This is a genomic window from Bacillus swezeyi (genome assembly GCF_001969815.1).
In the GTDB taxonomy this organism is placed as follows: domain Bacteria; phylum Bacillota; class Bacilli; order Bacillales; family Bacillaceae; genus Bacillus; species Bacillus swezeyi.
This window is the reverse complement of sequence record NZ_MRBK01000013.1, coordinates 1-57,671: the sequence shown is the minus strand read 5'-3', so window position 1 is coordinate 57,671 and position 57,671 is coordinate 1. Positions and strand designations below refer to the sequence as shown.

Below are 57,671 nucleotides of genomic sequence, written 5' to 3'. Positions count from 1 at the left end.
AAAAGTCAATCATAAAGACGTTTCACAAAACCTTCAGCTTAAAGCAGGCGACAGGATATTGATCGATCTCAGAGAAGAGGAAGAGAGCGGCATCGTGCCCGAGTATGGCGACCTTTCCGTTTTGTTTGAGGACGATCACATGCTCATCGTCAATAAGCCACCGGGAATTGCAACACATCCGAATGAAGAGGGGCAGACCGGAACACTCAGCAATCTTGTCTCCTTTTATTTTCAATCAAACGGAGAGGAACGGAGAATCCGTCATGTTCATCGCCTTGACAAAGATACAAGCGGTGCGATCGTATTTGCAAAACACCGCCTTGCCCATGCGATTTTAGACGAACAGCTGCAAAGAAAAGAACTGGCGAGGACATATCTTGCCATAGCAGAAGGGAAGTTCAAAAAGAAACAAGGAACGGTTTCAAACCCTATTGGAAGAGACAGGTACCACTCCGTCAGAAGAAGAGTCTCGCCGACAGGGCAGCCGGCCGTCACCCATTATGCCGTCAAAGGCTATCACAATAAACATCATGTTTCATTGTGCGAACTTCAGCTGGAAACAGGCAGAACCCATCAAATCCGAGTCCACCTTGCCAGCCTCGGCCATCCTTTGGCAGGCGACACATTATACGGCGGTTCATCGGCTCTTTTCAACAGACAGGCTTTGCATGCAAAACAAATCAAAGTAACCCATCCGATCACCAACGAACGATTGACCATAACCGCGCCCCTGCCCGATGACTTCAAAACGGAGGCTGAGCGTTTATTCGGAAACTCAAATAAAATCTAAATACATAAAGGGCTGTCAAAAATATGACAGCCCTTTATGATTCAAGCGGTTTCGCATAGATAATATAACGCTGGGGTGCATTTCCAACGTAGGAAAACGGATAGCATGTCGTTAACAGCAATTCTTCTTTTTCATACTGCAAGGTAATAATGGATGTATCGTCTTTATCGACGATTTTTGTATTCGTAATCTGATATTCAAAGCTACCGTAGGGAAGCTCAATCTTCAGCAGATCGCCGATTTCAAGCTCGCCTGTTCTTCGAAAGACCGTATCCCTGTGTCCCGAAAGGACAATTTGCCCGTTTTGCTTCGGATAATAGCTTTCTTTGTAATGTCCGACGCCTTTTTCCAAATCATCCGGACTTGTGCCTTCAACGATGGGCAGCTCCGCTTTTAGCCTTGGAATTTTCAAAATACCGACCACTTCGCCTGTTGCAGTTTTAAAGGACTCAGGCGGCTTCCCTTCGGAAAAGGCTTTTGAAGAACTTCCTGACGATCCCGCTGCCACCGTTTCTTTTGCCTCTGATAAAGACATGTCCGTCTGTCTGTTCATATCAAATATCTTCCATCCGCCATATGCAAAAATGATAAGACCGGCGGCCATCAGAAAGAAAGAAAAAACTTTGATTTTCATCGCTTTACAAAACCCCTTTTCACTCCATAAAGAATTGCGCCAATCATGAACAGGAAGAAGCCGTACAACAGAATGTTGTAAAGAGCCGTCGCCGTATTCGGGAGTATGTGCCCGTCCCGGACATCATGTGACAGGCCAGCCGGTGTTTCTTCAGCTCCTGATTGTACAACAGCGCCGGTTCCATCAGCATCCGTTTTCCCTCCATGATCCGAATCTTCCGGTTTTTCTCCATTATAACCCGATCCGTCGCCGGTTCCAGGCGATCCGCTTCCATCCGGGTTACCATTTCCAGGCGGTCCTCCCGGCTGTGAGGCCTCGTCCAGCTTTTTGATTCGCCCTTCAGATGTATAGGCAATCGGCTCTTTAAAGCTTTTCACAAATGCAACGGTGGCTTCAATATCTTCCGGACCTGTCACCGGGTGTTTCCCAAGCTTGGAAATCGGCGAGTACTTGCTTCCTGAGGCAGAGGCCATAAAATGATTAACGGTCACTGTATAGGTGCGGTCTTTGGCAATCGGTGATCCATCTTCAAGAAAAATATCGGCCGTTTTGTTTGTTTTAGGGTCCCAAGTATAGGTGAAACCGCTGATGCTGTAGTCTGGCCCGTATGACGGAGAAATCTGCGCATCTAAGATGTCGAATAAATCGCTGCCTTTGATTTCAAGCCGAACGAGCACATTTCCGAACGGCTGGATATTGAATAAATCGCCCCATGTAATCGGCCCCTTTTTTAAATCTTGACGGATGCCGCCGCCGTTCATTAATGCGAAATCGGAGTTCATCGCCTGCCTCATTCCGTCGGCAATTAAATTTCCGAGCGGTGTGTCACCGTCATTAGAGTATCCGCCAGCCATATTATGTGCCGCTTCACCGACTTTTTCGCTGATGATCGGCTCAACCATATGCCCGTATTTTTCCAAAATCCGGCTTACGGCTGGATCAGGGCTGAGTTTTTCCTGATTGACGTATTCTACATCTGCGTTCTTTTTGACAATATCTTTTGTCTTCCGATCAATTTCAAGATCGACTACACCGATTGCTTTTCCATATTCATGCGCTTGAACAATTAAAATATCATTGACTTCGCCATTTACGACTTCATGATTATGCCCGGCGAAAATGACATCCACTTCAGGATCCGCGCGGTTCGCCAGATCAGCAGATTCTCCCGTTATGGTGCTGCCGCTCTGTGAAGCTGTCATATGGGCGAGCACAGCGATCGAATGGATGCCTTTCGCTTTCAGTTCTTCCGCTGCCTGATTGACCGCCTTGATCTCATCGGTGAATTCAATCGTTTTAATTCCGTCAGGCATCACCATATCGGCGGCAGATCTGGTTACCACCCCGATGAAGGCAACGGGAATCCCTTCAACTTCCACGATCTCATATGGAGGCAAAAAACTGCCTCCGCTGTTTTTCAATTTGCAATTGGCACAGACAAGCGGAAAATTCTGACCGTCATAGTCTTTCGTCCCTTTTCCTTCAGGATGTTCTCCGCCTTTTAACATTCGCAGGAGCTCATCAGTGCCCTCATCAAACTCATGATTGCCGACAGTCCCTGCATCAAATCCGATTTCCTCCATGATTTCGACGGTCGGTTCATCTTGAAGGAGGGAAGACACAGGCGAACTTCCGCCGATCATATCTCCAGCATGGACAAGGAGTGTGTTTTTCTGCTCCGCTTTTTTCTGTTTGAGCAGGGCCGCTGTGTAATCCATTCTGCCAAATGTTCCGTCAGGCTGACCGTCTTCGTTTAAATCGAGCTGATACTTCTGATCGATTTTACCGTGCAGATCATTCATGCTTAACAGCCGCAAAGAAAGATTTCCGTTTTGCTCTTTTTTCGTGTATCCGGCGGCTTCCGCTTCTTCCGAAGACGCAAAGAAAATTCGTCTTTCCGCAGGAATTTCACGCCATTCATCAGGCGTGACATACGTTTTTTCCGCTGAGTCTCCGACATGCCTTGTCAGCCCTTTGCCCTGCTCTCTTGCACGAAATTCAAACGGCAGTTCAAGAAGGAGATCATCTGGATTCCAAATGCCGAGCTGTTCCTCTTTTGCCTTTTTGACAGCGTTTTGGAACAAATCGTAGTCTTCTTCACTTCCGATCGGCCAAATAAAATATGTCGAAGCCATCCCCTTTTTGACCATTTCCAAATTCGTATTCAAACCGTCCTCGGTTATGATTTGGGCGAGCAGCCGGCCATAGCCGTCTTTGGCTTCTTTGCCCACTTTGACGGTCACCTTATACCCTGGGGACAAAATCGACTGCAAATATTCTTTTGCCCGGTTTCCGTGTTTCAGCTGGTTTTCATCTAAATCGTTTTTTGGCGTATGATAGGTTTCCGCCGTATCAATATTAACATAGCGCACCTTTGTCGACCCCAGCACCGGCTCTTTCAAATGAATGGTATCCCCGTCAACAACGCGGTCCACAATGCTTTCGTATTGTCCTTCTGAAGGAGGAGGAGGATGGCCGATGCCGTCTAATCTCTTGATGTCTTCCGGTTTTCTCGGCAAAAGCTGCAGCGTATCATAGCGGCTCAAAATCCCGGTTATTTCGAACCATTGCCCTTGTTCAATCAGTTTGACCCCATTCGTTTCTTCCATAACCCGCAGCATCAGCGGATTGTAGTTTTTGTCAATCATCGTCAAATTGTAGCCTCCGCCGGCAGGTGTGTCAGGCTTTGATTCAATATAGCCTTTCAATTTGACGAGGCGGCCTTCGTTTTCATCTGCTTTTACATCATCTTTCAATTCTTCAATAGTCAGCGAAACAGGCTCAGGCAGGGCCGCACCTTCACCAGTTACTTCGATACCGGATGGTGCCGGAACGATTTCTGTCAGACCTTTATAGGTCGTGATTTTCCCTCTGACAGAAACGGTCATCCCTTCTTTTAGTTCCGGAAAATCACCTTGGGATGCAGAAAAAATATTGATTCCCGCCGTTTCATCTTGGATGAAGGTTGACAATTTTCCTCCGCCGACCGCGGACTGATCTGCGGTGACAATTCCCTTGATTTTCACCGTTTCATTTAAGAGCTTGCGGGCATCCGCTATCGTTTTCATGTCCGGCTGGGCAGGGGATGGCTTACCATCGGAGAGCCTGATGGATTGAACGGATTTTAAACCCGGGGAATTAAAATATGAAGAAAGTTCTCCTTCGATGGTTAGTTTTTTTCCGATGAGATGCGGATTGGTCTGTAAGCCGAATTGATCCCTGAATGAGGCGGGAATTTGCACGGGGAGTATATTCTCTGGTGATGTCTCTTCTTTTTGGTCGGCGATCGCCAAATTATAATCATTTGCAAAATTTCCTGTGACATTGTATTTTCCTTTTGCAACGGTGTGGCCGACGACATATCCTTCAACAACCGCCTGCCCTTCATTATGTTTGATAGCTTCTTCAACCGATATCGGCGATTCAGCACCCTGTGATTCGCCCGCAATCAGCGCCAAAAAAGAGGCCATCATGATAAATGCAATCACTAAACAGGATATAAAACGATTTTTCAGCAAATGAACCATATATTTCCCCCCTTATTTTTGCTTCCCTGTCAAATTTATCTGATTTTTATAAAGGCTATATGATATTTTTGTAAATATTTCAAAAAAAGAATGAGAATAGGGATGACCGCATTCTCATTCTTTAATTGGAAGCTTCAATTTTACTTTCGTGCCCCTGCCTTCCTCGCTTTCAAAATGAATGCTTCCTCCGTGGTTTTCAATGATTTTAAAGGTGACCATTAAACCTAGGCCCGTTCCTTTTTCCTTCGTCGTATAAAACGGCTCACCCAGTTTTTCAAGCACTTCTTTTGAAATCCCCTTGCCTTGATCTTCAAAAATGATGAATACGTTGTCTTGTTCCTTATAGGAACGGATGGAAATGACGCCTTCGGCATCCTCCATCGCCTCGATCGCATTTTTTAAAATGTTAAGAAAAACCTGCTTAAGCTCATTAGTGACAGCGAGAATCTCAGGAAGCTCACCGCTCAATCTTTTCTCAATCCGCACATTGTTAAGCAACGCCTGGGATTCCAAAACCATGCAGACATCTTCTATGATCTCATTGACCTCAACGGGATCATATGTAGCCGATTTCGTTTTGGCCAATACGAGAAATTCATTAATGATCGCTTCCAGTCTGATAAATTCAGACATCATCACCTCGGCATAATCCTTCTGATATTTCTTAGTCTGGATCATCAGCTGAAGAAATCCTTTCAGGGATGTCAGGGGGTTGCGGATTTCATGTGCGATCCCAGCTGCAAGCTGTCCCACGGCTGAGAGCATTTCTGATTTCATGAGCATCTTCTCTGACTGCTTCTGATTCGTGATATCTTCAGATATCAGTATGACTTGCTGAACGTCTCCTATCTGGTCTTCAACAGGAACGAGCGAAACTTGCTCCCACCTGTCACTGCCGTTTTCACCCCGCTGATGAAACTCTCCTGACCAAGGTTTCTTTTCAATCACCTGCTGCCAGCAGCCGGACAGATCAGCGCAAAGAAAATGATCGTTATAAAGGGCAAAGACATGTTCACCAATAATTTCATCCTGCTTTTTTCCGATCATCCGACAAAACCGTTTGTTTGCATACTGGACAGCCCCTTCGACAGATGCGATCAAAATGTTGGCCGGGCTTTGATCGATCGCTTGCGAGCTGATATGCAAAGCTTCGTTTGTCATCTTAAGCTCGGTGATATTGGCAAACGTAATCACAACGCCCTCCACTCTATTTTCGGCCGTGTAATAAGGAATCATTTTTACGGCGTACCACTGGTCATCCAGTGCTTTCATTTCTTTTTGAATCGTCTTTTTTTCCTCAAGCGTGGTTTTTACGTTTTCTGCATAATCCTCATACTTCAGCCTGTCCGCCAGATCGCAGGCCGGTCTGCCGATATCCTGCTTCTCCAGCTGAAAAATCTTTTCCGCTTCAGGTGTGAATAATTTCAAATTAAAATCCTTATCTAGAAAAACCGCGGCGATATTCGTATTGATCAGCAGATTATCCATATCGTTTCTGATGGTGTTCAGCTCATCAATTTGCTTTTCGTACGCCTTGTTGACCGTCGTTAATTCCCTGTTTGTTTTTTGCAGCTTCTGATTAGCGGCAAGCAATACATCATTGGACGTTTCAAGCTCCTTTATCTTCCGATAGAGCTGCTGAATGTCGTCAGATGCCCCCCTGCCTTCGTCTCCTTCAGATATCCGCCATTTGTTTTCGTCTTCCTTTCCTTTTTCAATAAAAAGTACATAAAGTTTGTGATATTGGCGGTGAAAACTTTTGAGTGTCAAATGAACAAAAGCGAGTATTCCGCTTAAATAAATCGGAACATTTTTCAAAACGACTTCTCTTTTTTCTTTTTTCGCCCGCTGTAAAGCTGCTTTGACCTGCACAGCCAAACTGGCCGGAAAAACATAATCGATATTGCCTTTCGGACATTTTAAAAATTGATCAGCATCTTCTGAGGATGTTACGATTTCCCCCCTGTCATTCAGAATCAGACAAGGAAATAAATACTGATCGATCACCGACAGGTAGATATCATCCAGTCTGTGAAAATCACTCAGCTCATTGATTTTTTTATATAGGTCCGTTTGCACCTTCGGATACAAATCATCACTAAATAAACCTGACATTTTTCCAACCGTTTCACTTGAGCCCAGCATATAAAATCCTCCTTTTCTAAGCGCAAAATAAAAAAGGGAATACCTTTTTTGCATTTCATGATGATAATAAAAACCTTGGCAGCTGAAATCATTTTACGGAGGGAAAATCCTTTACAGAGCACGCAGGGGCAATAAGAAAAGCTTCTACAGAGTACACTTCTGTCCTGTGAAAACATCCATCGCGAATGCCAAGCCCGGCACTGCCTGTTTTCTCCTCTTTAAGTGAAGTCCGATCCTTTTCTTTAAAGAGGATGCCGCAGCTTAGGCAGCTTTTAGTCCATATTGACTGAACAATCGGCTTAAAGATTTCTTCAAATCAAGTGACTGACGCAGCGCCCGGCAGATGTACGCCCTGTTTTTTTCCCAGGCAGAAAAAACAGCAGCACTTTTTGACTTGTAAATTTCTTTACAAATGTTTTATACCAAGTGAATTCACTACCGCCGCATCAACAGCATAGAATAATGACCCATGTTTCCGGATAATTTTTGGCCAATGTCTTGTCAAGCAAGACCCCCAAATATTTTTCTTCTGAACTAAACTATTCGACAATTAGAATAAAATCCCTCTTAATCCAGTTTATCGATTATCGTTTTTTTGAATAAAAATGCTTCCATAAACAAAATATAACATTTGAACTAAATTCAAGGAGGGTACTAAAGAATGGAACAGCAAAACCAGCAGCAGCAAATGCAAATCAATCAAGGGAATGAAGGAATGCAGCATATGAATCACGGAGGACACGAAGTTTTTGACATGCATGAAGTGCTGTCGGGAATGATCGGCACTCTTGAGCAATACATGATGTTCAGACAGCATGTCCAAGATTCTGAGCTGCTTGATATTTTAAACAGGCAGCACCAATTTATTTTGTCGCAGTACAATATTACGACAGAGTGTTTCCGGACAGGACAAAAGCCGAGCCAGGAAACGGCGACTTATATGATGAAAGAGGATCGTCAATTTGTATACGGCTTAAAGAATACCCAGCCCAAAAAGCCGAAACAGTCTCCTCAACAAATTGATGATGCCTGCATCAGCAGCTTTATGCTCAGCTTGATTAAATCTTGTTCTTCCGCTCTTGCCATGGCTGCTCCTGAGGTGACAAACCCTGTCTGCAGAAGAGTGCTGGCAGACCAAATTCCTCACTATATCGAAATGGCCTATGAAATTTTCCTTTACCAAAACAAACATGGCTATTACCAAGTGCCGCAGCTTTCTCCTCAGGACATGCAAAAAATGCTGACTGCTTTTGCACCGGCTCAAGGACAGACGCAAATGCAGATGCCTCCTAACAATGGCGCCGGACAGCAGAGACCGATTCATTAACAACAGAAACGGCATTGAAAAAGAAATATTCAATGCCGTTTTTTCATTCTCATATTTTTGTTTGAATTTCTTTTCAAATTCGGTTAGCTTTTGACCTACAGCAGCTTTAAAGCCGCTTTCAAAATTTTTGCGTTCAGCCGTTTCTTCGATGATATGAAGGATGATTCCTCTGCCTTTTTGGGCTATAAGCTCTTCAATGATATAAAAACTCTGCAAATAAATGTCCGTTTTATGGAAAGTCCGCGCTTTTTGCCACTGCCGGTCTGTCTTCAGTTCTCTGAGAGGAACGACTGCCGGCAGAGCACGGGCATACGCCGTATCATGAGCGGCAGCCCACTCTGCAACCCCTTCATGAAACCAAAGCGGATAATCTCCAGGTTCGGATTTCAGCTCCCGAAGCTTCCCATGAAACGAGTAATGGATATATTCATGTGTCAAAACCCGCTTGTAAAGAAACACGGCAAACCCTTCTCCGTTCAAAAGGTGCTTTTTTTCCTCAGGCAGCAGTCCGATCATCCGCATTTCTTCTGAATAAAATCCGGTGATGTCCTTTAAGTTTGAAAATGACTCCATTTCGTCGCGGCTTGAAAAAAAGATGAGATCCACTTCATCCGTGCGGGGACTGTCAAACAGGGTCCGGCTGAGGCTGGCTGCATCATCAAGCGTTTCTTTCGTAAGCGCCAATAGCGGTTTTTCCTCGTCGGCATAATAAATGCTGACATTCTCATGTTTAGTCATCTGCAAGGATGCTTTCAGCTTTTCTTTTTCTTCAGAAAAAACCGCACCCTTCTCTTGATTTTGATTAAGCATGATAAAAACCATCAGTAAAAGAGCAGATAGAGCGCCCGCCATGATAAAAACAAAGGCTGTTTTCAACTCACCAGTCACCGATTCTCCCTCCATCCGCAAAGCTTCTCTGTACTACATTATGCCGGGATGAATCAAAAGTGCCCTGTCTGAAAACAGCCAATAAAAAAGCCGCATCTTTTAGATGCGGCCCAGACCGTTGACAAAATCTACGTCGGTTTAAAATTTTAGGATTTTGTCATCTTTCAGCGTGCTCATAAATGCCTGTCACGGCTCGTATTAGGAACGGCAGGCATCGGAGCGGACTTTCACCAGAACGTGTGAAGACAGTGCGTCAGCGCACGCCGAAGCGAAAGCTGCCTCGTTTCATTATCGTTGCTGAGGGAAAATCCTGTTGATCGTTTCGCCGAATTCCTCAAAAATACCTTCAATCGGTTCACCGTTTTGAATTCTGTCTCCATAATTTCTCATACGGTCAACGAAATCCGGATTGGCAGATACGAATACATTGTTGATATCTTTGTCTGCTTCTTTGACTTTATTGGAAATCTTCTTTTTCAGGTCGCCTGTTACTTCGCCCTTCGGATTGCCTTTTAGCACAACAGCGACATAGGCGTTGTTTTCTGTAACAATCACGTTGGCGTTTCTGACTTCTTTCAGTTCTGCCACTTTATCTGCTGCTTTATCCGCAACTTCCATATTGTTGTTGTTGTCTTGATTTTGGTTGCGGTTGTCCGTTACATTCATACGGTTATTTACATCCCTGCGATCATTTACATTCGTACCATCATTGACATTATCTCTGTTGGTTACATTTTGAAGCGCATTGTCTTGATTGCGGCGGGCATTTTCTCCTTGGTTCGCCATACCGCATCCTGCGGTAAACAACAGCGGCAGAAGAAAAGCTGTGATTGCGCCTTTTTTCAAATTGAACATTAAAAATTGCCTCCTTTAATGATTTACTTATAGGTTTTTCTTTTCTATGTTATTTATTCGTTTTAAACATAACTTTTATCCCCATATTTTGTTATGATCAAATTGAAAGAATATCCAAATCAAACCGGGGGTGTTTGAAACATGATCAATGCTGAGAAAATATTTGACGTTTTGCGAATTACAGACTTTACGATTCATCCAGACGAGACTCAGCTTGTCTTTGATACAAACTTCAATGGAAAATCAAACCTGTGGGCCATGGATCTTCCCCATGCCTATCCATACCAGCTCTCATTTTTGAATCAGGATTCAAAGGGAATCGCCTACAGTCAAGACGGTTCCATCATCTTTGCGGGGTTTGACACTGATGGAAATGAACAAGACGGGTTATATAAACTTTCTTCAAAAGGAGGAGAGCTCCAGTGCTTAAACGGAAATGAAACAGACCGCCATTTTGAACCGATCCCGGCAAAACATGCGGTTTATTACTCATCAACGAAACACAATCCTACATTTTTAAATACATACAAATATGATTTGCTGACTGACCGGGAACAGCTCGTTTTTGAAGGAAAAGACGGGTCATCTCTGCTCGGTGATGTGAGTCCGGGCGAAAAAGCGGTCAGCATCCATGTCTCCTATGTCAACAGCCATTCCGTCTGTATGGTTCAGACAGCGGAGGGGGATACAAAAGTGATTGTTCCCGACAGAGAGAAGCCCCACATGGTGTATTCATCCCATTTTGCATCAGATGATCAGCTATATGTCACAACAAACTACAATTCAGAGTTTTCATATCTTGCGTTATACACCATTTCAACCGATACCTTCACTCCGGTTCTTTCGATAGACAAAACAGAGCTGACATCCATCCATGCCGATCCGAAAGGAAAATATCTTTACCTCATTGGAAAAAAAGGCGTCAAAGACGTGCTTTATGAATATGACACAGATTCAGGAGAAGGCAGGCATGTAGTGTGTCCATGCTCTTCGATCGCTAAAATTTGCAGCACCAAATCAGGATCTCTCTATGCTCTGGGATCCACCCCGACGAAGCCGCCCAACATTTACGTAAAAAAGCAAAACGAAACAGCATGGCGCCAATTGACAAAACATGAGGTTCCGGGCTTTTCAGAAGATGAACTGTCATATCCAGAAGTCGTGACATATCCGTCTTTTGACGGTCTCTCGATCGAGGGACTGCTGTTTAAACCCGCTCAGAATGAAGCGAATGGCTGGACGATCATTTGGCCTCACGGCGGCCCTCAGGACGCCGAAAACTTCATGTTTTACGATATTTTTCAAATCGCGGCTAAAATGGGCTACCAAGTATTTGCCCCGAATTTCCGGGGGTCTGCAAATTATGGCTATTCCTTTTATAAAATGGTTGAACAGGATTGGGGAGACGGGCCGCGGTTCGATATGGTGAGCGGCATCGACTGGCTCATCGATCAGAAGCTCGCAGACCCTGACAAATTGTTTTTAATGGGCGGCAGCTACGGGGGATACATGGCTCTTTTACTGCATGGCAGGCATCCTGAGTATTTCCGCGCCGTCGTTGATATATGCGGAGTCAGCAACCTGTTTTCGTTTGTCAAATCTGTCCCTGATTTTTGGCGGCCGCTTATGGAGAAATGGGTCGGCCATCCAGAGCGGGATTATGAAAAAATGAAAGCCGATTCACCGATCACATATTTGAAAACGATGACACGTCCAATGCTGATTGTTCAAGGTGCAAACGACCCCCGCGTTGTGAAGGAAGAATCCGATCAGGTCGTCGACAAGCTGAGGGCATGGGGACGGAACATTGAATATCTTGTCATGGAAAATGAAGGCCACGGCTTTTCTAAAAAAGAAAACAAAATAAAAGTGTACAGCACAATCTTCAGCTTCTTTGAAAAGCACCGGCTAAGCCAGACTGCAAAAGCATGAAGAATAAAACCGGACAGGGCTGGGGATGGTATACGTAAAAAGGAGGTTAACCCTTTGTTCAGAAGAAAAACAGGCATCCATCCCGCTGTATTAGTCTTGGGATCTGCTGCATTAACCGCAGCATTTTCCCCCGAAATCCGCAAAAGAGTAACAAGCATGATCTCGAACCGAATGGGCGGACAGCAGCACGGAAACAGCCAGAAAAACATGATGATGAACCCGGCTGAAATGATTAAACAGGCCTTCAATCCCGGAGGACAAGGACAAACACAGCAGCAGCAAGGTCAAAGCCAATCGGACCATACGGGAAACCAGCAGCAAACATTCGGCCATATGTCGCAAGCTCCGGTCAATGTGATGAACGATGAAACAACACAGCAGACCATGTATGATGCAGATCAAACGTATTCATAAAAAAACCCGCACAGCTTCCTGAGCATGTGCGGGCCTTTTTTACATTTCTGCTTCTATTATATTGGTACGATCGTGATAAGTGTCTATTTCAAGCTCTTTTGTCACCTTGCTTGTCACAAGACCAGAAGTCATGCTGCCGCTGACATTGAGAGCCGTACGCCCCATGTCGATGAGCGGTTCGACCGAAATCAGCAGTCCGGCAAGGGCAACCGGCATATTTAAAGCGGATAGGACGAGAAGCGCTGCAAATGTCGCACCGCCTCCGACGCCTGCCACACCGAAAGAGCTGACCGCAACGACAGCAATCACGGTGAAAAGGAATGACGGATCAAGCGGATTTTGCCCGATTGTCGGTGCGATCATGATCGCCAGCATGGCGGGATAAATACCCGCACATCCGTTTTGGCCGATCGATAAGCCGAATGAGCCGGCAAAGTTGGCAATTCCTTCAGGAACGCCGAGGCTCCGCTGCGTTTTAATATTCAACGGCAAAGCGCCAGCACTAGATCTTGAAGTGAAGGCAAACACAAGCACCGGAAATACCTTTTTCAAGTATGTGACCGGGTTCAACCCGCTGATTGTAATCAGCAGCAAGTGAATGATGAACATCACAATCAGCGCCGCATATGAAGCAATCACAAATTTGCCGAGTTTTGCGATGCTGTCAAGGTCACTTGTCGCAATCGTTTTTGTCATAATCGCCAGTACACCGTAAGGCGTCAGTCTTAAAATCAGCGTTACAACGCGCATGATGATCGCATATACGGCATCAACTACTTTTTTAAAGAGTTCAGCTTGTTCAGGCTGTTTTCGCTTTACGCCAAGATAAGCGATTCCGAGAAAAGCCGCAAAAATGACAACCGCAATCGTTGACGTTGGTCTTGCTCCAGTAAGATCTAAAAACGGATTTCCCGGAAGAAGCTCAACGATTTGCTGCGGAAACGTTTTGGCTTCCATGTCCTGAGATTTCTGCTCAAGTTCGGCTCCTCTTGAAACCTCTGCACCGCCTTGATCAACCTGGACGGCTTGAAGGTCGAAGGAAAGCGTGGAGGCAATACCTACAGCAGCAGCGACAGCGGTCGTCGCAATCAAAATCCCGATGATCAGTCCGCTGATTTTTCCGATATTGTGGGTCAATTTAAGCTTTGTAAAAGCCCCCAAAATCGAAATGAACACAAGCGGCATGACAATCATCTGCAAAAACTTGACATAGCCGCTGCCGACAATATTGAACCAATCAGATGTTTGTGTAATCGTTTCTGAAGACGAACCATATATAAAATGCAAAGCAAACCCAAACACAATTCCGAGTCCGAGAGCGGTAAATACCCGCTTAGAAAACGAAACATGTTTTTTTTGCATCATATAAAGGAGCGCCATCAGGCCAAGCATGACGAGAATATTTATAATAATAAAGAATGTCATGATAACAAAAGCACCCCCAGAATTTTTTTACATTAGAAAACTATAATACAACAAACCTGATTGGTCAAGTAGGAATTATACATGCTGCCAAAAATGGGCCTGGAGCTTTTCTTCATTCTCCGATTTCTTTAAGAGGAACGAACGTTGGCAGCTGTGCCCCGTCAAATTCCTTCTTGATAAATTCAGCCGTATCGTCTGCTTGATAAAGCTCCACAATTTTTATTAAATCTTCGCGATTACGGTCTTCTGTTCTGGCGGCAATGATGTTAATATACGGCGTCGCTGTTTCGTCTTCCAGTTTGATTGAATCTTTTACAGGGTGCAAGCCGGCGTCAACCGCGATGCCGTTGTTAATGACAGAAGCAGCCACATCAGGGAGGACACGGGGAGTCTGCTCCGCCGCCACTGCTGTGATTTCCAAGTTTTTAGGGTTTTCTTTAATAGCATCAAGTGTTCCGTTGCCGTCAAAGCCGCCCTTTAATTGTAGCAATCCCGCAGACTGCAAAAGGAGCAGCGCTCTTCCCATATTGGTCGCTTCATTTGGAACTGCGATTTTTGCGCCGTCAGGAATATCGCCGACTGATTGATATTTGTCGGAATACACCCCCATCGGAGCGATAATCGTCGTGCCAATGGGCGATAAGTCAAGGCCGCGTTCTTTTTTAAACGTGTTAAAATAAGATATCGTCTGAAAGGCGTTTGCATCGATGTCTCCGCTTGCCAAAGCCTGATTTGGCTGAACATAGTCTGAGTATTTGACGATTTCAAGCTTCAATCCTTCCTTTTCCGCTTTTTTCTTCACGAAATCCCATATTCTCGTATCCGTTCCGCTGACGCCGATTTTAATCGTTTTGCTGTCCGAATTTGCTGCACATCCTGCAAACACAATGACAAACAAAAGAACCATGATGATCAAAGCAAATTTCTTCATTACGTCTACCTCTCTTTTTATCTTCTTCTTATTTTTTTTGAAAGCACATTTCCTGATGTCTGCAATCCTTGTACAACGATGACAAGCATCGCCACCGTTATGATCATCGTCAGCGTATCAAATCTCTGATAGCCGTAAGTGATCGCCAAGTCTCCGAGTCCGCCGGCGCCTATTGCACCAGCCATTGCCGAAGCCCCGACAAGCCCGACTGTCGCAACCGTAAAGCTCAGCACCAATGAACCGAGCGCTTCCGGAATCAAAAATCGAAAGATGATCTGCCGCGGTGTGGCCCCCATAGCTTCAGCTGCTTCAATGACCCCGGGGTCCACTTCAAGAAGAGAGTTTTCTACAAGCCTTGCTATATATGGCCCCGCATAAAAAGTAAGCGGCACAATCGCAGCCGATGTTCCGATTGACGTCCCTACGATCAGCCGTGTTATCGGGATTAAAGCAACCATTAAAATAATGAACGGCACAGATCGGAAAATGTTAATGATGGCATTGACAATCGTAAAAACCGCTCTATTTTCGAGGAGATTTCCCTTTCTTGTGACAACGAGCAAAATCCCGAGCGGAATTCCGATGATGCTTGAAAATAAAAGTGAAAAAAGAGTCATCTGTATCGTCTCTAACAGTGCATTGATGATTTGGTCATATGTAACAAGCATCTATGAAACCTCCCTTACTCGAATGTTTTCTTTACGGATATCATCTAGAGCCCGCCTGATTTCATCGTCTTCTCCCTGCAGCTCGACCGTTATGCTGCCAAATGGAATGCCTTGGAGTTCTGTAATCGTTCCGTGAAGAATATTGACTTCCACATCAAATCGCTTTGATACACGGGAGAGAAACGGCTTCCCTGATGATTCCCCGATAAATTGAAATTGGTAGAGATGCTTTACATTCAGCTTTTGGATCGATTCAGGAATCTCATGATCTATAGCCGATCGAATAAAGCTTTTGGATGTGTCTGTCTGCGGTGCGGAAAAAACGTCAAACACACTGCCTGATTCAATGATTCTTCCTTTTTCAATCACAGCGACTTTGTCGCAAATTTCTCTTGCGACATTCATTTCATGGGTGATCAAAAGAATCGTAATATTGTATTGCTCGTTGACACGCTTTAACAGTTTCAGGATTTCGCCCGTTGTCTGCGGATCAAGCGCAGATGTGGCTTCATCACAAAGCAGAACCTCCGGATTTGTCGCCAGCGCCCGCGCGATGCCGACACGCTGTTTTTGCCCGCCTGAAAGCTGATCCGGATAATCGCCCGCTTTATCCTCAAGGCCGACAAAACGAAGCAGATCCATCACTTTTTGTTTGATTTTGGCTTTCGGTGTTTTGACGAGTACAAGCGGCTCCGCAACATTTGCGAAAATAGTCTTCGAATTTAAAAGGTTAAAATGCTGAAACACCATTCCAATTTTCCGTTTCACAGAGCGGATTTCGCTTTTTGACAATGTTGTTAAATCCCGACCGCCAACGAATACCTTTCCCGCCGTCGGTTTTTCGAGAAAGTTGACACAGCGGATCAGCGTGCTTTTGCCTGCTCCGCTAAATCCAATGACTCCGTATATTTCCCCTTTATTGACATGAAGGTCAATGCCATTCAGCGCACGGACTTTCTGTCCGCCGCTCTCATACACTTTTTCAACCCCTTGAAATGTAATCATGATGATCCTCCTCCGTGTTTTAGATAACAAAAAAGGCTTCTTCTTATTTAAAATAAGAAGAAGCCTATCAGCTCAAGGGAATATTTGAGTGCATCCGCTTTTCTTATTTTTCAAGCCTGTACGGCTTGTTGGAGTTGGCACAGTATTCTGCATCGCACAGAACCCGCTGCCGAGGTTTCATAGGGCCAATTCCCTCCGCCTCTCTGAATAAGAAGTTGTTGATGTATAAAGTTTTACCTAACTTTACAGCTTCTTCGGAATGTTGTCAATGAGGGTTTTTTGAGCTTTCTATGGACCGGCATGGGAAGGCTGCCTTTCAAAATGCTTCCCCTAGCCGGTGCGGTTTTTCATTTTTCCGTCTCACAATCCTAACTAAATTCACTTTTTTAAAAAAAATTTGCGTTTAGCAGTTGTAATTTCGCTTAAACACTGGTAAAGTAAAGGTAATTATTTTTGTTCGAACTATCTTTAAGAAGAAAGTTTTGTAAGAGTTTTCGTCTTGGAAGTTTGTTTTAGAGCAAGAATAGTGAATTTAAGCGTTATCGCTTTAGGAGGAAATTTCATGCTAGAAGGTAAAGTAAAATGGTTTAACTCTGAAAAAGGATTCGGATTCATCGAAGTTGAAGGACAAGACGATGTATTCGTTCATTTCTCTGCTATTCAAGGCGAAGGCTTCAAAACTTTGGAAGAAGGCCAATCTGTATCTTTCGAAATCGTTGAAGGAAACCGCGGACCACAAGCTGCTAACGTAACAAAAGCATAAGCTGGGAACCGCTGATCTTCATACAGGACTGCTGACTTATCGTCAGCAGTCTTTTTATGTGTTAAAAAAAGCATAACGCCCGGAAACCGGTGTTATGCTTTCGTTCCAAAACCGCTTATGAAGCAATGTCTCTTTTTGTAAATACGCCGAAAGCCAGCACTTGAAAAACGATAAAATAGACAGCCAGCACCATAATCGAAAACCCTAACGTCATCCCTGAAACAAGCGGTGTTCCGTCAAAATACTGCGTTAAATCCGTGTTGGCAAACAAGATGTATTTCGCCCAATCGAATTTCATAGAAAGTAGGCCTGTCGCCGTTCCACCCATAACAAGCAGAAAGATCGAAATCCCTACGGCAAGAGAACTGTTTCTGAAAACGGCTGAAATCATAAATGCCATCGTCGACATCATGAACAGTGAGATCGAATTCAGCAGGTAGCTGCCGGCTAAGTGCAGCAGAAGACTTTGCTCTTCTACGCTTCCATTCACATACGCAAGGTGCACCTGGCTGCTTTCTCCCGTACCAAATAAAAGAAGACCTGTTAAGCCCGCGCTTGCAAACAAAATGAAAAGCAAAGCCAGCGCAAACAGCAGCACCGTAAGATACTTGGATAATAATATTTTAAAGCGGCTGATCGGCCGAATGACAAGAAGTTTCACCGTTCCCCAGCTGAATTCATTTGCGACAATCCCCGCCGCTACCGTAATGACAAACAGTCCGATCATGGGAATTACATCTATGGCATCATTGATAAACGACAATACCGAATACTCTCCATCCTCCGGTAAATCGTGCTTGATTCGATAATCATTAATAGCGATCGACTTTTTGTAGTTTTGTTCAAGAACAGGATTATTGACGCCTTCAAGCTGTTGTTTCATATCCGCATTTTCCTGCGCCAATTCCTTTTTCCAATCTGCGCTCGCGCCGCTTTCGCCTATAGTCTTGGTCATGATGCCCAGTCCGATGACGGATAACAGCAATAACCCGATCATGACGTATGTTCCTTTTCGATTGAAAATTTTGATCCATTCATTAACAACGAGATTAAACATGCTGAGCCTCCTCTTCTTCTGCGGTGATTTCCAAGAATCGGTCTTCCAGAGATTTGTTGATGACCTTCACTTCATATAAGCGGATGCCGCCGTCGGTCAAATGTTTAATGAAATCAGGAACTTCACCTTTCGAGAGGCTGATTTCTATTCCCGTTTGAACTTTTTCAACCCGTCTGTCTCCAAACCCAGCAGCCTCGCGAAGCAGGGCGTCTACATCATCAGCCTGGATGAAATAGCGCTTTCTCTCGTCCGCGGCAGCTCCGTGCACATGTTGAATATCGCGCAGCTTGCCGTTTTGAATGATGGCAATCCTGTCACACATCAGTTCCATTTCAGAAAGAAGGTGGCTCGAAACAATGACGGCCAAGCCTCTTTCCCTTGTCAGTTTTCTTAAATAATCGCGGATTTCCCTGATTCCAGCCGGATCAAGTCCGTTTGTAGGCTCATCAAGGATCAGCAGCTTTGGATCGTGCAAAAGACTTTGAGCAAGGCCGAGCCTTTGCCTCATGCCTAAAGAATACGTTTTGACCTTATCATTGATCCTGCTCTTCAGACCGACGAGCTCGACGATTTCATCGATTTTCTTTTTCGTCACGCCTTTTGTCATGCGCGCATATTGCTGAAGGTTTTGATAGCCCGTTAAAAATTTATACAGCTCAGGATTTTCGACGATCGCCCCGATATGGCCGGCAGCCTTTTCAAAATTGTCTTTTACGCTCACACCGCACACGGCAATCTCTCCGGCGGTGATGTTCATATGACCGACCATCATCCTGATCGTCGTCGTTTTTCCGGCGCCGTTCGGCCCTAAAAAGCCGAATATCTCTCCGGCGTGTACATCAAAGCTCAATCCGTCGATAATTTTCTTTCCTCTGATCGTTTTTGAGACGTTTTTTAATTGCAGCAGTGTTTCCACTGATTTCCCCTCCCGACTTTTGAAGTTGCAGATTCATCATGATTTTTCTTTGATAAGCTGTTTAAGCCATTGTAAAAGCGAAACCCCTGATTCTTCACGAAGCTCTTCGACATCCTTTTTTTCCTCAATCCGCCCGTTTAAGACGACGATCACTTCATCCAAAATCTGTTCGATTTCATGAATTTCATGCGTAGCGATGATCACCGTCTGCTTTTCAAGCTCAAGATTTGTAAGCAGACTTTTGACAATCGATTCTCTCACCAGCGGATCAAGGCCTGAAAGAGGCTCATCAAGCAGCACGACCGATGCATTGCGCGCCAATGTCAGCACAAGCTTCAGTCTGCCTCGGTTCCCTTTGGAAAGCCTTCCGATTTTTTTATCCCCAGCGATTTTCATATCTTCTAAAAGGTCAAAGGCCTTATCAGTCTGAAAATCGGCAAACTGGCTTTCATAAAAATAAATCATATCCTTTACAAGGAAAGGCTCATAAAACATATCAAGCTCTGTTAAATAGGCGATATTTTCAGCCATGTGTCGGGCTGCGGGCTTTCCTTCAATAAAAACCGTTCCCGAATCCGGAAAAGTAAGCCCTGTGATCAGCTTTAAGATCGTTGATTTGCCGCTGCCGTTCGGTCCGGCCAATCCGTAAATTTTGCCGGGAGACAGAGTCAGATCTGCATCTTTGAGCGCGAAATCTTTGCCGTACTTTTTCGTGACATTTCTCAGCTCAATGTTCATTTGGATCTCCTTTCTGTAGATAACGGTCAAGCTCAGACAGCATATCTTGTTTAGACAGACCGAGTTCTTCCATGCTTAGCACAAATTGTCCGATGACTTCGGCTTGCATCTCCCGTTTTAAATCATCAATCACTTCCGACTTTTCAACAACAAAAGTTCCCTGTCCCCGCCTGGTCTCCACGATGCCCATCCTTTCCATTTCATTGTAGGTTCTTTGAATCGTATTCGGATTTACTTGTGTCTCGACAGCCAGCTCACGGACGGAAGGCAGTTTTTCTCCCGGCTTGATCTCTTCGCGTACCATTCTTTTGAAAAGCTGTTCGGCAATTTGCTTGTAGATCGGCTTTGATGAAGAAAAATCATTTGCCATCGCATTACACCTCAACTCTTCTATCAAGTATCTTGCCGGAAAAATAGAATAGACAGACACCTAAAACCGCATAATACACCAGGAGAACACCCGGAAGATCAATTTTAGAAAATGCAACAGTCCATTCTGAATTCTGATAGTGAAATTTGAAATTCGTCTTTATGGAAAAGCTCCAAAACTCCTGTGCAGCCTGAAACAGACCGCTCTTGATGAACAGCCCTTCTATCAATCCATAAGCATAGTAGATCAATAAAGGAATGAGCCAGCGGATTTTTTTGATGGCCGGATATTTTCTAAGTGTTTCATATATCGTCCACAGAAACATGACCCACGTTGAAAACAACACTGATCCGAAAAAAACTGCGATGTTGACAATCATCATATCCCAAACCGAAAACAGACTGTCACTCAGGGATTCCAGGACGCCTCTGACAACCAATCCGAACATAAAAAGAATCGCCTGGGAAGCCATTTGATACACGGCGGCTGACGCCAATTTTGACAGCAGCAAAACCGCACCCTTATTCGGATTATACAGCCATAGCTGGGTTTTCCCTTCCAAGCGAAGCTGGCTGATCATCATGAGAGGACAAAACAGAATATGAAACAATAAGATGGTCGCAAACGCCCCAAACAACACCATCGGTTCGTCTGTATAGCGGGCAAAAACAACGCTTGCAGTGATCGCAAAAAGCATCAAGAGCACCCAAGTAAGAAACCAAAATCTTGAGGTGAGCAAATCTTTTTTAAATAAACCGCTGAAAGATTTCAAACGATATCCTCCTCTAAATCTCTGTATCAGTGTACTACGACAATAGTACACTGATACAGAAGAAATGACAATAAAATTTTTAAAAAAACCGAAAAAAAAAAGCAAACCCGCTGATACACAGCGAATTTGCTTTTAATCTTGATCCCGTTTCTTCATGGACTTCAATGCATTTCGGTAGTCCATGTCATCCATTTCTTCTTTAGGGGCGTTATTTTGTTCTTTTGGTGTTTGAAACTTTTGCAGTATCTCCCGATATGTTTGATCAGTCATGACATACTGATCATTTTCGCCGGAAGCTGGTTCCGGCGCTTCCGGCGTCTCTTCTTCCACCTGAACCGGGGAAGTGCGCTCAACACGAGGCTCCTCAGCAGGTTCAGGTTTTGCAGGAGATGCCGAACGTACATTAAACACCACAAGTCCGATAATAACGATGACTGCAGCTATAATGGTCACGATAATGGTCATGTCAAAACGCTCCTTACTGTCCTGCTGCAAAGCGGCCCGTCACTTGTGTGACGCGTCTGCCCAAAGCCCGGCCCAGCTCAAGGCCTTCCTCAGTAATTAATTCATCACTGTCTACAGGGCATGTGATGCCGGCCCCGTAATAAGATCCGTATAAAGCATTTTCAGGTACATTCCCAGGGAGACCGACAATCATCATTCCTTGATGGAGCATCGGCGTGATTAAGTTGAGCATCGTCGCTTCAACTCCGCCATGAGTCGTCGCTGTTGTGCAGAACACGGCGCCGACCTTATTGATCAGCTTTCCTTCCGCCCATAAATAGCCGAGCTTATCAATCCAGGCTTTCAAACCAGAACTGATCGTGCCGAAATGGCCCGGGCATCCCCAGATGATGGCATCCATATCTTCGAGCTTTCTGACATCAGCCTGGCTGACATGGTCGATCAACACTTCTGCCGCCTCATTTTCCCGTGCACCTTCTGCAATCGATTCAGCTAATTTTTTTGTGTGTTCGCCTTCACTGTCATAGACAACATAGATTTTCATATGAGAGCCTCCTCATCTTAAGATTCTTTCGCTTCCTTCGGAGCCGGCAGCAAAGTCAGCTCTTCTGCTTTATTTTTCTTGCGGTTCTTGTCTTTTCTGACATCTCTCAAAAACAGACTGAGCACAAGACCGGCTAAACAGAATCCAACCGCCCACATAAATGCATCATTGATCCCCATGACATTGGAATTGAGCTGTGCCTGTCCGGTCAAATATTTCACAACATATTGTTGCGCCTGTTCAATGGATATATGCATCGATTGTGCTGTTGACTGAATGGTTGACTGCAATGTATGCATAAATGACGGATCAGCCGTATTTGTTTGGTCAGCCATTGATGCGTAGTGAAATGTCGTGCGCGTTGTATATATCGTCGTCATCAAGCTTGTTCCAATCGAACCGCTGATTTGGCGAAGCGTATTGGACATTGCCGTTCCATGACTGTTCAAATGCTGCGGAAGCTGGTTCATGCCGGCTGTCATAATCGGCATCATCAGCATTGACATACCAAACGCCCGAATCGCATAAATGACCACGATATGCATATATGGTGTATCAATGGTAAGTGTCGTAAATTGGTAAGTCGTAACGACGGTGATCAATAAACCGACGATCGCAAGCGGTCTGGGACCGATTTTATCAAATAAAATCCCTGATACCGGCGACATCAAAAGCATGACGATTGCGCCAGGAAGCATGAGAATACCCGACTCAAGCGCCGTAAAACCGACCAGGTTCTGCAAATAGATCGGAATCAGAAACATTCCGGCATATAAAGCGACCGTAATGATTGCGTTGATCACGCTTGATAATGAAAACATGTCATATTTAAACACTCTGAAATCGAGCATCGGTTCTTTTGATTTCAATTGCTGGATAATGAAAGCAATAATGCCGATGACACCGATCACAACGGTAGAAAGAACGACCGGATCATCCCAGCCGTCGGTTCCCGCTTCACTGACACCGTACAGCAATGCTGCAAACCCGATGACTGAAAGGAGCGCACCTGCTGTATCCAGCTTAATTTTTTTAGGTTCTGTCATATTTTTAAATAGGAAAAATCCGCAAATAATCACAATGACGCCAACAGGTACAAGCCCGTAGAACATGATCCGCCAGCTATAGTTTTCGATGACCCAGCCGGATAAGGTCGGACCTACCGCCGGAGCAAACATCATCGCGAGTCCAAAGATTCCCATCCCTTTCCCGCGGCTTTCCGGAGGGAAGATGAACAGAATCGTCGTCATCACTAAAGGCTGGAGTATGCCTCCGCCGACCGCCTGAATGAGGCGCCCGATTAACATCGTTGAGAAATTGGGCGATATACCGCAAATCAGCGTTCCGATCGTAAACAGCAGCATGGCGCTTAAGAACAGACTGCGCCCGCCAAACCGTATAATCAAGAAGGCTGATAAAGGAATCAAAACGCCGTTGACAAGCATATATCCAGTCGTCAGCCATTGAATCGTTGTGGCGCTCACATTAAATTCGGTCATGAGATGCGGCATCGCCACATTCAGCAGCGTCTGGTTTAAAATGGCCAGAAACAAACCGGACATTAATATAATAAGCAGTGACATATTTCCTTGTTTCTCTTGAGAAGCCACTTATGACATCCTCCTTTCGCTCGTTTTCTTCCCCCAAGCTATTTTGAAATTTTTACTGATGCGTTCATTCCCGGCAGCACTTTATCAGATGGGTTTTTGATTGAAATTTTCACCGGCACTTTCTGCGTCACTTTTGTGTAGTTTCCGCTTGAATTGCTTTGGGAAAGCAGATCAAATGTAGAGTTTGTCGCATAGCCGATTTCTTCAACGTTTCCTTCAAAGGTAGAGCCTGAATCACCGTCAACCACGATGTCCACTTTGTCGCCTTTTTCAATATCTTTAAGGTCGTTTTCTTCAATGTTTGCTGTAATATACAGGTGGTCCATGTCGATCGTTTTGGCCAGCGTTTGTCCAGCTTGTACGACCTGACCTTCTTTCGCTTCATTTTTTACGATTGTTCCGTCCATGATTGACTTTACATCAACGGTTTGTTCGCCTTTGATCTTCGCTGTTTTTTCGTCTTTTGAAACTTTTGTTCCTTCTTTGATATCCCAGTCAGTCAGCTTGCCTGATGCAGTCGCTGTAATGTCAGCCATTTCCCCGGCAACATGCGCTTCATCTGTTTTCACATAGCTGATGCTGTCATAATAGAAATACGCGCCTCCTGCAATGATGGCAAGCACGATGATGAGTCCGATAATGTTAGTCGCGATTAAACGTCCTTTGCTCATGTTTTATTTCTCCTTCCGTATTCTTATATTTTTGGCGAACCCGGCAAGCGGGCCGCACACAGTTTGCGTTTTCCCTATTTCCTGCTCAGAAACTTGCGGACGTGTACTGAACTTCCTTTTGATTCGGTTGTTCAAAACTGAGCAAAAAAGATCGGAATTTGTAAAACGAGTTCACCCATGCAAACAACAAATTAATAGTTAACAAGATTAAATATTAGTTAAAGTAAGAAAGAATGTCAACAACCTTGCACTGAAAATCTTCACTTCAATATTTTCCACATAAAAAAACCTCCATAAAGGGAGGCTCGGCTTGGCGCTTTTACGTATATTGATGACGTTCTTCATTGCTGAAAAAACTTTTCAGCGCCTGGAACACATCGGCTTTCTGTTTTAAAACATAGTACTTGAATTTTTCATTTTTAATATTTTTATAGGCCGACATTAAAGTTGAATGCCTGTTGTATTGATTGACTTCCCCATAGCAGAAGATATTCGCCTTCTCCATAATTTCTCCAACGAGCTTGACACATCTCGGGTTGTCAGATGTCAAATTATCACCGTCCGAAAAATGAAATGGATAAATGTTATAGCGGGTCGGGTGATATTTATCATCGATCAGTTCCAAGGATTTTCGGTATACGGATGAACATATCGTCCCTCCGCTTTCCCCCTTTGAAAAGAAGTCTTCTTCAGATACGACTTTTGCTTCTGTATGGTGGGCAATAAATTCGATGTCAACCGTTTCATACTTTGTCCGCAAAAAGCGTGTCATCCAAAAGAAAAAACTTCGCGCCATATATTTTTCCCAAACGCCCATCGAACCGCTCGTATCCATCATCGCCAATACAACAGCCTTGGATTCCGGTTTGACGGAGTCATTCCACGTTTTAAATTTTAAGTCTTCGGGGAAAATCGGATAAAACGAAGGTTTTCCCGTCATCGCGTTTCGCTTATATGCGGAGAGCATCGTTCTTTTCTTATCGATATTGCCAGTCAGCCCCGTTTTGCGGATATCATTGAACTCGATATCTTCGACGACAATGTCATCGCGTTCTTTCTGTTCTAAATTCGGCAGCTCCATCTCGCTGAAGAGCGCCTCTTCCAAGTCCATTAAGGAAACTTCCGCTTCATAATAGTCCTCACCGGCCTGATCACCCGCTCCCCGGCCTTTTCCGGCGCCGCTTCGTTTGTCAGAGCCGTCCCTTGCCACGATGTCTCCCACCTTGCTGTCTCCGTCTCCCTGTCCGGCGTGTTTATTTTTATCATAGTTATAACGGATTTTATACTCATCTAATGAACGAATCGGAATTTTGACAACATCTTTACCGTTGGACATGATGATGCTTTCTTCCGTGATCAGATCAGGCAGATTGTTCTTTATCGCATCCTGCACCTTTTTCTGGTGGCGCTGTTGGTCATCATACCCTTTTCGATGGAGGGACCAGTCTTCCTCAGAAATAATAAAATGGCCATTGTCTTTATGGGACATGAATTCCCCTCCTTATTGATAAATCCCTAAAAAATGGCTTCATACATGCACGAGAATTCTTTGAAATCAGCCTTAAAAAATGTTTATTTTTATCTTATGCGGACGGCAGATGACTTTTGACAAACAATTTTGAAAATGGGACAAAAGAACCCGCCCTTCTTCCGGACGGGTCTTGAACTACCGGTTTAATAAGCTTCCTACATATTTTAAAAGCTCATTTGCGCTTGTTGAATTATAGCCGTGTTCATCAATGAGACGGGCGACGACCTCATTGATTTTTTTCAGCTGCTGTTCATCCGGCGTTTTTGTCGATGTCGTAATTTTGACCACGTCCTTTAAATCTGCAAACAGCTTTTTCTGAATGGCTTCTCTAAGCCGTTCATGCGAATTGTAGTCAAACCGCTTCCCTTTTCTCGCATAGGCCGAGATCCGGATGAGAATTTCTTCACGGAATGCTCTCTTGGCGTTTTCAGAAATGCCGATTTGCTCTTCTATCGACCTCATCAGCTTTTCGTCAGGATTCATTTCCTCGCCTGTCAGCGGATCGCGCAGCTTGATTTTATTGCAGTAGGCTTCCACATTGTCGAGATAATTGTCCATAAGGGTTTTAGCTGATTCTTCATACGAGTATACAAATGCTTTTTGCACTTCTTTTTTCGCCATCTCATCGTATTCTTTTCTTGCGGCCGAAATAAAGTTCAAATAACGCTCACGGTCTTCGGCTGAAATCGAAGGGTGCTGGTTAAGTCCTTCTTTTAACGATCGAAGGACATCGAGCGCATTGATCGATTCCATGTTTTTGCGGATGATCGTCGAAGAAATCCTGTTGATGACATATCGCGGATCAATCCCGCTCATCCCTTCGTCATGATATTCTTTTTTCATATCGTCGACATCGACGGAATTGTACCCTTCAACACTTTCTCCGTCATACAGCCTCATTTTCTTGACGAGGTCAATATCTGAACGCTTCGGCTCTTTCAGCCTCGTGAGGATCGAAAACATCGCGGCCACTTTTAAAGTGTGCGGGGCAATATGCACGTCAGACACGTCGCTTTCAGCGATCATTTTCTCGTAAATCCGCTCCTCTTCTGTCACTTTCAAATTATATGGAATCGGCATCACGATAATCCGCGAATGGAGCGCTTCATTCTTCTTATTCGAAATAAATGAACGGTATTCGGTTTCATTCGTGTGGGCTACGATCAGTTCATCCGCCGAAATCAACGCGAACCGGCCCGCTTTAAAATTGCCTTCCTGTGTCAGGGACAGAAGATGCCAGAGGAATTTCTCATCGCATTTCAGCATTTCCTGGAATTCCATCATCCCTCTGTTCGCTTTGTTTAGTTCCCCATCGAAACGGTATGCCCTCGGATCGGATTCTGATCCGTATTCAGCGATCGTTGAAAAATCGATGCTGCCCGTCAGATCGGCAATATCCTGCGACTTTGGATCAGAGGGACTGAACGTGCCGATCCCTGTCCGTTTATCCTCGGAAAAAAAGATTCTTTCAACCTTTACATCTTCAATTCTACCGCCATACTCCTGTTCAAGCCGCATCATATTTAAGGGGGATAGATTGCCTTGAATGCGGATGCCGTATTCCTTATAAAAATCCTCGCGCAAATGCTGAGGAATTAAATGAAGCGGATCTTCATGCATCGGACACCCTTTAATCGCGTAGACTGCGCCTTCATCTGTCAGCGAGTAAGCTTCAAGACCTTTTTTCAGCATCGTGACAAGCGTTGACTTTCCGCCGCTGACAGGACCCATTAACAGTAAAATTCTTTTTCTGACGTCCAAGCGCTTTGCGGCCGGATGAAAATATTCTTCAACAAGGCGTTCTAAAGGTTCTTCAAGCCCAAACAGCTCCTTGTCAAAGAAGCTGTATACTTTTTTTCCGTCTTTTTCTTCAATGCCGCTGTCTTTAATCATATTGTAAACGCGGGAATGAGCAGATTGCGCGACAGTCGGATTTTCTTTCACGATTTCCAAATAATCAGCGAAGGTTCCTTCCCACTTCAGACGCTGCTCTTCCTCTCTATACTGTTCAATCTTTTTTAATATATCCATAAGAACCTCCTATATGTGATGAATGCAAGGTGCCAAGTGAATCACTGTTACATTCACTCTATGCGGAGATGTCCCTTTAGATGCGTTTCATATGAAAATTGAAATGTACTTCCTCGAATTGACAAGGACGGCGCAAACCATTCATAATAAAAGCAGATAAGCCCGGCCCGCAGATGCACCGCGGATCAGCCGGACTCTAACTACCACATGGCCGAAGACAACAAGGGATAAAGGATGGAAAGGGTGATTTTGTTGAGAACCTTGATTATGATGGGGGTTATCCTCACATTTCTCGTATCCATTTTCACAGCCGGGTATGAAAGCAAGCCGGGGAAGAAAAATTAAAAAAGAAAAAGGATGGCGTGATAAGCAGCCATCCTTTTTCTTTTTTAAAACATAACACTGTTTTATTCTAAATCAGCTTTGTTTATTTTCTTTTACATCCGCCCGGGAAGACACCTGATAATCGCTTTTGTACTCAACAGCTTCAATGCGGCAGCCCGGACCTATATGCACCTTGTTTCCTCTGACAATCTGAGCCGTTGTGTTTTCCAGGTAAATGTCGTCACCTTCTATCACTTTGGCCGAGAGAAAACCGCCGTTTCTTTTAAAGAAGCCGCGTTTATTGACCACTTTTATTACGGTTCCGCCGATATCTCCAATAGAGCTCTTGCCCAATCTTAACCCGATTTCAATCATACCGGCGTTCAAAAGCCCTTTTAATTCAAGACTCCCTTGTAATGCAAAACGCTCCGCTTCACAATCACCTTTTACAGTCAGCGCGCCTTTGATGTCGCATGTTTCAGCGGTCATATTTCCGCCGATATTGACCATGCCTTTGACGGCCGCTTCGCTGATTTCGGCGTCGCCCGCAATGTCAGCCGTTCCGAAGATTTTGGCCTTTTTTGCTTTCAAGCTGCCGCCGACTTCCGACTCTCCATGTATAGCAAATGTTTGAACTGCAGCATCTCCTGAAAGAGTGCTTGTGCCATATGTGCGAAATTTAGAGCAGTCAAGGTCTCCTCCGATCATTCCTTCGCCTCTGATGACGACTTGTTGATAAGAGCCGCCGGCCGCGCTCCCAGATCCGCTGATTTTTAAGTCGTTTTTCTCCATACCATATCCCTCCGCTATATTTTCTGGCTCTCTTCGATTTTTGCCGTTTTTGACTGCTTGAGATCTTCCTTGTATTCTATCAGTCCGATATCACAATTTTCTCCGATGATCACCGTATTGCCCCGAACGATTTTCGCCGTTGTGTTGGCGAGTTCTATGTGATCGCCTTCAATCAGTTCAGCAGAGAGCCTCGGCGGAGAAATCAGCGGTGTCAAAAATGACAGCAATTTGGACTGATGTACTGTACAGCTGATGCGCCGGCCGCCGATTTCTTTGACTTTGCTTTCGCCTCCATGCACCTTGATCTCAATTTGTTCTGCATTTAAAAGACCGCCGATCGTAAAATAGCCTTCAGCCGAAAAATGTTCTACTTCGCAGTCTTTGCCGATTGACGCTTTTCCCCGAATCATCAGCTCGTCTCCTTTCACATGACCGCTCAGGCCTGCATAACCGGAGATTTTCAGTTTATCCGCGCTGACATCTCCTTCTACCTTTGCGGAGCCGTCAATCCGCACTGAAGAAGCTGTAATCCCGCCGTTCATTTTCGCATGGCCGCTGATTTTCACCGTATCGGCCTTCACATTCCCATTTACGGTCCCAGTCCCGTTGCAGAGAAGCCGTTTGCAATCAACATCACCGTTAACCGTTCCTTTGCCGTTTAATTCAACAGATTGAAACGTCCCTCCGCTTGAACTTCCAAAGCCGTTTATCGTTAAATTATCCATCGCTGTTCCTCCATTACAGTAATTTTGTTTTCATTTCTTCTCCGGCAGCCGCCAGACTGATATCAGCAGCGACTTTCACCGCCTTTTCAAACACGATTTCGCCTTCAGCAATAAAGCATGTGGCGATGCCTAGCTTTCGCAGCACGATCAGCCTGCCCTGGTGCTTCGGAGCACGCGACAGCATGACATCCAAAACCATTTTTCCTTCATCAAGACTGATCTCCCCTGACTGAAGCAATCCTTCCAGCACATAAACGGCCAGCGCTTCTGTCAGTTCAAATGCATCATCCCGTTGATCTGTATTTTCTATGAAAAATGACATGACCGCACCGGAAACCAGCCCTTTTTCAAGCAGCTCCCCGCGGCTGGCATTGATCTTTTCAAGCCTCGGCGAAAACATTTCCGCCATTTCATCAAGCGAAAGGTTTTCTTTCATATTTTGAATTTTTTCGATTCTTTTCAGGATCTCTTCCTTTGGAAAAAACGTTTCTTGTCCGGTAAACGTAGATTTCCGAATGAACCATTCTTCAGGTATTAAATTTTTCCGTTTCCATCTATAAAGCTGCCCATAAGAAATCGATGTCAAATCAAGCAGCTCTTTTTTTGAGATTAAATCATCATGCTCCATATTCTTCACTCCTTCAAAAACATTGTAACATAACACTGTTACATTAAAAAGCCTAAAAAAACCGCCCCCTTCTTTTTGGGGGCAGCCGCTTATGTTAAATCTCTGTAGTTTTGCTGGCGAAGCGCCTCATAGACAAGAATTGCCGCAGTATTTGACAGGTTCAGCGATCTGACATGCTCTGTCATCGGCAAACGCAGGCAGCGGTCCATGTTTTGTTCGATCAAGTCTTTTGGAAGACCGTTCGTTTCTCTGCCGAACACGAAAAAATAATCTTCGTTTTGATCTGAATAGTCAAATGATGTGTGCGGTTTCTGGCCGAACTTCGAAATATAGAAGAACTGTCCTTTCGGATGCGCCTCAAACAATTCCTTCAATGAATCATGATAGACGACATTGACGAATTCCCAGTAGTCAAGGCCTGCGCGCTTCAGCATTTTATCATCTGTTGAAAATCCGAGCGGCCTGATTAAATGAAGCGTTGTATCTGTTGCTGCACAAGTTCGTGCGATATTACCTGTATTCGCAGGAATTTCTGGTTGATATAATACGACATGCAATGCCAAAAATGTTCACCTCTGTTTTTCTGATCCGCTATTTATTATACCATTGTTTACGCTTTTGGCGTATCATCTGCAATATGAAAAAACGCATATCGAATCGAAGAGGTATAAGCGGGCGAATCTTCATAAGACCAGTACCTCATCCGGCAGTCATGGGTTTGGGCATTCACAAGCGGCATATTGCTTTTATCTTTTGACGTCACAATCGCCACATGATCAAACCTTCCGTCTCCGTTGAAATCGTAGCAGATCACATCGCCTTCGATCAGCTCTGCTGCAGTCTTCGTTGGAACAGAGCGGAGGCCGGCTTTTGATTGTCGCAGGAACGTTCTGAGTGAATTGGCGACAGTCCAGCTGTAGCTCCAGGAGTGATTCTGCATCCACCAGCCTTTGCCTCTGTTCGGATAGCCGCGCATCGGCGCATCTCCGGCTCTGAGGCATTGAGAAATAAAATTTGTACAATTGTCTTCAAAGTTTTTATAAGCCGGATTCCGTTTATTCCAAAATGTTTCGGCATAGCGGACGGCGGCCAGCCGATCATAGCGGAACGCCCGCCCCAATAATTCGCTCGGCTCATGTCCCGCCCTGCTTTCCACCTCGGGGAGCGGCTGAACGGCCGGCCGCGGACTTTCGGAATCTTTGATCACCATCTCGTCATATAATAGAGCATTCCTGTTTTCAATTTGTTCTTCCATATACATATCATCCCCATCTTTGCACAAGTATGCGGTATGGGTTTGATAATTCACATGGGCTGCACTGTCTTCATCAACCCAATGCTCCTTTATGGCTGCCCGTATATTCGCTTTGACGATCTGAACACCGCGCCTTTCAAAAAGCTTTTGTTTTCGTTCGATAACTTCAAAGCCGCCGGCTTTACGCCAGTCTCTTTCGTCGCTGCCGTTGATTAAATAATTCAGCCTGGCCTTCAGCAATTGCTCGATAATCTGTTTCAAGGGCTGCACCCCCATCTGTTTGTTTGAAAAGAAACATTTCTCTTCCAAACATATGTCAGGACAGCCCTTAATTAGTCGCACTCGTTTCCTTTAAAAGCTGTATGCCTTTTTCGATCTCGGCTTTTGCTTCTTCATCCTGTTCACGGATCAGCGCTTTTTCAAGCTCATCCTTTACATCTGCTTCTCCGATCTTTCCGATCGCCCAAGCAGCGGTTCCTCTGATGACCGGGCGCGGATCTTTGTGCAGGAGCGAGACCAGCTCAGGCAGTGCGCTTGTTTCTTTAAAGTGAGCCAGCGCGATAATCGCGTTCCGCTGAATCGGCTTTTTCCCCCTCCAGGAACCCGCCACATGGCCGAATTTTTCTTTAAACTCGCGATTCTTCATCGTAAGCAGCGGCTTTAAAAGCGGCTTGGCGATCTCAGGATCGGGCTCCATTTCAGGATGAAGGTGAAAGTCCTTGCCTTTATTAATCGGACATACCATCTGGCATGTATCACATCCGTAGATCCGGTTACCGATTTTCGTGCGGAACTCATCAGGCAGAAATCCTTTTGTCTGCGTTTGGAAGGCGATGCATCGCTGGGAGTTCAGCTGTCCCGGGTTTACAAGCGCTCCGGTCGGGCATGCGTCAATGCACTTGTTGCATGAGCCGCACTGATCCTCCACCCTCTCATCAGGTTCAAACGGGATGTTGGTAATCATTTCCGCCAAGTAGACGTAAGAGCCGAATTCAGGGGTGATGATCATGCAGTTCTTTCCGCTCCAGCCGATGCCGGCGCGCTCTGCTACGGCCCGGTCGGAAAGCTCTCCGGTATCCACCATTGATTTTGTTCTGACATCGCTGCGCTGCGACGTCAAAAACTCTTCAAGCTGGTCAAGCTTTTCCCGCAGTACATGGTGGTAGTCTTTTCCCCAGGAAGCTCTGCAAAAGATGCCCCTGCGTTCGCCTTTTGTGCTCCTTGGCGCATCTTTCATTTTTGAAGGGTATGCAAGCGCAATCGCGATGATCGATTTCGCCTTTGGCAGCAGGAGATCGGGATTGGTCCGTTTTTCAATATCAGGTTCTTCAAAGCCGGATTCATAGCCGAGCGTACGGTTTTCGATTAGACGCTCTTTCAATGTTTCAAATGTATCTGCGCTTGCAAAGCGGATTTTATCAATTCCGATTTGCTGTGCGTATTCAATCACATCTTGCTTCAATTTTTTTACATCCATGGTGCAGAGCCTCCTTTCTTTGTTTTAGTTTTCGCTCACTGTATAATATAAGTGTAACATGATGAATGGGAGTTGAATTGGAATTGGAACTAAAATTACAAATAGCCCCTGCTGTTTTAAAGCGTGTTCCTTCATTTAAGGCAGGCGCGGTTTTATATAAAGGAATTGAGATCGCGGATTCCCCGCAAATGCTAAAAGGCCGGCTCCGCCTTTTTCAGGAATCGCTGTTTTTTGATTATGCCGACAGGAGCCTCGGGGATGAACCGGCAATACAAGAATGGCAGCGGATGCTGACAATGCTGGACCCGTCATTTTCCGGCCGGCAAACAAGCCTTGAGCAGATGCTCACGGATATTCAGCAGCAAAACTACATAGAATCAGCCGATTCCGCCACTGATTTGAGCCGCTTTTTCTCTCTGAAATATTCGATGCCGGTTCATATCTATGATGCCGGGAAGCCAAAGGGGCCGCTTCACGTCGCGCTCGGCGAAAGAGACAGTATCATAACCGTTTCTGATGCGGGCGAAACATTCGGTTCCCTTTCGCAAAACATCCATCATCATCCCGTCAGCAGGGAAACAAAAGATGCTTTGCAGCTCGTCTTCTTCAGACCTTCGGTTTCCAAAGATGAAGCACTCCGGATGCTAGAAGCTTTGACAAAAATGTTTGAACAAATTCACGGCGGAGAACATATCTCAGCAGTCTTTCCTTAAAAAACTTGCTCACAAAAAGCAAGTTTTTTAAGTCATACATGAAAAAACGCAATGCTTCGTTTAATCTGAGAAACGAAACACTGCGTTATAAACAGTATGTATGGAGCGGGTGATGGGAATCGAACCCACGACATCAGCTTGGAAGGCTGAGGTTTTACCACTAAACTACACCCGCACAGATCTTTTAAAATCAGATCAGCGATTTGACTTTTATAATGTTACACGTTTATTAAATTTTCGTCAAGGGTATATTAAAAATTTGTCGAAAAAAAACGCCGAGTTTAATCGGCCGCTTTTTTTCGACATTAATTGTTTACCAGCTTGACTTTTTCACTCCTGGAATATGTCCTTTATATGCCAATTCTCTAAATACAATCCGCGACATTTTAAACTTTCTCATATATCCTCTCGGCCTGCCCGTCACCTCACAGCGGTTATGCAGCCTTGAGGGCGCAGAATCGCGCGGAAGTTTGCTCAGCGCCCTGTAATCGCCTTTTTCTTTTAATTCTTTCCTGATGGCTGCATATTGCTCAACAAGCTTTTGCCGTTTCTTTTCCTTTGCAATTTTTGATTTTTTGGCCACGTTTGCCTCCTCCTTTTAACAAAACGTAATGATTACGATTTAAATTTATCACATCTTTCCTTCTCATGCAAATAAAAAAAGCCTGCCTGAAAAAGCAAGCTTTTTTATGACCCTTTCTTTTTTTTCTGAAAAAGAGACGAAAAGGCCGCCGCTATGATAAAGATGCCGATAAACAGCCCGATCATAATGAAGAAGAAGTTGGGTTTTACCTGAAATGAAAAAGAAGACTCGCTCTCCATCACAAACGACAGGCTGTTAAAGAGAATGTCCGAACTCGTTTGATTTGCAAATAGATGATAAAACAAAAGCGCCACCGATATCATCGGAAATGCCAAGAAGCTTGAGAAACTGGCAAATATTAATCCCTGTTTTAAAGAGTTTGCATTCATGATGATTTCCCTCCCATTCCTCTGATCATAAGCTGTTTCATAATCGATTTTCCGTCACCCATAAATGGAAGCAGATAAATCATATGCAGAGCAAAAGTTGAAAAGAACAGAAGCACGCCGACGGACACCGCATTTTCCTGAAGGAAGAAGATCGTAAACAGCACCCCGGCTAAGCCCAGTATCCCCGGGACAAGCGGCCCCAACGCCGTAATCCAAATCATTTTTTTATCAAACGGTGATATCACGGGCCTAATAAACTTAACGGACATCATATCAGCCGCTAAATATCCCGGTGCTCCGTGTTTCCCGGCCAATTTGCGGTGTGCGATGCCGTGCACCACTTCATGAAGCGCTGTTCCCGTAATCAGCCCGAAATAAATGACCGAAAAGTAAACCGCGATGCCGATGATCGAACCATCTGGAAACGCGGAAAATGCCGCGAGCGAGAGCATCAGAAAGATCAGCCAGAACACGATGATTTTCTTTGAAATGATCTGAAGAAATTTTATGTACAAAAACAAAAACGAATCAGACCGGCTCGAAAATCTCTCCCTGTAGCGAATATGATACTGACCGAAAAATTGATGGAGAAACCCTTGGAAAGACGGGCCATCCCCATATTTCCAATTGATCAAATAGCGCTGGTTAAGCCCGGAGAGCAGCTCATGCAAATCTTTTAACAAGACATCTTCACTGATGCGGAACACGCCTGAAAGGGCGGCTGCTATCTCCTGTTCATCTTTTTTTCCATCGATTTCTTTCAGCATTTGATAAGCTGTCGGATTAATCGGGAAATCCGCACCGATGTCATGATCTGAAATATGCTTTTGATCAAGTGTCACATGCTCAGGAAAATAAGGGATTTTTTTTATTGCGAATAATGCCTTCACCATATTAATGATCATAATGGTACCTCCATTTAAACCCGCCGTATAACAACAGGAGCAGCAGTAATTCCAGACACGGTATGAAAAACAGCAATCCTTTCCCTGTGACTTTATCGATTGCATAATTTCCTATAAAAAACAGCGGGATCAAAAAGAGAAGGAGCATCCCGAATGAAAAGATCCCCATATAAGGATTATTTCGGTCAAGCGGAAAGATGATTCCGGCTAAATAAAACATGGCAATCGAGTTCATCATGACAGCGATCGTCTTCAACAAGACCGGGAAGCTCTCCGGAAACGTCCATGTCAGCAGGGAAAACAAGCAAAGCTGAAGCAGACCGAGTACACATAAACCGAGATATTTCGACCATAAAACCGTTGCCAGTTTCAAATGAAGCGCCTTATACACCGGCATCATCCGCTGGTCGTTTCCAAAGGAATTAAATGCAATGATTCCGGTTACGCCGCCAAGCACCAAATAATTCTCCCCTGTAAAGCCGAATTGAAATCTGTATTTTAAAAAACATAAGGCCAAAAGCAAAAAAATGAAGTTTAAAATATTTTCTTCATTTCTGGCTTGAATTTTGATTTCTTTCACCATCATAGACAGCAGTTTTGATGACGGAATTTTAATGAATGAAAACAGTTTAGATGATTTTTTTTCAGTGAGGATCGGGACAAAATTCAATGACAGGAAAGAAGCCATAATGGCGGCTGCCAAAATCAGCACAACCGGAACGATGGCTGCATCTGCTGCCTGTCCGTTCAGCAGGAGAAACAGCGGCGCTGTGAAATAGGTTAAGTTATAATCAAATGATGAATAAGCATTCTGTATTTTAGCAAGATCAAAAGACGTCATGCCGTACAACACAGCTAATACGACGAGCGCAAACATTGAAAAAAATTTCTGCAGCGGAAAGCCGAATTTTAAAATGGTGATGTACACCAAATTATAAACAAGATTGAGCAATGAAAAGAAAAAGAGAATCTGTACAAAAAGCAGCGCAAAGAACGTAAACGCAAACCAGATGCCCACACCGCTCGCAATAAAATTTGGAATCAGCAAAATAAATATGATGAATAAAACAAGAAATGATACCGCTCCGGCAAACGGAATATAGTAGCCGAGGCTTCTCTGGAAAGCCGTCAGCGGAAACCAGCTGAGCTGCATGGAAAAGCTGTGCTGCTCCGGCGTCCTTACCTTAAACAAAATGAAGAAAACAAATGTAAAAATCGAGGCATTCATAAACATGGAAATCACGAACAATCCCAAAGAACGTACATCACCATTTAAAAACGAACTCAAAAACATGCCCGTAAAGCTATAACCGATCACGGCGCCCATACTGACCGCCAACAGCAAAAAAAGCGCGGCCAACAATCTTTTTGTGCCGGTATTAAAGAGCTTGCTCATTTCTTTCTGCCACATTTTCAGCATCATTTTAGAAATTTCGAATGATTTGATCAAAATGCGCACCCCTATCACTCAGCATCGAAGCTTTCAAAAACACTTCTTCCAATGTATTACTATTATATTTCAGCTTTAATTCTTCGACTTTTCCTTCGTCCATTTTGACTCCTTTAGAAAGGATCGCGATTTTATCGCACAGCTCTTCGGCAGAGAGCATATCGTGAGTCGAAAGCAGAATCGATCCTTGCACAGCCACATATCGCTTCATCAATTTTTTCGTATTGATGACTGCTTCAATATCCAGCCCGCGGAAAGGTTCGTCCATGATGACAAATTCACTTTCCAGCATAAAAGCGGCGATCAGCTGCGTCTTTTTTTTCATTCCGTGGGAATACGTTTCAATCGGCTCTTGCAATGCCTCTTCCATATCAAAAAGCTCAATTAATTGTTTCCGCTTCTCTTTTGATGTACAATTATACATTGAAGAAACAAAATCCAAATATTCAGCAGCTGAAAGGGCATCCGGCAAAAGCAGATCATCGGGAACATAAGCGAATTTTTGCTTGAATTCCGCCGACATGTTCGGCAGGTCATCCAAAAGAATGGTTCCTTCGCTGGGCGTAATGATTCCTAAAATGGAATGAATGATTGACGTCTTCCCTGAACCGTTCGGACCGGCTATCGCGACAATTTGATTTCTTTCAATCTCTATTTGAAACCCGCTAACGGCAGTCACATTGTTTTTATATGTTTTAGACAGATTATCTATTATAAACATAATGCCTCCAGGGTAGTGATGAATATTAATGAGGACTTAACCGCCCCCCACAGGCGGTTAAGTCCTGTAAGATATGTCTCTTGATGTGAATAGATACTTAAGTATAGCTACTTCCTGCACTCAATGCTGACCTTTAAACCGCTGGCCCATTTGACGGATCCCGTGAAGCTGCCGTTTCCGTTAGCTACACACCATACTGCGGCGCCAAGTACAACAGTCGCTCCAAGTGCCAATAGGACTGCGATGAACACTAAGAACCAAGCTTGGTCTTCGATCGCCGGATTGACAGAATAATCAACTTGCGGTGCTGCGTATGTCATTTTTCCCCCTCCTTTCTATCAAGTAACCACAGCGTAACACACCCAAATTCATACTGAAATCTATGAATTTTCCTATTTCATAAATACTACCTTCCAACTATTTATTTAATCATCTGTCTCTTTTTGATTCTATTTCCCCATTCATTCTCTCCATCCATCGTAATCCCCCTGCATTTTTCACCATCACAGATGCCATATGGTCTTTTTTTCTTAATTTTCAATCTTCTCCGCCTTTTTCCTCTCCATTCTTGAAAACAGGCTGTTCCCAAGTGTCAAGTGAGAAAAGAACTAGAAAATAAGACATGCCTCCACTTGAAAATAAACACTGAAAATAACCATAAAGTCCTTTTTCGAACAATGATAGACAGTCCTATTTTACCTGTTCCATTTTTGTTAATTTTATGTATAAATTTAAGTATTGCGGTTGTGAATCTTCCATTTCTAGATCAAAAGATGTTGAATGCAATGTAAAATCGAGTTAACATTATGTCTAGTACAATTAACAATATGTCAAATATACTATATAAAAAAAGGATTGCGGGTGGTAAGATGAACAACAGGGTAAGAGAGCTGAGAGCAAGATATGGCTATTCACAAGAAGCTCTTGCAAAAGCTGTCGGAGTTACGAGACAGACAGTTGCAGCCATTGAAAAAGGCAATTACATACCGTCGCTCCTTTTAGCATTGAAAATTTGCGGGGAGTTTCGATTAAAAATGGAAGAAGTTTTTTGGTTAGAAGGGGGGGAAAAATGAATGAATATGAAAACGAGGACTTTTTTTCACATTCTTCTTTTCGGACTTGCGTGCTGGACTTTTATTACGTTTTTCCAAACATCTGAACAGATTGCAAGAAGCCTGAAAACGAGCAATTCTGAACTGCATTTTGTTTTTAACCTTATTCCCATTCTTCTATTTGTTTCGGTTCTGGCGGTTTACTCTTTTTTAGAGAAGAAAGGCTCTCGCAAACGAAGCCTTATTCTCATTCCTGATGAATTTAAAGAACAGGATGAAAGGGAGCAGATGATGACCGCCAAAGCGTGCAGAACCTCTTACATCGTTCTGTATTTTGCAATGCCTGTCGCAGCGCTCCTCATGATCTTTTATCCGTTTTTCCAAGTCGATATCCCGTACTTTCCGATTATCGTCATCTTTGTGTTAATTGTCATTCAACACTTGTCATATATGTTTTCATTTCAAAAGAACAGATAAGCAGATGAAGGCCCCCGCTTCATCTGCTTTTTTTGTCAGCTGTATATGCGGCTGCCCGCTTTTTTAAATTCCTTCGCCTTTTCCTCCATGCCTTTTTCAATAGCCTTTTCTTCATCAAGATTATTTTCATTTGCATAATCGCGAATATCTTGAGAAATCCTCATGCTGCAAAATTTCGGACCGCACATTGAGCAAAAGTGAGCGGTCTTCGCGCCTTCGGCCGGCAAGGTCTCATCGTGAAATGCAAGCGCCCTTTCCGGATCCAGCGAGAGGTTGAACTGGTCCCGCCAGCGGAATTCAAAGCGCGCTTTCGAAAGCGCATCATCGCGAATTTGCGCGCCGGGATGCCCTTTAGCGAGATCAGCCGCATGAGCCGCAATTTTGTATGTAATGACCCCTTCGCGGACATCATCTTTATTCGGAAGCCCCAAATGTTCTTTCGGCGTGACATAACAAAGCATTGCAGTTCCATACCAGCCGATCATCGCCGCTCCGATCGCTGATGTAATATGGTCATAGCCCGGGGCAATATCGGTCGTCAGCGGGCCGAGTGTATAAAACGGAGCCTCCTTGCAAATCTCCATTTGTTTATCGACATTCTCTTTAATTTTATGCATCGGCACATGCCCCGGTCCTTCGATCATCACTTGCACATCATGTTTCCAGGCAATCTCCGTCAGCTCGCCGAGCGTTTCCAATTCGGCAAACTGGGCTTCATCATTCGCATCAGCAATCGAACCGGGACGAAGTCCGTCACCCAATGAAAACGCGATATCATAAGCTTTCATAATTTCGCAAATTTCTTCAAAATGCGTGTAAAGGAAACTTTCTTCATGATGCGCCAGACACCATTGCGCCATAATCGCTCCGCCGCGGGAGACGATGCCCGTGACACGCTTTGCCGTGAGCGGCACATAGCGCAGGAGTACACCGGCATGAATCGTAAAATAATCCACACCCTGCTCTGCCTGTTCAATCAATGTATCGCGGTAAACTTCCCAAGTCAGATCTTCCGCGACACCGTTTACTTTCTCAAGCGCCTGATAAATCGGCACGGTTCCTACAGGCACTGGACAGTTGCGGATGATCCATTCCCTTGTTGTGTGAATATCCTTCCCAGTGGACAGATCCATCATCGTATCGGCGCCCCAGCGGATCGCCCATGTCATTTTCTCCACTTCTTCTTTAATTGAGGAGGTTACGGCTGAATTCCCTATATTGGCATTAATTTTCACGTGGAAGTTCCGGCCGATAATCATCGGCTCGCTTTCCGGATGATTGATGTTTGACGGAATGATTGCCCGGCCGCTCGCCACTTCATCACGGACAAATTCAGGAGATACATGCTCGCGAATCGCGATAAACTCCATCTCAGGAGTGATGATTCCCTTTCGTGCGTAATGAAGCTGAGTGACATTTTGTCCTTTTTGCGCGCGCAGCGGTTTTCTTTTCAGCCCCGGGTAGCTGTGATTCGCCTGCTTCACACTTTTATAGCCGTTATCCTCAGGCTTTATGTCTCTGCCCTCGTATTCCTCGGTATCGCTGCGCTCTTTGATCCAGGCCGACCGCAAAGGCTTCAGTCCCTTTAAAATGTCAACCTCCGCCTTTGCGTCTGTGTAAGCACCGCTCGTGTCGTATATACGAACAGGCTGATTTTCTTCTTCGCCGAATGAACCTGTCGTTGGGCTCAGGGCAATTTCTCTCATCGGGACTTGAATGTCAGGCCGCGATCCTTCGACATACACCTTCCGGCTCCCTGAAAAGCTTGACATAATCGAGATGTTTTTTTGCTGTACTGACTCGTGTTTCATGTTTTAAAATCCTTCCCCTCTGTAAATTGGTCAAGACTAAACCTGAGAACAGTACCAGCACAAAAAAACCAGGCACATATTCATGAACCTGGTTTAAAGTCAGTAAAAATCACCGTTATTGCACGGCAATTCGCAATAATCAGCACAAATCACTTTTACTTCCCCACGCTGGTACGAACCAGATCAGGTCCAAAGGGTTAAGAAACGCATTCGTTCCTCTCTCAGCCCATGCAGGGCACCCCTAGTAATGCTATTTAATTCGTCACTATGGTAACACAATGAACACATGATGAAAAGTTAAAATGTAATCATTCCTGCTTTTTAGGAATGAATGACTACAAAAACGTATGAAAGCTGCTTTTAATTAAAAAGGGACATGTCAGCTTGCAGCAAGCGCCTCCATCGGATCAGCAAAAGTGAATACCATTCTGGAGAAAGATCCGTTGACAGGATTATAAATGATCGTGCAGAACACCAATCATTCTCTTGAGCTCACCAGCTGCGATCTGTCCCGGAGCCGAGACTTTCTTTGCGGCGCCGAAAGTCATGGCCGAACCAAACACCTCGCCTGCCAAACGGCTGACTACACCCTTCCCGGCCATGGACATCGTAATAATCGGCCGCTTTGCATACTGCTCATGCATCGTATACGTCGCTTCAAGCAGCCTGAGCACATCAGCCGGCGTTTCAGGCATAACTGCAATTTTGGGCAAATCAGCACCCAATTCCTGCGCTTTCTTCAAGCGGGATATCATTTCTTCTATGGCCGGCGTCTTCTCAAAATCATGATTGGAAATAATGACTGCCACTTCATTCGCATGTGCGGCTTCCACCGCTGCTTTCACAGCCCGTTCATCATGAAACAGCTCGATATCGATGAGATCGGCAAGCCCTGTTTTGATAACCGTTTCATTTAAAGAAAAATAATATTCCGGGCTGACATCTTTTTCTCCGCCTTCCCTCGCACTGCGAAAGGTAAAGATCAGCGGAGTTTCTTTCAAAAGGCCGCGGATTTCCGACAAAGCCTCAGTCACCTTCTCAATGTCTTCAACACCTTCATAAAAATCTGCCCGCCATTCGGCGACATCCGCATCAAGCGTCTGCAGAAAAGCCGCTTCTTCTTTCAATTGTCCGAGTGTTTCTCCGACAAGGGGCACACAAATTTTCGGGGCGCCTTCTCCAAACGTCATTCCTCTGACCTTCACCAGTTTCTCCACTTGTTTCAGCTCCTGTTCTCTATATCCGTGAAATCTCAATGACTTAACGGTAACCAATATTCATCATAAGCACAAGCAAAAATCTTAGGCTATGGCGCAGATATGAAACAAAAATAGATGAACACCCAGAGCATAGGCAAGTGCACATGAATAGGATGAAGTTGGAATGATCATATAGAACGAAGGAGGAAATATAATGTATGACCATACCGTTCCCTATCATGCGAATTTAAGGAACGTCCAGCACCAACGTGTTTTAAAAATGCTTCAGCATTGTGAAGCTGTTTGTGAGTTAACTGAGTATTACGTTCTCACAAGGGAAGATCTGAGACATAGAAAAGACCAATTAAGAATGCTTAGAGATTGTGCCGATATATGTACGCTGACCGCCAAATATATCGCAAGGTACAGCCGCTTTTCAAAATCGCTTGCCTTGCTGTGCGCAAAAATTTGTGAAGTCTGTGGAAATCACTGTTCACAACAGCCCGATCAGCAATCGCAAACATGCGGTCAGACTTGCCTGCAATGCGCCCAGGAATGCCGTTCCTTTGCAATGTCGTCATGATATGCTGAGAAAATGAACTTACGGATTGTACGAAAAACGTTTCTTACTGATCGTAAGAAACGTTTTTTCATCACTCCCGAAAGAACAGATTTTGAGTCGTGCCGAAGCGATTTCGAGATCAGCCGTTAAGGGCTATGAATGGTATACGATTTATATTAAAGTTTCTATTTTATATCATTCTGGATAGCGCAAGTAAGAAAAAGACGGCCATGTTTCGCCACCTTTAGAAAAGGTTTTCGTTTGCCTTTGTGCAAAATTTGCGCAAAAAATTTTAAATTGCTAATAATGTGGACGCCGCATATTCAAATATTGATATAATAAAAATTCCAACACAAAAGAGACGAAGGAAAATGAGTATCAACAAAATCAGATCTGCTTTGTACAAGTCGACCAAGATTTTGGCATAGGTTCGTTTTCAAATTAAAATAAATCTTTCACCAAAAAGGCAGGCCATCAAATGACCTGCCCAAATACAATCATGTTGCTAGCCTAGATGCTACAGAAAATTCTGCATGTTGTTGTTCAACAGATGTGTGAATAGAGGCTTATTTACCTCTAGGTTTAGAAGAATCAACTATTTTTTCTCAAAGATTGTTCCATTTTTAAACTTGGAATCTTTAAAGGAGAATTTGGTTAAAAGAAGATACACGATACCTCCAACAAGAAGGCCGATAATCCATGCAAGTTCCACTAGTAGAAAAGCTGCACCAGCACCGATTAGCATAGCAAGGATGGCAGCAGGATTGAACCCTGAATAGGGACCGTCTTCGTTATATAAATCTTCTACATTTATCTTTTGTTTTCTTAAAATATAGAACTCAACTAATAGAATAGCGACGATAGGGCCTAAAAAGGCGGAATAAATAAGAATGAACGTTCCAAGACCTGCTGCTGAAGAATCTTTTACAAGAATCCAAGGAAATGAGGCGAATGGCAGTATTCCAGCAATGGTTACAGCAGGCTTGTACTTTAACTTTGTAATCAATGTGATAACATATGTTGGCGGAATAATATTCGCCACCATATTTACTCCTACTGCGCCTATTACAATAAATGCGGAAACAAATAGGGTAATATATGAATTATCGACCACAATAGCAAATGATTTTACAGGATTTGAAATTCCTGTTGCAGAAGCGAGCATAGCCCCAATTGTTAGGGTTAATCCATAAGCGATTAAAATTGGAAAAAAGTACAAAAGACCGCGTTTTGTGTTGCTTATACCAGTTTTTAGCTCTCTTGAATAGTCTGCAGCACTTAAGAAAATCGCTGCATAATTTCCCATAAACATCATGACGAAGGAAAAGAATGGCAATCCCCAAGAACCTTTTGCATCAACCCATTTTTCCATAATTACATCTGAATGAGAAGTCAAAAGAACATACAATACATAAATGAGTGCAAGCATAATAACAACCGAAACGAGCGTTTCTACCCATTTAATCGCATGGAAGCCGTATTGCGAAAGGACAATTTGAATGACCTGCAGTATGACAAAACAAATAAAAGCATTATCAAAAGAACCATTCGTCACAATTTTCATAATTTCATTTAAGGCAGTTCCACCGATCCAGCTTTGAAACCCGTACCAGATGAGCGCCGGAATTCCACGTAATAATGAGGAAATGACAGACCCTTTAGAGCCAAAGGACATTCGTAACTGCATAACATAAGGAATACCCGTTTGATATCCAATACGATCATTCAAAGCAAAGATCGTTGATATAACCGCAATGGCAATAATTGCTGCTGCAAAGGTCTGATAGATATTCAATGTTGCGATTCCCGCAATGACCAAACTAGCTCCTAGCGTCATATTTCCTAAATTAACCCCATCTCCAATCCACAAAAAGATGTAATCTAGTGGACTTACCGTCCGATCTTCTTTGTTTTTTGGCTTCAGAGATTCATCTACATTAGTAGCTTGGCTGAAAGGTAATTCTTCTGACAACTTATTTGCTAAATTTGAAGACATGTGAATTACACTCCTTTTCCTATGTACGGTTTTTGTAGCCTTCTTTTAGTGTGTCTTTTTAGAATTATCCAAAAAATTAACATAAAAAAATATTGTGAACATTGTTAACAAATTGATGTTAAGAAATATAACATAAGTGAATTTTATAGGAAATTCTCTGTTGAGTCATTGACATATTTACTAATTTTTTAACTTTTTTTTGTGTAACCTAACTGAAAATTTATAATATTTCGATGAAAAAACGAGGAAGCTTTCGTCGGATGAAACCAAAAGTTTTGGAGAAATTTAATTGGAGAAACCGGGAATCTAACATTCGGTAGCTAGTTAAAACTAAAGGCTAAACACCTCATTTGAAAGATATTTAGCCTAACTTGTTAATCCTGCTTGTAATTATCTGCTTTAACCTATCTTGATGTTTCCTTGATTAACGCCTTAATTCTAAAAGCAAGGCGTAATCGAAGTGTTTCCTCTGGATCTTTTATATTTCTACCAATGATTTCTTCACATTTTTCTAAACGATAGATTACCGTATTGCGGTGGACAAATAGACGATTGGCAGTTTCGGATAACTGACAATGAGTTTCTAAAAAAACAGATAGTGTATGTAGCAGGACTTGATAATCTTTTTTTGGTTGATCAACAAATCCTTGGAAGGTATCCATATAGAATTTTTTTAGCTGATCATAAGGAACCATCCGTAAGATTTCTGGAACTTGCTTTGGTTGATGAAATTCAATAAATTGTTTCTTCCCTGATAAATTACCGTAATACAGGGTATCCTTTGCTTCTTTATAAGAAATAGGGACATCGATTAGCTGCTGTGCATAATTACTTATTCCAAATGAAAGATCTTTATGGAAAAGTGTAGAGATCTTTGATTGAATGTCTTTTAAAAACGAAACAAAGGGTTCGTCCATGTATTTCCACCCGTCTTTCAACTCAAGGAGCATAATATATGTATCATCCATAGTGAAAAGGTGGACTTTTTGATGAAAATGCGGTAAATCAGCTTCGATCATACCATAAATTACGTCTTGCTCAGCCTGATACTCGGCATATGTAATCGACCTATCTTCGTCCTCAATTTTACCAACTGCACAAACATAGCGTTGCTCATTTTCCAATTTGAACTCTTTTCCTCGACTGATGATTTCTTCGGTAGTCGTGAAAGTTCCGTTAATAAAATTCGTGAAAAACTCATTTTGAATTCGCCTTGCATTTTGCTTTAAGGCATTTTCTTTCATTAGCTCAAACGCAATGACATTTGACGCCTGTTTTATTGTTAATATGGTGGAACGATCTGTAAAGGGAATATGCCCATTTACACAAATGAAGCTGTATTGTTTATGGGTGTATACGGGAAAAAGGGTTACCGTCTCTTGATTTTCCAATAAAGAGAATGTTAACATCGTTGTTTTAGAATGATGAAAAAGATGACCATCTGTCATAAGAGCCTCAAAATGTTTATAAAAATCGAATTTTTTATTCAGATTTCCTATCGGCTGTAAACGATGGTTCAGGAGTGCGACCGGAAAGTCAATAAGAGAAGAGAGACTTCCAAGAATTTCATGAATCCCTTTACCGCTCATGACTTGATTCGTAAACTCCTGATGGGCTTGCATGGCATTATGCAGCTCGTTCGTTCGAATATCAAGAATATGGCTTAATGATTTACTTACAATATCCCCCAAAGATACATCGACTGAAAGTTCAAAAAGCGGGAATTTCAGCTCGTCTGCAAGCTTAATTGCTTCTTGAGGTATTTCTTGTAAAAACCGTTTTGTTTTAATTCCCAGTCCTGAACATCCTTGATTTTCCATTTCTTTAATAAGTACTAATAATGAATTTAGGTCGTCCTTAAAATGGAAAGCAGTTGTGACTAGCAATTCTTTTTCCTTTAAAAAGTTGATGATGTCAGGGGCATCCATCATATTCACAGAATTCACTTCACGGTCAACCCCTAATTCCCCTGCTCGTAAGCTTGCTCCTTGAAATACAGATATTGCTAATAATTCTATTACTCTCATATTCTTTAAGCTCCTTTATGTGATGTGCCTGCCCATTTTTTGTTTAACATATACAATAAATATCTTAAATGTTGTACATATATGTCAATGATTTTAGCAAGGAAATTATTTAAAATCAATGTAAATAACAAGCTATGTATAAATAACGTATCGTTACAACATAGCGGGGGAGTAGGGGATTCACTTGATCAAAAATGAGATGAGATCACCTGCCTTATCCGAACAAATTGAAGAGACGGTAGAGTGGTTGGCATCATTTGGTAAAACTGACAACAATGGAGTGACTCGTCCATTGTATACGGATGATTGGTTGTTTGCTCAAAAGGCAGTTGAACAACGAATGAACGAGATTGGACTTAACGCCTATTTCGATGATGTAGGAAATTTATTTGGAAGATTAGAAGGTACATTAAAAGAAGAAGGAGTCATTTTAACCGGATCTCATATTGACACCGTTGTTAACGGCGGAAAATATGACGGAGCATATGGGGTTGTCGCCGGACTAATCGCCCTTCAATATTTAAAAGAAGAATATGGTTATCCTAAAAAAAACATAGAAGTTGTTTCATTATGTGAAGAAGAAGGCAGTCGCTTTCCAATGACCTATTGGGGCTCAGGAAGTATTGTCGGGATAAAATCAGTTGAAGATATTCAAAACTTAAAAGATTCAAAGGGTACGCCTTTTTTTGAAGCAATGAAGCAAGCGGGGTTCGGTCAAGGGAAATATCGCAACTCTAAACGAAATGATCTTAATTGTTTTATAGAATTGCATGTCGAGCAAGGGCAAGTGTTGGAACTAGAAGGGAAATCAATCGGTCTTGTCAGCCATATTGTAGGGCAGAAAAGATTTACGATCACCGTAACAGGAGAAAGCAACCATGCAGGAACAACTCCAATGAATTATCGAAAAGATGCGATGCATGCGGCAACTGAGATGATTTATTCGCTCCTACAAAAAGCGAAAGAAACTTCCCCAGACCTTGTTTGTACCGTTGGTCAAATAACATTAGATCCGAACATCCCTAATGTTATTCCGGGAAAAGCGACCTTTAGTATAGATACACGCCATCCAGATGAAGAAGTACTAGCATCATTCTGTGACGAGGTGTTCAAAGAATTTACTACGATTACAAACAGTTATAAGACTCAGCTTCATATTGATAATTGGATGAATGAAAAACCAGTAAAAATGAGCGAACAGCTGAATAAAGTTACAGAGTCAATTTTAACTAAGGAAAAATTTTCGTTTAAGAAAATGACAAGTGGAGCCGGTCATGATTCTCAGATTTTGGGTCAGTACTGCCCGACATCCTTATTATTTGTGCCAAGTCACAAAGGAATGAGCCATTCGCCTTTTGAATATACGAGTACAGAGGATTTAGAAAAAGGTATCCACTTATTAATAAAGGTTTTACATGAATTAGCTTATTAAGGAGGAAATAGAATGAAAGTCTATGCAGAAATGAACACACCTTTACGTACAATTATGACACCAGGACCTGTAGAAGTTGACCCAAGAGTATTGCGTGCTATGAGTAACCCAATTCTTGGTCAGTTTGACCCTGCTTTCACTCAAATGATGAATGATACAATGGAGATGCTTCGTGAGCTCTTCCAAACAAAAAATCAATGGGCTTTTCCTGTTGACGGAACTTCCCGCTCTGGTATTGAAGCAGTATTAACAAGTGTATTAGAGCCAGGGGATAAAGTGCTAATCCCAATCTATGGGAGATTTGGACATTTGCTGACGGAAATTGCTGAGAGAAATGAGGCAGAAGTCCATATTATCGAATGTAAATGGGGAGAAGTGTTTGATCAGCAGGTCATTATCGATGAAATGAAAAGAGTGAAGCCGAAAGTACTTGCGATTGTTCACGGCGAAACTTCAACTGGTTGTATGCAGCCTATCGATGAAATTGGTCCTGCCTGCCGAGAGCAGGATGTATTATGTATTGTTGATGCGGTCGCAAGCATTGGCGGAACAGATCTGAAAGTTGATGAATGGCAGCTTGATGCCGTGATCGGAGGTACACAGAAAAACTTATCAGTTCCTTCTGGAATGGCACCAATTACTTATAATGACCGGATTGAAAAGCTGATCTCTGTTCGTAAAAAGGTGGAAAGAGGTGTAGCGACTGAACATGATCAAGTACATGTTCAGCATCCGATCCGCAGTAATTATTTCGATCTTACTCAGCTTCAGGATTATTGGGGACCAAGAAGACTTAACCACCATACAGAGGCTACTTCAATGATCTATGCTTTACGTGAAGGATTGCGTATCCTCTTGCAAGAAGGATTACAAGAGAGATTTGCTAGACATCGTTATCATGAAAAAGCACTCATGGAAGGTCTAAAAGCAATGGGCTTGGATTTATTCAATGATGTTGCATGGAAGCTTCCAATGGTAACATGTATAAATATTCCATTAGGGATTGACGGTGAATCTGTAAGAAAAATGATGCTTGATCAATTTGGTATCGAAATTGCGAGTTCATTTGGACCATTACAAGGGAAAATATGGAGAATTGGCACAATGGGATACAGCTGTAGAAAAGAAAACATTCTATTTGTTCTTTCCGCACTTGAGGCTGTTCTGATTCGTCACGGTGCAAGGATTCAGATAGGGAAAGGCCTGCAAGCTGCACTTGATGTATACGAATCCGCAACTTTTGAGAAAAAAGGAAGAAGCTACTGATTTCTCCATAAAATAAAGTGAAAAAAAGTATTGAACTTTTCTGCAAAAGGATTCCGGAAAATTTCCGGAATCTTTTTGCAAGAGAAGAACAAAGGATTTAATTAAGAAGGCGAGGTTCCCGCCTTTTTCATTAGGGGGTGAGTTTATGACTAAATTACTCAAAATAGAACATTGGCTTGGTGGATTTCAATGGCTTTTCTTCCTATTCACTAACACAGTTGTCATTCCAATTACAATAGGAGTTGCTTTTCAACTTCCTCATGAGAAACTGATTCCATTGATTCAATTTTCTTTTTTATTTACTGGATTGGCCAGCATTTTACAAGCATTATTCGGTCATAAGCGCTCCATTATGGAGGGACAGTCTGGTTTGTGGTGGGGCGTCATTTTAAGTGTGAGTTATGCAGCCCCTTCTCAGGGCCTGTCTTTATTAGAAGTAGGAGGAAGTCTTAGTGTTGGAATTGTGATTTCTGGATTAATCACCGTGGTCATCGGATTGAGCGGTCTTTCTCAGTTTATTTCAAAATGGTTTACCCATGGTGTGATGGCAGTATTTATGCTTCTATTAGCAGTAAGATTAAACACGATTTTTCTTAAAGGGATGCTCGGAATTCCATTTGGGGCAAACTCACAAACACCTCAGATTGATATCCCTGTATTTCTTCTATCAAGTGTGGTCGCAGCATTTGTTATTATTTTCAGTATTAAAGTCTCTCCCACTATCGGTAAATATTCCCTACTAATTGGGATTATCGGTGGTTGGGTCCTATATAGCTTACTATTTGATCAAGAAGATGCACTACAGGTGACAGGAGGTATAAACTTTGAATTCTTTCCACTTGGTGCACCAAGCTTCGATGCAGGTCTTATTATCCTTGCGGTGATTGCTGGATTGCTTAATACTTCTAATACATTTGGAGCGTTAAAAGGAACGGAAGACATTTATCAAACAAAAACATCGATGAAACAATATCGGCTTTCTTTTACGATAAGTGGCCTATTTGTAATGATAGCCGGATTATTTGGCATGGTTCCATATGCACCATATGTGTCATCTATTGGCTTTCTTAATCAAACGAAAATTTCGGATAGACTTCCTTTTATGATCGGAGGAGCAATCTTTATGCTAATGGGGGTCATTCCAGCAATCAGTAATATGATGGCAAAGCTTCCTTTAAGTATTGGAAGTGCTGTATTGTTCGTGACCTATTTACATCTTTTGCAGTCATCTTTGCAATATTTTGCTCAAATTCAGCTAACATCTGCCAATTTATATCGTCTAGCCGTTCCTTTATTTGTTGGAATTTGTTTCATGTCATTTCCTTCTAGCTATTTCGAATCGGTACCTGGAATTCTGCGCCCGCTTGTAAGCAGTGGACTTTTAGTAGGAATTCTTCTCTCGTTAATCATAGAAAATAGTCAAGCAAAAACATCACCTGAAAAGAAAGAAAATAAAAAGGACGATTTCGTTAAAGGGGGTAAAATTAGGAAATCATAAATCAAAAATGTCAATTCGGAGGAATTTATCATGCAGGTTAATTGGAATGCATTTGTAAAGAAGGATTTGGTGAGAGAGCCAGCCGGAACAGGGCCACTAAACGGGTTAACCTTTGCTGTAAAAGATGTGTTTGATATACAAGGTCATACAAGCACAGCAGGGAACCCTGATTGGCTTAAAACGCACAGTCCTGCTGTCAAACATGCGCCAACGATTGAACGTCTTCTTAAAAATGGGGCAAAGTTGACTGGGTCTGCTCATACAGATGAACTAATGTACAGCTTAAACGGTGAGAATTTTCATTATGGGACGCCTGTAAACCCAAAGGCACCGGATCGGATTCCAGGAGGATCATCCAGTGGGTCTGCCGTTGCAGTTTCAGCTGGTTTAGTTGACTTTGCGTTAGGCACGGATACAGGGGGGTCTGTTCGTATTCCTTCCTCCTACTGTGGGTTATATGGGATGCGTCCTACGCACGGAGCGGTACCAATTGAAGGAGTCATACCACTGGCGAAGAGTTTTGATACGGTTGGATGGATGGCACGAAATTCAGAATTATTACTTGAAGTTGGCCGTATTTTACTTGATGGTCAACAGGTAGAAGGGGATTTTACCCGAACTTTATTCATGAAAGAAGCATGGGAAGTGCTGGATCAGGAGACGAAAGAAGTATTATCAGCTTTTATTCCATCCATAGAAAAAGCAGTAAACAAACGTCAATCGGTTGAAATTTCAAAAGAGGGGTTAGATGAGTGGACCGCTGCCTTTCGTACTCTTCAGGCAATAGAGATTTGGAGCGAACATGGGGAATGGATTCAGAAGGAAAATCCAACTTTTGGGCAGGAGATTTCAGAAAGATTTGAATTGGCTAGTACATATAAGAAGAGTGAAAACCTTTTAAAATTTGAACTAAGGAAGAAAATAACACAATCACTTACAAGTCTATTAGGTGATGATGGTCTACTCGTAATCCCAACAGCTCCAGGAGTTGCACCTCCATTGAATAATCATGGTGAACAAGCAGAGCAATACCGTGCAAAAACGATGCAGCTGACCTGTATAGCTGGTTTATCTGGACTGCCTCAAATCACGCTTCCTTTGGCAGAGGTCAAAGGTCTACCAGTTGGATTATCGATCATCGCAAACCGAAATCAAGATCTGAAGCTATTGAATTGGACAAATGATTTGGCAAAGGAAAAGATCGGTCTAAAATAAGCAATTAAAAACGGAGGAAACATAAGGGTTTGGATAGGAGTTTAAAAGATGAAGCTAGCAACAGTGAGTGTAAAAGAGAAAGAATTTGTCGTCATCATTAATGGGGAACAAATGGTTTCGATTGAAACCATTAATCAGACAGAAGGAAAAGAGTGGAGAACAGACCTCTTTGGTCTTATTCAAGAAAACCATTTATCTGAATTAAACCGTTGGTATCGATCAGAGGGAGAACACAAATTATCGTCCTTCCCAATTGTAGGGCCCGATGATATACAATACGTTGCTCCATATAAAAGTCCCGGGAAAATTTTAGGGGTTGGTATGAATTATGTTGAAAAAGCGATAGAATTGTCTGGCCAGCTACCTCAGGAAGAGCCTGTCATTTTTATGAAACCAAATTCAAGTTTGATTGGACCGGACGAGTTTATTAAACTGCCACCTCAATCAAGTGAAGTAACAGCAGAGGCTGAGCTTTCGATCATTATCGGAAAGACATGCAAGGATGTAGCGGAAGAAGATGCAATTGATGTAGTAGCTGGATTTACCACTTCTTTAGATGTAACTGCCAAGGATATTCATGCTAAAAATCCGCGTTATATGCAAAGGGCAAAAAGTTTCGATACTTTCTTTAGTTTTGGACCTTATTTTATCACACCTGATGAATTTCCCGTTCTGAAGGATATTTCGGTCGAAACCGTATTGAACGGAGAAGGATGCCACCAGAATATTGTGGAAAATATGATGTACCAGCCATGGTGGATTGTTTCGTTCTTTTCGCAAATCATGACATTGAATGCTGGGGACATCATCATGACTGGCACGCCAGGTTCCGCAGTCATCCGTGATGGTGATATTGTGGAGTGTCGAATACCTGGTTTTAAACCATTGTATAATCCAGTATCTAAATTCAAAGCTAAGTAGAGAAGGAAAGAAAAATTTTTAATATAGAAGAAAAGATAAGACTAAATCAAAAGAGATTTAGTCTTATCTTTTTTCTTCTATCTGGAATTGGTATCTGCTTATTTCTTTAACAAATAATATGATTAATTGTTATGTTCAGAAATTTCAATCAGTTTTAGTTACTGTGCACAAATGAAAATTATAAAATTAACAATTCTTCTAATGGATTTTCATCGTGTAATCGCTAAACTAGAAATAACACGTTTATATTACAAATAGAAAATTATATAAAAATAGAAACTATTCAATAAGGAGAGGGACGCATGGAACAATTAGATCTTATCATTAAAAATGGGAAAGTGGTTCTTTCTACTGGTGTAGTAGAAATTGACATCGGTATTAAAGATGGGAAAATCGCAATCATTCAAAAAGGAATAACTGCTAAAGCTGAGCGTGAATGGGACGCTGCTAATCAATATGTTTTTCCGGGCATGATTGATGTTCATGTACATTTTAGTGAACCAGGTAGGGAGCACTGGGAAGGATTTCATACTGGTTCAATGATGATGGCTGCTGGAGGATGTACAACATATTTTGATATGCCATTAAACGGAATTCCTTCTACGATAAATCAAGATGCACTTGACCAAAAGGCAAGCATCGGAAATGAAAAGTCTTATGTAGACTTTAGCTTATGGGGTGGACTTGTTCCTGGAAATGAGCAAGAATTGGAGCCACTTGCTGAGTCTGGTGTAATTGGTTTTAAGGCCTTTATTTCAACAACTGGAAATAAAGAGTTTGAAGCTGCAGATGATATGACATTGCTAAACGGAATGAAAACCATCGCGAAGCTAAACAAGGTACTAGCCCTTCATTCAGAAAGTGCAGCGATTACAAACTGGTTAAAAGAAGAAAAGGAAAGAGAAGGCAAAGTAAGTGCAGACGATTATTTAGAATCACGTCCGATTATAGCTGAGGTTGAAGCTGTAGAACGTGCGATTTATTACGCAGAACTAACTGGGTGTCCCTTACACTTTGTACACATAAGCTCAGCAAGAGCAATCGAAAAAATCGAGCAAGCCAAACAAAGAGGAATGAATATTACAGTAGAAACTTGTCCGCACTATTTATTATTTAACCATGGACATCTGAAAGAATTGGGCACAATTGCAAAGTGCGCACCACCTCTTCGCGAAGAAGAAGAACAGCAAAAGTTAATCTCCCTTTTAATTGAAGACAAGTTTGACATGATCTCTTCCGATCATTCACCATGTACTTACGATCTAAAGGATCCAAAAGTTCACAATTTATTCCAAGCCTGGGGAGGCATTAGTGGTGGCCAATTCTCACTGCTTTCAACGATTGAACTTGCAGTAAAATTCGACATTCCATTGGAAAAAGTAGCGAAATGGACTGCTTCCTCACCAGCAGAAAGATTCGGACTAACCGATCACAAGGGGAAAATCACAGAAGGGGCAGACGCTGATTTAGCGATTGTTTCATTAGACGAGACCTATACCGTTACGGAAGAAAACTATTTTGCTAAAAATAAGCAAAGTTTATATATTAATCACACATTCCCTTGTCGAATTATTGGTACATTAAATAAAGGTAATGTCGTATTTAAAGACGGAGAAATTGTGATTGAAAACCCTGTTGGCAGTTGGGTAAAGCCTAAAGCATAAATCTTCTTATTGGGTGCCTGTCACTACCCGAAAAATCTTGTTTCGCGTATGTTCCACGATGTCTTTGACCCTTGACAAGCCTATTGTTAAACGTTGGCTGTCATGATAGTATTGCAAATTTGGTAGTCTGCATCATATCTTTTAGAGACAAAAATAACCCACCCTTGAGCACCAGAGTGTAATAGGGCCCGTTATTACCTTAGCACTTGAAGGGAACCTGCTATTTTTTGACTGTTTGGTGTTCTAGCACCGAATAGTCTTTTTTGCTTTATGGTTTCTTTAGGTATAGATTAATCATTATGACTCGATAATTATTTAGATTTTGTATGTAAATAGTACAAGTGTTGGTTTTATATATTTCTATCTACAAATATATAAAACCCCTCTATAAGTAAGTCCTTTCACTTATTCAAACAATTACGTTTGTTGTTTTCTTCCTATAGACAACAACCATTTCAAGGTTAGGACATGCTGACATAGAAACCACTTCAAGCACATATGCTCACTTAATTAAAGAGCTTCGTGAAAGAGATGAAAAGGAAACTGTAAACATTTTTGAGGAAATGACCGCTGAGGAGGTGCTTGTGCAAAATTTGTGCAAAAAAGTTTCAAAACATACCGTTTTCTATCCAGTTCTAAAAAAATACAAAACGCTCATAAATGTTGTTATATCAACATTTATGAGCGTTTCGAAAAATCTTATCGGCTCTCAAAAAGAGCTAAGGATACCGGTGGTCGGGGTCGAACCGACACTCCCGAAGGAACACGATTTTGAGTCGTGCGCGTCTGCCAATTCCGCCACACCGGCATGTGTGAGCAATGGTGCCGAGGGCCGGACTTGAACCGGCACGGTAGTCACCTACCGCAGGATTTTAAGTCCTGTGTGTCTGCCAATTCCACCACCCCGGCACGGGCAAATAAGGCGACACCCGGATTCGAACCGGGGATAAAGGTTTTGCAGACCTCTGCCTTACCACTTGGCTATGCCGCCATCATTTTAAGAAATTGGAGCGGAAGACGGGATTCGAACCCGCGACCCCCACCTTGGCAAGGTGGTGTTCTACCACTGAACTACTTCCGCATTTTTATTAGTAAGTCATCTCATCATATGCAGCTTCATAAGAAAAGATGAAAACTGGGCTAGCTGGATTCGAACCAGCGCATGACGGAGTCAAAGTCCGTTGCCTTACCGCTTGGCTATAGCCCAATATAATTATAAAGGGCGATTGATGGGAATCGAACCCACGAATGCCAGAGCCACAATCTGGTGCGTTAACCACTTCGCCACAACCGCCATACATTCTGAATTGCAAATTGGCAGGGGCAGTAGGAATCGAACCCACACCGGAGGTTTTGGAGACCTCTGTTCTACCGTTAAACTATGCCCCTAAAATAATGGTGGAGGGGGACGGATTCGAACCGCCGAACCCTGAGGGAGCGGATTTACAGTCCGCCGCGTTTAGCCACTTCGCTACCCCTCCGAAAACAGTGCCGGCCAGAGGACTTGAACCCCCAACCTACTGATTACAAGTCAGTTGCTCTACCAATTGAGCTAGACCGGCAAAAGGTGGCTCGGGACGGAATCGAACCGCCGACACACGGATTTTCAGTCCGTTGCTCTACCAACTGAGCTACCGAGCCAAGTATTTAAATTTTAATGGCGGTCCGGACGGGACTCGAACCCGCGACCTCCTGCGTGACAGGCAGGCATTCTAACCAACTGAACTACCGGACCATTTAGCTGCACCCTTCGGGTACTTCTCATGAATTGTTTTGGTTGCGGGGGCAGGATTTGAACCTGCGACCTTCGGGTTATGAGCCCGACGAGCTACCGAACTGCTCCACCCCGCGATAATGTTATTTTCATAGATATGGTGGAGGATGACGGGATCGAACCGCCGACCCTCTGCTTGTAAGGCAGATGCTCTCCCAGCTGAGCTAATCCTCCGCAGTACAGGACGTACAAGTGCATGTGTTGCAACAGGACGTTGCGCCTTTAGCATGCCTTCCATTAAAAAGCCCCGGTATGCACCTTACGCTTTTTAACATGCTGTCCTAAAAAATGGTGACCCGTACGGGATTCGAACCCGTGTTACCGCCGTGAAAGGGCGGTGTCTTAACCACTTGACCAACGGGCCAGATGTATTTGAAAGTGGCGGAGAGCAAGGGATTCGAACCCTTGAGACGGGGTTGACCGCCTACACGATTTCCAATCGTGCTCCTTCGACCACTCGGACAGCTCTCCAATAAATGGCTCCGCAGGCAGGATTCGAACCTGCGACCGATCGGTTAACAGCCGATAGCTCTACCACTGAGCTACTGCGGAATGAAGTCTGCCTGGCGACGTCCTACTCTCGCAGGGGGAATCCCCCAACTACCATCGGCGCTGAAGAGCTTAACTTCCGTGTTCGGCATGGGAACGGGTGTGACCTCTTCGCCATCATCACCAGACAATTTAGTGACAAAGATCATTATACTATGTATTCGAGAAAATGCAAGTGCATTTTCGAAAAAAATTATTCTTTCAAAACTAGATAACGGATAAGACGATTCACAAAAGTTTAGGTTAAGTCCTCGATC

Annotated in this window: 50 protein-coding genes, 17 tRNA genes, 1 rRNA gene and 2 riboswitches (1 of these 70 running past the window's edge); of the genes, 15 read left to right on the top strand and 53 right to left on the bottom strand. The window is 43.2% G+C overall.

From position 1 onward, the window contains the following. Positions 1–790, top strand: the 3' portion of a protein-coding gene (locus BTA30_RS12235) for an RluA family pseudouridine synthase (RefSeq protein ID WP_076761531.1). The gene continues 134 nt to the left of window position 1, outside the view; 790 of the gene's 924 nt are visible here — the last part of the coding sequence; its start codon lies off the left edge, out of view; its stop codon occupies positions 788–790. 34 nt (positions 791–824) lie between these two features. On the opposite strand, the gene BTA30_RS12230 is transcribed toward BTA30_RS12235, so the two are convergent. From BTA30_RS12230 to BTA30_RS12220, 3 genes are all read right to left on the bottom strand, one after another. Next, a complete protein-coding gene (locus tag BTA30_RS12230) occupies positions 825–1,424 on the bottom strand; it encodes a class D sortase, LPxTATN-specific (RefSeq protein WP_076761528.1) in 600 nt (199 codons plus the stop codon). Then, complete coding sequence (locus BTA30_RS12225; protein WP_076761526.1) at positions 1,421–4,951, bottom strand: 5'-nucleotidase C-terminal domain-containing protein; 3,531 nt, start codon at positions 4,949–4,951, stop codon at positions 1,421–1,423. Before BTA30_RS12225 ends, BTA30_RS12230 begins: the two co-directional genes overlap by 4 nt. Positions 4,952–5,065: 114 nt before the next feature. Next, positions 5,066–7,096, bottom strand: coding sequence for a PAS domain-containing protein (locus BTA30_RS12220; RefSeq protein WP_076761525.1), 2,031 nt, complete (start codon positions 7,094–7,096; stop codon positions 5,066–5,068). A 661-nt stretch (positions 7,097–7,757) separates the two neighbouring features. On the opposite strand from BTA30_RS12220, the gene BTA30_RS12215 reads away from it, so the two are divergent. After that, the gene (locus BTA30_RS12215; RefSeq protein ID WP_076761523.1) at positions 7,758–8,423 is read left to right on the top strand and encodes a spore coat protein; all 666 of its coding nucleotides are present in this window, start codon (positions 7,758–7,760) and stop codon (positions 8,421–8,423) included. Between the two features lie 1,176 nt (positions 8,424–9,599). Here the strand turns inward: BTA30_RS12215 and BTA30_RS12205 are convergent. Then, a complete protein-coding gene (locus BTA30_RS12205) occupies positions 9,600–10,166 on the bottom strand; it encodes a YhcN/YlaJ family sporulation lipoprotein (RefSeq protein WP_076761521.1) in 567 nt (188 codons plus the stop codon). A gap of 141 nt (positions 10,167–10,307) precedes the next feature. Here BTA30_RS12205 and BTA30_RS12200 point away from each other — a divergent pair, with 141 nt between their 5' ends. Together BTA30_RS12200 and BTA30_RS12195 are read left to right on the top strand one after the other, a co-directional pair. Further along, on the top strand, positions 10,308–12,098 hold the full coding sequence (locus BTA30_RS12200; protein WP_076761519.1) for a S9 family peptidase: 1,791 nt from the start codon (positions 10,308–10,310) through the stop codon (positions 12,096–12,098). Positions 12,099–12,152: 54 nt separating this feature from the next. Further along, a complete protein-coding gene (locus BTA30_RS12195) occupies positions 12,153–12,512 on the top strand; it encodes a hypothetical protein (protein WP_076761517.1) in 360 nt (119 codons plus the stop codon). Positions 12,513–12,551: 39 nt separating this feature from the next. On the opposite strand, the gene BTA30_RS12190 is transcribed toward BTA30_RS12195, so the two are convergent. The 4 genes from BTA30_RS12190 to BTA30_RS12175 form a co-directional block, all read right to left on the bottom strand. Next, positions 12,552–13,937, bottom strand: coding sequence for an L-cystine transporter (locus BTA30_RS12190; protein WP_076761515.1), 1,386 nt, complete (start codon positions 13,935–13,937; stop codon positions 12,552–12,554). Between the two features lie 112 nt (positions 13,938–14,049). Then, positions 14,050–14,868 carry a MetQ/NlpA family ABC transporter substrate-binding protein gene (locus tag BTA30_RS12185; RefSeq protein ID WP_076761513.1) on the bottom strand — a complete coding sequence of 273 codons (819 nt, stop codon included), beginning with the start codon at positions 14,866–14,868 and terminating at the stop codon, positions 14,050–14,052. 17 nt (positions 14,869–14,885) lie between these two features. Further along, positions 14,886–15,536, bottom strand: a complete 651-nt coding sequence (locus BTA30_RS12180) for a methionine ABC transporter permease (RefSeq protein ID WP_076761511.1) — start codon at positions 15,534–15,536, stop codon at positions 14,886–14,888. Then, positions 15,537–16,541 (bottom strand): methionine ABC transporter ATP-binding protein, encoded by a 1,005-nt coding sequence (locus BTA30_RS12175; RefSeq protein WP_076761508.1) that lies wholly within the window; start codon positions 16,539–16,541, stop codon positions 15,537–15,539. Positions 16,542–16,641: 100 nt separating this feature from the next. After that, positions 16,642–16,755: riboswitch (SAM riboswitch) on the bottom strand. Positions 16,756–17,103: 348 nt separating this feature from the next. Here BTA30_RS12175 and cspB point away from each other — a divergent pair. Next, positions 17,104–17,304: a cold shock-like protein CspB gene (cspB, locus tag BTA30_RS12170; protein ID WP_003155376.1), complete on the top strand. Its 201-nt coding sequence runs from the start codon at positions 17,104–17,106 to the stop codon at positions 17,302–17,304. Between the two features lie 115 nt (positions 17,305–17,419). Here the strand turns inward: cspB and BTA30_RS12165 are convergent, their stop codons facing one another. The 17 genes from BTA30_RS12165 to queG form a co-directional block, all read right to left on the bottom strand. Beyond that, positions 17,420–18,361 (bottom strand): ABC transporter permease, encoded by a 942-nt coding sequence (locus BTA30_RS12165; RefSeq protein WP_076761506.1) that lies wholly within the window; start codon positions 18,359–18,361, stop codon positions 17,420–17,422. Beyond that, positions 18,354–19,277 carry an ABC transporter ATP-binding protein gene (locus tag BTA30_RS12160; protein WP_076761504.1) on the bottom strand — a complete coding sequence of 308 codons (924 nt, stop codon included), beginning with the start codon at positions 19,275–19,277 and terminating at the stop codon, positions 18,354–18,356. The genes BTA30_RS12165 and BTA30_RS12160 overlap by 8 nt, the downstream gene beginning before the upstream one ends. Positions 19,278–19,313: 36 nt before the next feature. Beyond that, on the bottom strand, positions 19,314–20,015 hold the full coding sequence (locus BTA30_RS12155) for an ABC transporter ATP-binding protein (protein ID WP_076761502.1): 702 nt from the start codon (positions 20,013–20,015) through the stop codon (positions 19,314–19,316). Then, positions 20,005–20,385: a GntR family transcriptional regulator gene (locus BTA30_RS12150; RefSeq protein ID WP_076761500.1), complete on the bottom strand. Its 381-nt coding sequence runs from the start codon at positions 20,383–20,385 to the stop codon at positions 20,005–20,007. Before BTA30_RS12150 ends, BTA30_RS12155 begins: the two co-directional genes overlap by 11 nt. A 4-nt stretch (positions 20,386–20,389) precedes the next feature. Next, positions 20,390–21,157 (bottom strand): hypothetical protein, encoded by a 768-nt coding sequence (locus BTA30_RS12145; RefSeq protein ID WP_076761498.1) that lies wholly within the window; start codon positions 21,155–21,157, stop codon positions 20,390–20,392. 132 nt (positions 21,158–21,289) lie between these two features. Further along, positions 21,290–21,622 carry a hypothetical protein gene (locus BTA30_RS12140; RefSeq protein WP_076761496.1) on the bottom strand — a complete coding sequence of 111 codons (333 nt, stop codon included), beginning with the start codon at positions 21,620–21,622 and terminating at the stop codon, positions 21,290–21,292. 13 nt (positions 21,623–21,635) lie between these two features. After that, positions 21,636–22,166, bottom strand: coding sequence for an NAD(P)H-dependent oxidoreductase (locus BTA30_RS12135; RefSeq protein WP_076761494.1), 531 nt, complete (start codon positions 22,164–22,166; stop codon positions 21,636–21,638). Positions 22,167–22,183: 17 nt separating this feature from the next. Next, positions 22,184–23,749: a DHA2 family efflux MFS transporter permease subunit gene (locus BTA30_RS12130; protein WP_076761748.1), complete on the bottom strand. Its 1,566-nt coding sequence runs from the start codon at positions 23,747–23,749 to the stop codon at positions 22,184–22,186. A gap of 65 nt (positions 23,750–23,814) precedes the next feature. Beyond that, on the bottom strand, positions 23,815–24,447 hold the full coding sequence (locus BTA30_RS12125) for an HlyD family secretion protein (RefSeq protein ID WP_076761492.1): 633 nt from the start codon (positions 24,445–24,447) through the stop codon (positions 23,815–23,817). A gap of 319 nt (positions 24,448–24,766) precedes the next feature. Continuing rightward, positions 24,767–25,936: a sporulation protein YhbH gene (yhbH, locus tag BTA30_RS12120; RefSeq protein WP_076761489.1), complete on the bottom strand. Its 1,170-nt coding sequence runs from the start codon at positions 25,934–25,936 to the stop codon at positions 24,767–24,769. Between the two features lie 177 nt (positions 25,937–26,113). Continuing rightward, on the bottom strand, positions 26,114–28,009 hold the full coding sequence (gene prkA, locus BTA30_RS12115) for a serine/threonine protein kinase PrkA (protein ID WP_076761487.1): 1,896 nt from the start codon (positions 28,007–28,009) through the stop codon (positions 26,114–26,116). Between the two features lie 417 nt (positions 28,010–28,426). Continuing rightward, entirely contained in the window at positions 28,427–29,125 is a 699-nt protein-coding gene (locus tag BTA30_RS12110; RefSeq protein WP_076761486.1) for a hypothetical protein, read from the bottom strand. A 14-nt stretch (positions 29,126–29,139) separates the two neighbouring features. After that, a complete protein-coding gene (locus tag BTA30_RS12105) occupies positions 29,140–29,850 on the bottom strand; it encodes a polymer-forming cytoskeletal protein (RefSeq protein ID WP_076761484.1) in 711 nt (236 codons plus the stop codon). A 13-nt stretch (positions 29,851–29,863) separates the two neighbouring features. Continuing rightward, complete coding sequence (locus BTA30_RS12100; protein ID WP_076761482.1) at positions 29,864–30,478, bottom strand: YhbD family protein; 615 nt, start codon at positions 30,476–30,478, stop codon at positions 29,864–29,866. Between the two features lie 89 nt (positions 30,479–30,567). After that, on the bottom strand, positions 30,568–31,041 hold the full coding sequence (gene trmL / locus BTA30_RS12095; RefSeq protein WP_076761480.1) for a tRNA (uridine(34)/cytosine(34)/5-carboxymethylaminomethyluridine(34)-2'-O)-methyltransferase TrmL: 474 nt from the start codon (positions 31,039–31,041) through the stop codon (positions 30,568–30,570). Positions 31,042–31,088: 47 nt separating this feature from the next. Beyond that, positions 31,089–31,994 carry an amidase domain-containing protein gene (locus tag BTA30_RS12090; RefSeq protein ID WP_076761478.1) on the bottom strand — a complete coding sequence of 302 codons (906 nt, stop codon included), beginning with the start codon at positions 31,992–31,994 and terminating at the stop codon, positions 31,089–31,091. A 67-nt stretch (positions 31,995–32,061) separates the two neighbouring features. Further along, positions 32,062–33,210 carry a tRNA epoxyqueuosine(34) reductase QueG gene (queG, locus tag BTA30_RS12085; protein ID WP_076761476.1) on the bottom strand — a complete coding sequence of 383 codons (1,149 nt, stop codon included), beginning with the start codon at positions 33,208–33,210 and terminating at the stop codon, positions 32,062–32,064. A gap of 83 nt (positions 33,211–33,293) precedes the next feature. On the opposite strand from queG, the gene BTA30_RS12080 reads away from it, so the two are divergent. Continuing rightward, a complete protein-coding gene (locus tag BTA30_RS12080) occupies positions 33,294–33,923 on the top strand; it encodes a hypothetical protein (protein WP_083696889.1) in 630 nt (209 codons plus the stop codon). A 101-nt stretch (positions 33,924–34,024) separates the two neighbouring features. On the opposite strand, the gene BTA30_RS12075 is transcribed toward BTA30_RS12080, so the two are convergent. The 7 genes from BTA30_RS12075 to BTA30_RS12045 form a co-directional block, all read right to left on the bottom strand. Next, positions 34,025–34,098, bottom strand: a tRNA-Gly gene (locus BTA30_RS12075). 138 nt (positions 34,099–34,236) lie between these two features. Beyond that, positions 34,237–34,506: a 30S ribosomal protein S14 gene (gene rpsN, locus BTA30_RS12070; protein WP_076761472.1), complete on the bottom strand. Its 270-nt coding sequence runs from the start codon at positions 34,504–34,506 to the stop codon at positions 34,237–34,239. A gap of 104 nt (positions 34,507–34,610) precedes the next feature. Next, on the bottom strand, positions 34,611–34,895 hold the full coding sequence (locus BTA30_RS12065) for a hypothetical protein (RefSeq protein WP_076761470.1): 285 nt from the start codon (positions 34,893–34,895) through the stop codon (positions 34,611–34,613). Further along, positions 34,892–35,800 (bottom strand): PqqD family protein, encoded by a 909-nt coding sequence (locus BTA30_RS12060; RefSeq protein ID WP_076761468.1) that lies wholly within the window; start codon positions 35,798–35,800, stop codon positions 34,892–34,894. The genes BTA30_RS12065 and BTA30_RS12060 overlap by 4 nt, the downstream gene beginning before the upstream one ends. Next, on the bottom strand, positions 35,790–37,259 hold the full coding sequence (locus BTA30_RS12055; RefSeq protein WP_083696887.1) for a hypothetical protein: 1,470 nt from the start codon (positions 37,257–37,259) through the stop codon (positions 35,790–35,792). The genes BTA30_RS12060 and BTA30_RS12055 overlap by 11 nt, the downstream gene beginning before the upstream one ends. Continuing rightward, on the bottom strand, positions 37,225–37,971 hold the full coding sequence (locus BTA30_RS12050) for an ABC transporter ATP-binding protein (protein ID WP_076761466.1): 747 nt from the start codon (positions 37,969–37,971) through the stop codon (positions 37,225–37,227). Before BTA30_RS12050 ends, BTA30_RS12055 begins: the two co-directional genes overlap by 35 nt. 107 nt (positions 37,972–38,078) lie before the next feature. Beyond that, complete coding sequence (locus BTA30_RS12045) at positions 38,079–38,291, bottom strand: hypothetical protein (protein WP_076761464.1); 213 nt, start codon at positions 38,289–38,291, stop codon at positions 38,079–38,081. Positions 38,292–38,840: 549 nt separating this feature from the next. On the opposite strand from BTA30_RS12045, the gene BTA30_RS12040 reads away from it, so the two are divergent. Both BTA30_RS12040 and BTA30_RS12035 read left to right on the top strand, forming a co-directional pair. Next, a complete protein-coding gene (locus BTA30_RS12040) occupies positions 38,841–39,044 on the top strand; it encodes a helix-turn-helix transcriptional regulator (protein WP_076761463.1) in 204 nt (67 codons plus the stop codon). Next, positions 39,045–39,500, top strand: coding sequence for a hypothetical protein (locus BTA30_RS12035; protein WP_076761462.1), 456 nt, complete (start codon positions 39,045–39,047; stop codon positions 39,498–39,500). A 35-nt stretch (positions 39,501–39,535) separates the two neighbouring features. On the opposite strand, the gene thiC is transcribed toward BTA30_RS12035, so the two are convergent. Both thiC and aroD read right to left on the bottom strand, forming a co-directional pair. Beyond that, complete coding sequence (thiC, locus tag BTA30_RS12030) at positions 39,536–41,311, bottom strand: phosphomethylpyrimidine synthase ThiC (RefSeq protein WP_076761461.1); 1,776 nt, start codon at positions 41,309–41,311, stop codon at positions 39,536–39,538. A 143-nt stretch (positions 41,312–41,454) separates the two neighbouring features. Continuing rightward, positions 41,455–41,564: riboswitch (TPP riboswitch) on the bottom strand. A 199-nt stretch (positions 41,565–41,763) separates the two neighbouring features. After that, positions 41,764–42,528 (bottom strand): type I 3-dehydroquinate dehydratase, encoded by a 765-nt coding sequence (gene aroD / locus BTA30_RS12025; protein WP_076761460.1) that lies wholly within the window; start codon positions 42,526–42,528, stop codon positions 41,764–41,766. A gap of 196 nt (positions 42,529–42,724) precedes the next feature. Between aroD and BTA30_RS12020 the strand changes: the two genes are divergently transcribed. After that, positions 42,725–43,093, top strand: a complete 369-nt coding sequence (locus BTA30_RS12020; protein WP_076761459.1) for a four-helix bundle copper-binding protein — start codon at positions 42,725–42,727, stop codon at positions 43,091–43,093. A 574-nt stretch (positions 43,094–43,667) separates the two neighbouring features. Here the strand turns inward: BTA30_RS12020 and BTA30_RS12015 are convergent. Both BTA30_RS12015 and BTA30_RS12010 read right to left on the bottom strand, forming a co-directional pair. Then, a complete protein-coding gene (locus BTA30_RS12015; protein WP_076761458.1) occupies positions 43,668–45,068 on the bottom strand; it encodes an NCS1 family transporter in 1,401 nt (466 codons plus the stop codon). Between the two features lie 404 nt (positions 45,069–45,472). Then, positions 45,473–47,095, bottom strand: a complete 1,623-nt coding sequence (locus BTA30_RS12010) for a PucR family transcriptional regulator (protein ID WP_076761457.1) — start codon at positions 47,093–47,095, stop codon at positions 45,473–45,475. A gap of 184 nt (positions 47,096–47,279) precedes the next feature. Between BTA30_RS12010 and allC the strand changes: the two genes are divergently transcribed. The 6 genes from allC to BTA30_RS11980 all read left to right on the top strand — a co-directional run bounded on the left by allC (position 47,280) and on the right by BTA30_RS11980 (position 55,091). Then, positions 47,280–48,527 carry an allantoate deiminase gene (allC, locus tag BTA30_RS12005; RefSeq protein ID WP_239693609.1) on the top strand — a complete coding sequence of 416 codons (1,248 nt, stop codon included), beginning with the start codon at positions 47,280–47,282 and terminating at the stop codon, positions 48,525–48,527. 12 nt (positions 48,528–48,539) lie between these two features. Next, positions 48,540–49,793: a pyridoxal-phosphate-dependent aminotransferase family protein gene (locus tag BTA30_RS12000; RefSeq protein WP_076761456.1), complete on the top strand. Its 1,254-nt coding sequence runs from the start codon at positions 48,540–48,542 to the stop codon at positions 49,791–49,793. Positions 49,794–49,938: 145 nt separating this feature from the next. Further along, entirely contained in the window at positions 49,939–51,291 is a 1,353-nt protein-coding gene (locus BTA30_RS11995) for a uracil/xanthine transporter (RefSeq protein WP_076761455.1), read from the top strand. Between the two features lie 30 nt (positions 51,292–51,321). Beyond that, on the top strand, positions 51,322–52,506 hold the full coding sequence (locus BTA30_RS11990) for an amidase (RefSeq protein WP_076761454.1): 1,185 nt from the start codon (positions 51,322–51,324) through the stop codon (positions 52,504–52,506). Between the two features lie 48 nt (positions 52,507–52,554). Further along, complete coding sequence (locus tag BTA30_RS11985) at positions 52,555–53,427, top strand: fumarylacetoacetate hydrolase family protein (protein ID WP_076761453.1); 873 nt, start codon at positions 52,555–52,557, stop codon at positions 53,425–53,427. 302 nt (positions 53,428–53,729) lie between these two features. Further along, entirely contained in the window at positions 53,730–55,091 is a 1,362-nt protein-coding gene (locus tag BTA30_RS11980; protein WP_076761452.1) for an allantoinase, read from the top strand. Positions 55,092–55,817: 726 nt separating this feature from the next. On the opposite strand, the gene BTA30_RS11970 is transcribed toward BTA30_RS11980, so the two are convergent. From BTA30_RS11970 to rrf, 17 genes are all read right to left on the bottom strand, one after another. Further along, positions 55,818–55,899: transfer RNA gene (locus BTA30_RS11970), tRNA-Leu, on the bottom strand. 12 nt (positions 55,900–55,911) lie between these two features. Then, a tRNA-Leu gene (locus tag BTA30_RS11965) sits at positions 55,912–56,000 on the bottom strand. An 11-nt stretch (positions 56,001–56,011) separates the two neighbouring features. Next, a tRNA-Cys gene (locus BTA30_RS11960) sits at positions 56,012–56,082 on the bottom strand. Positions 56,083–56,097: 15 nt separating this feature from the next. After that, positions 56,098–56,172 (bottom strand) — tRNA-Gly (locus BTA30_RS11955). A gap of 54 nt (positions 56,173–56,226) precedes the next feature. Then, positions 56,227–56,298: transfer RNA gene (locus tag BTA30_RS11950), tRNA-Gln, on the bottom strand. Positions 56,299–56,312: 14 nt separating this feature from the next. Further along, positions 56,313–56,385 (bottom strand) — tRNA-His (locus BTA30_RS11945). 21 nt (positions 56,386–56,406) lie between these two features. Further along, positions 56,407–56,480: transfer RNA gene (locus BTA30_RS11940), tRNA-Trp, on the bottom strand. Positions 56,481–56,487: 7 nt separating this feature from the next. Next, positions 56,488–56,572, bottom strand: a tRNA-Tyr gene (locus BTA30_RS11935). Positions 56,573–56,580: 8 nt separating this feature from the next. After that, positions 56,581–56,653 (bottom strand) — tRNA-Thr (locus BTA30_RS11930). Between the two features lie 6 nt (positions 56,654–56,659). Further along, positions 56,660–56,732, bottom strand: a tRNA-Phe gene (locus BTA30_RS11925). Between the two features lie 17 nt (positions 56,733–56,749). After that, positions 56,750–56,826, bottom strand: a tRNA-Asp gene (locus BTA30_RS11920). Between the two features lie 39 nt (positions 56,827–56,865). After that, positions 56,866–56,942, bottom strand: a tRNA-Met gene (locus BTA30_RS11915). Between the two features lie 21 nt (positions 56,943–56,963). Continuing rightward, a tRNA-Val gene (locus BTA30_RS11910) sits at positions 56,964–57,039 on the bottom strand. A 115-nt stretch (positions 57,040–57,154) separates the two neighbouring features. After that, positions 57,155–57,229, bottom strand: a tRNA-Glu gene (locus BTA30_RS11905). 15 nt (positions 57,230–57,244) lie between these two features. Further along, a tRNA-Ser gene (locus BTA30_RS11900) sits at positions 57,245–57,336 on the bottom strand. A gap of 6 nt (positions 57,337–57,342) precedes the next feature. Continuing rightward, positions 57,343–57,417, bottom strand: a tRNA-Asn gene (locus tag BTA30_RS11895). A 9-nt stretch (positions 57,418–57,426) separates the two neighbouring features. Beyond that, positions 57,427–57,542: ribosomal RNA gene (rrf, locus tag BTA30_RS11890) — 5S ribosomal RNA — on the bottom strand. Positions 57,543–57,671 lie beyond the last annotated feature (129 nt).

Excerpts from the sequence above, each read along its gene's own strand:
- BTA30_RS12200 (WP_076761519.1), top strand. The coding sequence starts at position 10,308 with ATGATCAATGCTGAGAAAATATTTGACGTTTTGCGAATTACAGACTTT.
- BTA30_RS12130 (WP_076761748.1), bottom strand. The coding sequence starts at position 23,749 with ATGTCACTGCTTATTATATTAATGTCCGGTTTGTTTCTGGCCATTTTA.
- BTA30_RS12105 (WP_076761484.1), bottom strand. The coding sequence starts at position 29,850 with ATGGATAATTTAACGATAAACGGCTTTGGAAGTTCAAGCGGAGGGACG.
- yhbH (WP_076761489.1), bottom strand. The coding sequence starts at position 25,936 with ATGTCCCATAAAGACAATGGCCATTTTATTATTTCTGAGGAAGACTGG.
- BTA30_RS12010 (WP_076761457.1), bottom strand. The coding sequence starts at position 47,095 with ATGAGAGTAATAGAATTATTAGCAATATCTGTATTTCAAGGAGCAAGC.
- BTA30_RS12165 (WP_076761506.1), bottom strand. The coding sequence starts at position 18,361 with ATGTTTAATCTCGTTGTTAATGAATGGATCAAAATTTTCAATCGAAAA.
- BTA30_RS12185 (WP_076761513.1), bottom strand. The coding sequence starts at position 14,868 with ATGAAGAAATTTGCTTTGATCATCATGGTTCTTTTGTTTGTCATTGTG.
- BTA30_RS12155 (WP_076761502.1), bottom strand. The coding sequence starts at position 20,015 with ATGAACATTGAGCTGAGAAATGTCACGAAAAAGTACGGCAAAGATTTC.
- BTA30_RS12040 (WP_076761463.1), top strand. The coding sequence starts at position 38,841 with ATGAACAACAGGGTAAGAGAGCTGAGAGCAAGATATGGCTATTCACAA.
- BTA30_RS12220 (WP_076761525.1), bottom strand. The coding sequence starts at position 7,096 with ATGCTGGGCTCAAGTGAAACGGTTGGAAAAATGTCAGGTTTATTTAGT.
- BTA30_RS12100 (WP_076761482.1), bottom strand. The coding sequence starts at position 30,478 with ATGGAGCATGATGATTTAATCTCAAAAAAAGAGCTGCTTGATTTGACA.
- BTA30_RS12150 (WP_076761500.1), bottom strand. The coding sequence starts at position 20,385 with ATGGCAAATGATTTTTCTTCATCAAAGCCGATCTACAAGCAAATTGCC.
- BTA30_RS12215 (WP_076761523.1), top strand. The coding sequence starts at position 7,758 with ATGGAACAGCAAAACCAGCAGCAGCAAATGCAAATCAATCAAGGGAAT.
- BTA30_RS12050 (WP_076761466.1), bottom strand. The coding sequence starts at position 37,971 with ATGTTTATAATAGATAATCTGTCTAAAACATATAAAAACAATGTGACT.
- BTA30_RS12135 (WP_076761494.1), bottom strand. The coding sequence starts at position 22,166 with ATGAAAATCTATGTTGTCTATGACAGTGAAGGCGAACACACAAAAAAA.
- BTA30_RS11990 (WP_076761454.1), top strand. The coding sequence starts at position 51,322 with ATGCAGGTTAATTGGAATGCATTTGTAAAGAAGGATTTGGTGAGAGAG.
- BTA30_RS12060 (WP_076761468.1), bottom strand. The coding sequence starts at position 35,800 with ATGATCATTAATATGGTGAAGGCATTATTCGCAATAAAAAAAATCCCT.
- prkA (WP_076761487.1), bottom strand. The coding sequence starts at position 28,009 with ATGGATATATTAAAAAAGATTGAACAGTATAGAGAGGAAGAGCAGCGT.
- BTA30_RS12020 (WP_076761459.1), top strand. The coding sequence starts at position 42,725 with ATGTATGACCATACCGTTCCCTATCATGCGAATTTAAGGAACGTCCAG.
- BTA30_RS12175 (WP_076761508.1), bottom strand. The coding sequence starts at position 16,541 with ATGATTACATTTCAAGGGGTTGAAAAAGTGTATGAGAGCGGCGGACAG.
- BTA30_RS11985 (WP_076761453.1), top strand. The coding sequence starts at position 52,555 with ATGAAGCTAGCAACAGTGAGTGTAAAAGAGAAAGAATTTGTCGTCATC.
- BTA30_RS12180 (WP_076761511.1), bottom strand. The coding sequence starts at position 15,536 with ATGCTTGTTACATATGACCAAATCATCAATGCACTGTTAGAGACGATA.
- BTA30_RS12190 (WP_076761515.1), bottom strand. The coding sequence starts at position 13,937 with ATGACATTCTTTATTATTATAAATATTCTCGTCATGCTTGGCCTGATG.
- BTA30_RS12225 (WP_076761526.1), bottom strand. The coding sequence starts at position 4,951 with ATGGTTCATTTGCTGAAAAATCGTTTTATATCCTGTTTAGTGATTGCA.
- BTA30_RS12140 (WP_076761496.1), bottom strand. The coding sequence starts at position 21,622 with ATGACCATTATCGTGACCATTATAGCTGCAGTCATCGTTATTATCGGA.
- BTA30_RS12205 (WP_076761521.1), bottom strand. The coding sequence starts at position 10,166 with ATGTTCAATTTGAAAAAAGGCGCAATCACAGCTTTTCTTCTGCCGCTG.
- BTA30_RS12035 (WP_076761462.1), top strand. The coding sequence starts at position 39,045 with ATGAATATGAAAACGAGGACTTTTTTTCACATTCTTCTTTTCGGACTT.
- BTA30_RS12065 (WP_076761470.1), bottom strand. The coding sequence starts at position 34,895 with ATGAATGCAAACTCTTTAAAACAGGGATTAATATTTGCCAGTTTCTCA.
- BTA30_RS12230 (WP_076761528.1), bottom strand. The coding sequence starts at position 1,424 with ATGAAAATCAAAGTTTTTTCTTTCTTTCTGATGGCCGCCGGTCTTATC.
- thiC (WP_076761461.1), bottom strand. The coding sequence starts at position 41,311 with ATGAAACACGAGTCAGTACAGCAAAAAAACATCTCGATTATGTCAAGC.
- BTA30_RS12000 (WP_076761456.1), top strand. The coding sequence starts at position 48,540 with ATGAAAGTCTATGCAGAAATGAACACACCTTTACGTACAATTATGACA.
- BTA30_RS12110 (WP_076761486.1), bottom strand. The coding sequence starts at position 29,125 with ATGGAGAAAAACGACTTAAAAATCAGCGGATCTGGGAGCGCGGCCGGC.
- BTA30_RS12045 (WP_076761464.1), bottom strand. The coding sequence starts at position 38,291 with ATGACATACGCAGCACCGCAAGTTGATTATTCTGTCAATCCGGCGATC.
- BTA30_RS12125 (WP_076761492.1), bottom strand. The coding sequence starts at position 24,447 with ATGAGCAAAGGACGTTTAATCGCGACTAACATTATCGGACTCATCATC.
- BTA30_RS11980 (WP_076761452.1), top strand. The coding sequence starts at position 53,730 with ATGGAACAATTAGATCTTATCATTAAAAATGGGAAAGTGGTTCTTTCT.
- cspB (WP_003155376.1), top strand. The coding sequence starts at position 17,104 with ATGCTAGAAGGTAAAGTAAAATGGTTTAACTCTGAAAAAGGATTCGGA.
- queG (WP_076761476.1), bottom strand. The coding sequence starts at position 33,210 with ATGGATGTAAAAAAATTGAAGCAAGATGTGATTGAATACGCACAGCAA.
- BTA30_RS12015 (WP_076761458.1), bottom strand. The coding sequence starts at position 45,068 with ATGTCTTCAAATTTAGCAAATAAGTTGTCAGAAGAATTACCTTTCAGC.
- BTA30_RS11995 (WP_076761455.1), top strand. The coding sequence starts at position 49,939 with ATGACTAAATTACTCAAAATAGAACATTGGCTTGGTGGATTTCAATGG.